General features: G+C 74.7%; 17 protein-coding genes. 13 read left to right on the top strand and 4 right to left on the bottom strand.

Annotated features, from left to right (window positions below; translation table 11 throughout):
* Positions 1-13 precede the first annotated feature (13 nt).
* The 10 genes from ACFY2L_RS38575 (at position 14) to ACFY2L_RS38530 (ending at position 19314) form a co-directional block, all read left to right on the top strand.
* Complete coding sequence (locus tag ACFY2L_RS38575; RefSeq protein WP_390824668.1) at positions 14-7456, top strand: SDR family NAD(P)-dependent oxidoreductase; 7443 nt, start codon at positions 14-16, stop codon at positions 7454-7456.
* Positions 7457-7785: 329 nt separating this feature from the next.
* A complete protein-coding gene (locus tag ACFY2L_RS38570) occupies positions 7786-8844 on the top strand; it encodes a beta-ketoacyl-ACP synthase III (protein ID WP_390657081.1) in 1059 nt (352 codons plus the stop codon).
* 49 nt (positions 8845-8893) lie between these two features.
* A complete protein-coding gene (locus ACFY2L_RS38565; RefSeq protein ID WP_390824667.1) occupies positions 8894-10102 on the top strand; it encodes a cytochrome P450 in 1209 nt (402 codons plus the stop codon).
* A gap of 119 nt (positions 10103-10221) precedes the next feature.
* Positions 10222-12990 carry a phosphoenolpyruvate synthase gene (locus ACFY2L_RS38560; RefSeq protein ID WP_390824666.1) on the top strand — a complete coding sequence of 923 codons (2769 nt, stop codon included), beginning with the start codon at positions 10222-10224 and terminating at the stop codon, positions 12988-12990.
* Positions 12987-14639: a hypothetical protein gene (locus ACFY2L_RS38555; protein WP_390824665.1), complete on the top strand. Its 1653-nt coding sequence runs from the start codon at positions 12987-12989 to the stop codon at positions 14637-14639. The genes ACFY2L_RS38560 and ACFY2L_RS38555 overlap by 4 nt, the downstream gene beginning before the upstream one ends.
* A 37-nt stretch (positions 14640-14676) precedes the next feature.
* Positions 14677-15768, top strand: a complete 1092-nt coding sequence (locus ACFY2L_RS38550; RefSeq protein ID WP_390824664.1) for an SDR family oxidoreductase — start codon at positions 14677-14679, stop codon at positions 15766-15768.
* Positions 15765-16709 (top strand): nucleoside-diphosphate kinase, encoded by a 945-nt coding sequence (locus ACFY2L_RS38545; protein WP_390657086.1) that lies wholly within the window; start codon positions 15765-15767, stop codon positions 16707-16709. Before ACFY2L_RS38550 ends, ACFY2L_RS38545 begins: the two co-directional genes overlap by 4 nt.
* A 13-nt stretch (positions 16710-16722) precedes the next feature.
* Entirely contained in the window at positions 16723-17706 is a 984-nt protein-coding gene (locus ACFY2L_RS38540; RefSeq protein ID WP_390824663.1) for a ScbA/BarX family gamma-butyrolactone biosynthesis protein, read from the top strand.
* Between the two features lie 58 nt (positions 17707-17764).
* Positions 17765-18664: a hypothetical protein gene (locus tag ACFY2L_RS38535; RefSeq protein ID WP_390657088.1), complete on the top strand. Its 900-nt coding sequence runs from the start codon at positions 17765-17767 to the stop codon at positions 18662-18664.
* A complete protein-coding gene (locus ACFY2L_RS38530) occupies positions 18661-19314 on the top strand; it encodes a nitroreductase family protein (RefSeq protein ID WP_390657089.1) in 654 nt (217 codons plus the stop codon). Before ACFY2L_RS38535 ends, ACFY2L_RS38530 begins: the two co-directional genes overlap by 4 nt.
* 95 nt (positions 19315-19409) lie before the next feature.
* Here the strand turns inward: ACFY2L_RS38530 and ACFY2L_RS38525 are convergent, their stop codons facing one another.
* Both ACFY2L_RS38525 and ACFY2L_RS38520 read right to left on the bottom strand, forming a co-directional pair.
* Complete coding sequence (locus ACFY2L_RS38525; protein WP_390657090.1) at positions 19410-20594, bottom strand: ABC transporter permease; 1185 nt, start codon at positions 20592-20594, stop codon at positions 19410-19412.
* Positions 20591-21508, bottom strand: a complete 918-nt coding sequence (locus tag ACFY2L_RS38520; RefSeq protein WP_390824662.1) for an ABC transporter ATP-binding protein — start codon at positions 21506-21508, stop codon at positions 20591-20593. The genes ACFY2L_RS38525 and ACFY2L_RS38520 overlap by 4 nt, the downstream gene beginning before the upstream one ends.
* 395 nt (positions 21509-21903) lie before the next feature.
* Here ACFY2L_RS38520 and ACFY2L_RS38515 point away from each other — a divergent pair, with 395 nt between their 5' ends.
* Positions 21904-23490 carry an ArnT family glycosyltransferase gene (locus ACFY2L_RS38515; RefSeq protein ID WP_390657092.1) on the top strand — a complete coding sequence of 529 codons (1587 nt, stop codon included), beginning with the start codon at positions 21904-21906 and terminating at the stop codon, positions 23488-23490.
* A gap of 78 nt (positions 23491-23568) precedes the next feature.
* On the opposite strand, the gene ACFY2L_RS38510 is transcribed toward ACFY2L_RS38515, so the two are convergent.
* Together ACFY2L_RS38510 and ACFY2L_RS38505 are read right to left on the bottom strand one after the other, a co-directional pair.
* A complete protein-coding gene (locus ACFY2L_RS38510; protein WP_390657093.1) occupies positions 23569-24783 on the bottom strand; it encodes a cytochrome P450 in 1215 nt (404 codons plus the stop codon).
* Positions 24784-24825: 42 nt separating this feature from the next.
* On the bottom strand, positions 24826-26034 hold the full coding sequence (locus ACFY2L_RS38505; RefSeq protein WP_390657094.1) for a cytochrome P450: 1209 nt from the start codon (positions 26032-26034) through the stop codon (positions 24826-24828).
* Between the two features lie 491 nt (positions 26035-26525).
* Here ACFY2L_RS38505 and ACFY2L_RS38500 point away from each other — a divergent pair, with 491 nt between their 5' ends.
* Together ACFY2L_RS38500 and ACFY2L_RS38495 are read left to right on the top strand one after the other, a co-directional pair.
* Positions 26526-38531: an SDR family NAD(P)-dependent oxidoreductase gene (locus tag ACFY2L_RS38500; protein ID WP_390824661.1), complete on the top strand. Its 12006-nt coding sequence runs from the start codon at positions 26526-26528 to the stop codon at positions 38529-38531.
* A 76-nt stretch (positions 38532-38607) separates the two neighbouring features.
* Positions 38608-48542, top strand: a 9935-nt coding sequence (locus ACFY2L_RS38495; RefSeq protein WP_390824660.1) for a type I polyketide synthase, incomplete at its 3' end; no start/stop codon positions are given.

Below are 48542 nucleotides of genomic sequence, written 5' to 3'. Positions count from 1 at the left end.
GCGCAGGGAGCAGGTGGCGCGGTCGGCGGTGGACGGCTGGCGGTACAAGGTGGTCTGGAAGCCCGTGGCCCAGGACCCGCGCGCCGTCGACCTGACCGGTACCTGGCTGCTCGTCGTGCCGGAGGGACACCCCGGCACCGACCTCGTCATCTCCCTCTCGGGCGGTCTGACGGCCCACGGCGCCGAGGTGACCACCCTCGAAGTGGCCGCCGGCGTCGACCGGGAGCGGCTCACCGACCTGCTCGGCGGTGTCGTCGGCGACGACGGTGGCGCGCGGCCGGCTGGTGTGCTGTCCCTGCTGGCGCTGGACGAGTCGCCGTACGCTCCGGGCAGCGCGCTCGACAACGGGCTCGCCCTCACCACCGCCCTGGTGCAGGCGCTCGGGGACGCGGGTGTGGCCGCGCCGCTGTGGATCGCCACCCGGGGCGCGGTGTCCACGGGCCGTGCCGACCGGCCGGCCGCGCCCGTCCAGGCGCAGGTGTGGGGGCTCGGCCGGATCGCCGCTCTGGAGTACCCGCAGCGCTTCGGCGGGCTGGTGGACCTGCCGCCGGAGCTGGACGACCGTGCCCTGGCCCGGCTGGTCGCCGCCCTGTCCGGAGCCGCCGAAGAGGACCAGGTGGCCATACGGGGTTCCGGGCTCTTCACACGGCGGCTGGTACGGGCGGCCGCGCCGGCCGATCCCGCGTCCACCGGCTGGGAGCCGAACGGCACCGTGCTGGTGACCGGGGGAACCGGGGGCGTGGGGGCCCATGTCGCCCGCTGGCTGGCCCGCAACGGCGCCGGTCATCTGCTGCTGGCCGGACGCCGGGGCCCGGACACGCCCGGCGCGGCCGAACTGGAGGCCGAGCTGACCGGGCTCGGCGCCCGGGTCTCGCTCGTCGCGTGCGATGCCGCCGACCGCGACCAACTGGCCGCGCTGCTGGCCGCCGTACCCGAGGACCAGCCGCTCACCGCGGTCGTGCACGCGGCCGGGGTGCTCGACGACGGAGTGCTGGACGGCCTCACCCCCGAGCGGGCGGAGACCGTGCTGCGGCCCAAGGTGGCGGCCGCACTGCATCTGCACGAGCTGACCCGGGACCTGGAACTGGACGCGTTCGTGCTGTTCTCCTCGCTCGCCGGCACCCTCGGCGGCCCCGGGCAGGGCAGTTACGCCGCCGCCAACGCCTTCCTCGACGCGCTGGCCCGGCAGCGGCACGCCGACGGGCTGCCCGCCACGTCGGTCGCCTGGGGCGCTTGGGGCGGCGGCGGTCTGGCCTCCGGCGAGACCGGCGAGCGGCTGGCCCGTTCCGGCATGCCCGCCATGGATCCCGAGTCGGCCCTGACCGGGCTGCAGCAGGCCGTGTCCGCCGGGGAGCCGGTGCTGGCCCTGGCCGACGTACGGTGGGAGACCTACGCGTTCGCCCACTCCGACCGTGCCCCGCGGGTCCTCGCCGACCTCCCCGAGGTGCGGGAGGCCCTCGCGGCGCGTACCGTGCCCCTGGCGGACGGCGGTGACGGCAACGCGCTCACGGCGCGCCTCGCGGGCCTGCCGTACGACGAGCAGCGGCGCGAACTCCTCGGGCTGGTACGGACCTTGGCCGCCGCGGCGCTCGGGTACCCCGGCGCCGACCAGGTCGACGAGGAGCGGGCCTTCCGCGACCTCGGCTTCGACTCGCTCACCGCGGTGGCCCTGCGCAACACCATCGCCGAGAGCACCGGCCTCCGGCTGCCGGTCACCCTGGTCTTCGACCACCCCACCGCCGTCGCGCTCGCCGCGAAACTGCACGCCGACCTGTTCGGCGCAGCCGTCCCGTCCGGTGCGACCGGCCCGGCACCGGCCGCCGCGTCCCGGCCGGCCGCGACGGACGACGACCCGGTGGTGATCGTGTCGATGGGCTGCCGTTACCCCGGCGGGGTGGACGGCCCGGAGGAGCTGTGGAGGCTGCTGGCGCGGGGCGGTGACGCCGTGTCCGCCTTCCCGGAGGACCGGGGCTGGGACCTCGAGGGCGCCTTCGACCCCGACCCGGACCGTCCGGGCACCTTCTACGCCCGCGGCGGGGGATTCCTGTACGACGCGCACCACTTCGACCCGGAGTTCTTCGGGATGAGCCCGCGCGAGGCGCTGGCCGTGGACCCGCAGCAGAGGCTGCTGCTCGAGACGTCGTGGGAGGCGTTCGAGCGGGCCGGCATCGACCCCAGGACCCTGCGCGGCAGCAGCACCGGGGTGTTCGTCGGCTCCAACTACCACGACTACGGCTCCCGGGTGCAGCACGCCCCGAAGGACTTCGAGGGCTATCTGGCCACCGGCAGCGCCGGCAGCGTGGCCTCGGGGCGGATCTCGTACACCTTCGGCCTGGAGGGCCCGGCCGTCACCGTCGACACCGCCTGCTCCTCGTCCCTGGTGGCCCTGCACATGGCCGCCCAGGCGCTGCGCGCCGGTGAGTGCACCATGGCGCTGGCCGGCGGGGTCACGGTGATCTCCTCGCTGGACACCTTCATCGAGTTCAGCCGGCAGCGGGCGCTGTCCGCGGACGGCCGCTGCAAGGCGTTCTCCGAGGACGCCGACGGCGCGGGCTGGGCCGAGGGCGTCGGTGTCGTGCTGCTGGAGCGGCTCTCCGACGCCCGCCGCAACGGCCACCCCGTCCTCGCGGTGCTCGCCGGTTCGGCGGTCAACCAGGACGGCGCCAGCAACGGCCTCACCGCGCCGAGCGGCCCCGCGCAGCAGCGCGTCATCCGGCAGGCCCTTGCCGCCGCCGGGCTCGCCCCCGCCGACGTGGACGCCGTCGAGTCGCACGGCACCGGCACCCGGCTCGGTGACCCCATCGAGGCGCAGGCGCTGATGGCGACGTACGGTCAGGACCGGCCGCAGGACCGGCCGCTGTTCCTCGGCGCGCTGAAGTCGAACATCGGGCACACACAGGCCGCCGCCGGTGTCGGCGGTGTGATCAAAATGGTGCTCGCGATGCGGCACGGGATGCTGCCCCGCACCCTGCACGCCCAGCGCCCGTCGACCCGGATCGACTGGACCGAAGGGGCGGTGTCGCTGCTGACGGAGGCCGTCGCGTGGCCGCAGGCCGGGGGACGGCCGCGCCGGGCCGGTGTGTCGGCGTTCGGCATCAGCGGCACCAACGCCCATGTGATCCTGGAGCAGCCGCCCGCCGAGTCCCCTCGGCCGGCCAGCGAGGACGGCCCGTCACCGGAAGGAGCGCCCGTCCCGGTGGGCCCCGGCGGTGCCGTCGTCCCCTGGGTGCTCTCCGGCCGCGGCGCCGACGCCCTGCGCGCCCAGGCCGTCCGGCTGCTCGCCCATCTGGAGGACCCGGAGCGGCAGGAGACCGCCGCGCCCGTCGACATCGCGCACTCGCTCGCCCTCGGCCGGGCCGGATTCGACCACCGGGCGGCCGCCGTCGGCCGTGACCGGGACGAACTCCTGGCCGCCGTCAGGGCGTTGGCCGAGGACCGGGAGGCCCCCGGGCTGGTGCGCGGAGTGCGGCGCCGTGGCGGGCGCACCGCGTTCCTCTTCAGCGGTCAGGGAAGTCAGCGCCCGGGGATGGGCCGTGACCTGTACGCCGCCCACCCCGTGTTCGCCGACGCCCTCGACGCCGTCTGCGCCGAACTCGACCGCGAACTCGAACGGCCCCTGAAGGAGGTGATGTTCGCCCCGGCCGGTTCGCCCGACGCCGAGCTGCTCGACCGCACCGCCTACACCCAGGCCGGGCTGTTCGCCCTGGAAGTGGCCCAGTTCCGGCTGCTGGAACACTGGGGTCTGCGACCGGACCTCGTCGTCGGCCACTCCATCGGCGAGCTGGCCGCCGCCCATGTCGCCGGGGTGTTCGACCTCGCCGACGCCTGCCGTCTGGTCGCCGCACGCGGCCGGCTGATGCAGCAACTTCCGGACGGCGGGGCCATGCTGGCCGTGCAGGCGGGCGAGACGGAGGTCGCGCAGGCCCTGCGGACCTACGAGGACCGGGTGTCCCTCGCCGCCGTCAACGGGCCGGCCTCCGTGGTCGTCTCCGGCGACGAGGAGGCCGTGGAGGAACTCGCCCAGGCGTGGCGCGAGGCCGGCCTGCGCACCAAGCGGCTGACCGTGTCGCACGCCTTCCACTCGCCGCGGATGGAACCGATGCAGGCCCGCTTCGCCGCCGTCGCCCGCGAGACGACGTACGCGCCCCCGAGCGTTCCCGTCGTCTGCGACCTCACCGGTGAACTCGCCGACTCCGGGCAGCTGGAGGACGTCGAGTACTGGGTCCGCCATGTCCGCGCCACGGTCCGCTGGGCCGACGCCGTCGCGACCCTGGAGCGGCAGGGGGTGACCGCGTACCTCGAACTGGGCCCCGACGCGGTGCTCACCGCCATGACCCGGGACTGTCTCGCCGAACCGCAGGCCGCCGTCGTCACTCCGCTGCTGCGCCGCGACCGGCCCGAGGAGACCGCGCTCACGACCGCCCTCGCCACCCTTCACGTGCACGGCGCGGGCCCCGACTGGGCCGCGTTCTTCGCCGGCCGTCCGGTGCGCCGGGCCGATCTGCCGACGTACGCCTTCCAGCGCGCCCGGTACTGGCTCGACGCCGAACCCCGCGTGCCGGACCTCGCCGCGGCGGGGCTCTCCGCCGGCGAGCATCCCCTGCTCGCGGCGGGCACGACCCTGGCGGGCGGCGACGGCTACCTGCTCACCGGACGGCTGTCGCTCAGCAGCCACCCCTGGCTCGCCGACCACGCGGTCTCCGGCGCCGCGATCCTGCCCGGCACCGCCTTCCTGGAGCTGGCGCTGCTGGCGGCCGACCGGGTCGGCTGTGCCGCCGTCGACGAACTCACCCTGGAGGCACCGCTCGTGCTGCCCGAACAGGGTGCCGTCCACCTCCAGGTCACCGTCGGCGAACCCGGCGAGCAGGGAGTGCGCGGGGTGACCGTGCACTCCCGGCCGGACGACGCGGCGGACGACGAGCCCTGGACCCGTCACGCGCTGGGACAGCTCGGCACCACGGCCGACCCGGCGGACCCGGCGGTCGACGTCCCGGTCGGGCCGTGGCCGCCGCAGGGCGCCGAGGAGATCGCGGTGGACGGGATCTACGACCGCTTCGCCGCGGGCGGCTTCGGCTACGGACCCGCGTTCCAGGGGCTGACCGCCGCCTGGAGGCTCGGCGAGGAGGTGTACGCCGAGGTCGAACCGTCCGCCGGGGTCGCCGCCGACGCCGGCGGGTACGGGCTGCACCCGGCCCTGCTGGACGCCGCCCTGCAGACCGTCGGACTGACCGCCGGCGCCGCCTCAGGGACCGCGCTCATGCCCTTCAGCTGGACCGGCGTACGCCTGCACGCGCCCGGAGCGGGTGCGCTGCGGGTGCGTCTCGTACCGGCCGGACCCGACACGGTCGCGCTGACCGTCACGGATCCCGCCGGCAGCCCCGTCGCCACGGTCAGCCGGCTGACCCTGCGTCCGCTGCCCGCCGGGCAGCTCGGGGACGCCCGTGCCGCCGCCCGTCATCTCCACGAACTGGAGTGGGTGACACCCGCCGCCGCCCCCGCCCGGACCGCCTCCACCGGCTTCGCCGTCCTGGACGGCGACGTCGACCCCGCCCTCGGGGAGGCCCTGACGGCCGCCGGGCTCGCCGCCGCACCCCACCCCGACCTCGCCGGCCTCGCCCACGCCGTCGCCGCGGGCGGTCTTCCGGTGCCCGGGACGGTGCTGGCCGCCGTGCCCGGCCTCGCTGACGACGAGGCGGGCCTGCCGGCCGGAACCGACCTGGCCGCCGCGGTGCGCCGGACGACCGGCCGTGTGCTGCGGCTGCTGCAGGACTGGCTCGCCGACGACACCTTCAACGCGACGCGGCTGGTGCTCGTCACCCGGCACGCCGTGACCGTGCACGACGGCGACCGGGCGCCCGACCCGGTGGCGGCGGCCGTCTGGGGTCTGGTGCGCACGGCGCAGACCGAGAACCCGGAACGGTTCGTGCTCCTCGACTGGGACGGCGCCCAGGAGTCGTACCGGGCGCTGTCCGCCGCGGCCCGCCACGAGGAACCGCAGATCGCCCTGCGCAAGGGCGAGTCGCGGGTGCCGAGGCTGGTCCGTGCCCGGCTGACCTCGACGGCGGACGGCGGCACCGGCACGCTGCTCGACCCGGACGGCACGGTCCTGGTCACCGGGGCCACCGGCGCGCTCGGCGGCCTCCTCGCCCGGCACCTGGCCGGCCGGCACGGTGCCCGGCACCTGCTGCTCGCCGGCCGCCGCGGCCCCGCCGCGCCCGGTGCGCGGGAACTCCTCGACGACCTGACCGCGCTCGGTGCCCGGGCCGAACTCGTCGCCTGCGACACCTCCGACCGGGAGGCGCTGGCCGCGCTGCTCGCCACGGTCCCCGCGGAGCACCCGCTGACCGCCGTGGTGCACACCGCCGGCGTCCTCGACGACGGCGTCATCGGCTCCCTCACCCCGGAGCGGCTCGACACGGTGCTCGCCGCCAAGGCCGACACCGCGCTGCATCTGCACGAGCTGACGAGGGACAGCGAGCTGCGCGCCTTCGTGCTCTACTCGTCGCTCGCCGGTGTCCTCGGCGGCTCGGGGCAGGGCAACTACGCCGCGGCCAACGCCTTCCTCGACGCCTTCGCCCGGCAGCGGCGCGCCCACGGTCTGCCCGCCCAGTCCCTGGCGTGGGGCCTGTGGGAGGAGCGGTCGGCCATGACGGGCAAGCTGGACCAGGCCGACCTGGTGCGGATGGCGCGCGGCGGAGTCGTCCCGATCCCGTCCGAGCAGGCCCTCGGCCTCTTCGACGCCGCCGTGGCCACCGACCGGGCCGTGCTGGTCCCGGCCCGCTTCGACACGGCCGGGCTGCGGACGCCCGACGGGGAGGTCCCGGCCCTGCTGCGGTCCCTCGTCAAGCCCGCCCCCGGCCGGCGCGAGGCCGCCGCCGACGGGGCGGCGCCCGCCGAGCGGCTGCGCCGCAGGCTCGCCGAGCTGGACGCCGAGGCGCGCCTCGCGGTGCTGGCGGATCTCGTCCGCGACCACGCGGCGGCCGTCCTCGGCTACGCCGACTCCGAGGCGGTGGACCCCGAACGCGGCTTCCTGGAGATGGGCTTCGACTCGCTGACCGCCGTCGAGCTGCGCAACCGGCTCAACTCCGCCACCGGGCTCCGGCTGCCGGCCACCCTGCTGTTCGACTACCCGACGCCCCTCGGGCTGGCCCGTCACCTGCGGGCCGAGACCGCGCCGGGCGCCGCGGCGGCCGTACAGCCGATGCTGGCCGAACTCGACCGGATGGAAGGCGTGCTGGCGGAGATCGCCGGTGACGAGACGGCGCGTTCCGCGCTGGCCGACCGGCTGCGCGGGCTGCTGTCCGCACTGGACACGGCGGTGCCCGCCACGACCGCGGTGACGTCCGCCGCGCACGGCCCCGGTGGGTCCCCGGAGACGGAGGTCGAGGAGCGCATCGACGCGGCCAGCGACGACGACCTCTTCGACTTCATCGACAAGCAGTTCGGATCCGCCTGACGGGACGACGGCGGCGGACCGCGGTCCCTTCTTCCGGGACGGCGGGGACGGCGGGGCCGGTGCGTTCCGGCCCCGCCGGCCCGCTGGAGGGTGCACGGCTCGGACACGGTGAGGCCGGACTCCGGTCCGCCACCGCCGAGTTGCGCGCCCGCATGCCGTCATGGGGTCCCTCCCGCCGCCGACGGGACGTCGGGCGCCGCCCGAGATATAGGGCTTCACCTAACACAAGCCGAGATCGGCGGATGTGAGCCGGTGTTCGGTGAATGGTTGAGCTCGGGCCGCTTTCCGGTCCCGGTGCGGCCATCGGGCTGTGAAAGGAGCTGGAGGCCATGGAACGAGCGGCAGTCGTCGCCGGACTCGGGGGCTGGGTTCCCCCCACCGTCGTCACCAACGACCAGCTGGCGGAGGTCCTCGACACCAGCGACGAGTGGATTCACCGCCGTACCGGCATCCGGGAGCGCCGCTGGGTCTCGCCGGGGCAGTCCACCGGCGACCTGGCCGTGGAGGCCGGACGGCGGGCCCTGTCGTCCGCCGGGCTGGAGGGCGTCGACGCGGTGGTCCTCGCCACCAGCTCCCCGGACCGGCACTGTCCCGCGACCGCGCCCGAGGTGGCCGCCCGGCTGGGACTGGGCCCGGTCCCGGCGTTCGACGTGGCGGCGGTGTGCACCGGTTTCGTGTACGCCCTCGCGACGGGCGCCGGAATGGTCGCGCTGGGCGCCGCCCGGAGCGTGCTGGTCGTCGGCGCGGACGCGTTCTCCACGCTCCTCGCCCCGGACGACCGCTCGACCCGGGTGATCTTCGGTGACGGCGGTGGCGCGGTGGTGCTGCGCACCGGGTCGCCCACCGAGCCCGGTGCGCTCACCGGGCTGAACCTCGGCAGCGACGGCAGCCTCAGCGATCTGATCGAGGTGCCGGCCGGCGGGTCCCGGCAGCGGTCCACGGGGCTGCCCGCCAAGACCGAGGACACCTACTTCACCATGCAGGGGCAGACCGTCTACGCGCAGGCGGTACGGCGGATGGCGGAGTCGGTGCGGGAGACCGCCCGGCGCACCGGATGGGACCTCGCCGAGATCGACTCCTTCGTGCTGCACCAGGCCAACGCCCGGATCCTCGAAGCGGTCGCCCGGCGGCTCGGCCTGCCGCCGGAGCGGTTCCTCTCCAACATCGAGGTGCGGGGCAACACGGTCGCCGCCTCGATTCCGCTGGCCCTGGCCGACGGAGTCGCCTCCGGTGAGCTGCGCCCCGGGCACAAGGTGGTGCTGGCCGGCTTCGGCGGCGGCCTCACCTGGGGATCGATGGCTCTGGTCTGGCCCCGCCTCGCCCCGCACCGGACGGCGTCGCCGGCACCCGCGGCCGCCTCCGCCGGGACGGACACCGGCACGCCCTGATCACCGCGCCGACGCCCGAGGCCCCACCACCAGGTCACCAGGAGGAACGTTGGACGCGCAGTCGATCGTCGCCCAGTTGCTGACGCCTGAGGGACGAGCCGATCCCTACCCGCTGTACGAGCGCGCCCGCGAACTGGGACCCGCCGTGCCGGCCGGTGACGGCCTGCTGCTGGTCAGTGGCTACGAGGCCTGCCGGCAGGCGCTGCGCAGCCCGGGCCTGGGCGCCGACATCGCTCTCGTGACCTGGGGCGCCGACCTCGCCGGACACCCCTCGCTGGCCCTGCTGAGCCGGTCCCTCCTGGTCGCCAACCCGCCCCACCACGGGCGGCTGCGTTCGTCGATGGCCCAGCTCTTCACCGCCCGGCGGGTCGCGGCCCTGGAAGCGGGTGTCGCCGGCATCACCGACGCCCTGCTCGACACCCTCGCGGAGGCCGGCTCCACCCCTCTGGACTTCATGGACGCCTTCGCCTTCCCCCTGCCCGCCCACGTCATCTGCGACCTGCTGGGAGTCCCCGTCGAGGACCGGCACCGCTTCCGGGGCCACGCCGCCGACCTGATGGCCACGCTGGAACTGCTCGCCGACCCCTCCGGCCTCGAAGCCGCCGACCGTGCGGCGCTCGAGGTCCACCGGTACTTCACCGAGCTGGCCGACAAGCGACGGGCCGAGCCGCGCGACGACCTGGTCACCACCATGGCGACGGCGCGCGACGAGGGAGTGCTGCACGACGACGAGGAGCTCGTGGCGAACCTCGCCAGTCTGCTGCTGGCCGGATTCGAGACCACCACCCACCTCCTCGGCAACGGCCTCAAGCTGCTGTTCGAACACCCCGCGACGATGGCCGGCCTGCGTACCGGAACGGTCCCGGTGCAGGGATTCGTGGACGAGGTGCTGCGCCACGACTCACCGGTGCAGGTGAGCAACCGGATCGTGCTGACCGACGGTGTCCGCGTCGGGGGCGTGCCGGTGCCGGCGGGCAGTCATGTGGTGCTCCTCCTGGGCGCCGCCAACCGCGATCCCGCCCGATACGAGGACCCGGACCGCTTCGACCCCCACCGTCAGGACATCCAGCCGCTCAGCTTCGGCGGGGGAGCGCACCACTGCCTCGGCGCCATGCTGGCCCGGCTGGAGGCGGCCACCGCTTTCAGCCGACTGCTCGCGCGGTTCCCCGCTCTGCGCCCGGCCCCCGGGGCGGGTCCGGTCCGCCGTGACCGGCTTGTCCTGCGCGGTCACCAGAGCCTGCCGGTCGTCCTGACCTGAGTCCGAACGACCGTCGCTTTTCAGCGAAGTTGTCACCGCGCCCCCCTCGAAAGGTTTCGCCCGGCCCCGCCGTGAGAACTTCCGGTGAGGTCGAGCGCAAGCCAAGCGAAGGAATCACGTTGTCGCTCACCACGGAATCCGAACGCCAGTCCCTCGGCGTTCTGTCGCCCTCCAGTGAGGAGTCCCTGATCGCCCGGTGCGCCGGCGGAAAAGGCAGAAACCTGCACGCCCTGACCACGGCCGGCTTCCAGGTGCCGGACTGGTCGGTGATCGGCCTCGACGTCTTCGCCGGCTTCTCCCGGAGCGGCGGACTCGACGACCGGCTGGCCCGGCTGCTCGCCGACGGCCGGGACACCACGGCCGGGCGGGTCGCCGCCGAGATCGCCGCCCTGATCGAGGCGACACCCCTCGACGAGCGCACCGCCTCGGCCATCGCCCTGGCCTACCGGCAGGCCGGCGGCGGCCTGGTCGCGGTCCGCTCGTCCGGACAGGAGGAGGACGGCACCGAACACTCCTTCGCCGGCCAGTTCGACAGCTACCTCAACGTCCGCGGCCTCGACCAGGTCATGGCCCACGTCCGCCGGTGCTGGGCCTCCGGATTCTCCGAGCGGTCCCTGCTCTACCGGGCACAGCGCGGACTGCCGCCCGGCACCGCGGGCGTCGCCGTCGTCGTCCAGCGCATGGTGCCCGCCGAGCGCAGCGGCGTGCTCTTCACCGCCGATCCGACGACCGGCCGGACCGACCGCCATGTGGTCAGCGCCGTCCACGGGCTGGGGGAGGGGCTGGTCTCCGGGGCGGTCGACGCCGACACCGTCGTCCTCGACGCCACCACCGGCGAACCGCTGAGCACGGTGATCGGCGACAAGCAGGAACGCTACGACGCCGGCGCCGGACCGGGCTGCCGGGTGTCGCCGGTCGCCGACGAGGACCGCGAGGCGCTGTCCCTGACCGCCGACGACCTCGCCCTGCTGCACGCGGCCGGGGTCCGCGCGACCGAGCACTACGGCGCCCCGCAGGACATCGAATGGGCCATCGCCGACGGCACCCTCTGGCTCCTGCAGAGCCGCCCCGTCACCACCCTCGGCCGAGATCCCGGCACCGCGCAGGAACCCGAGGGGGAGCTGCGGATCTGGGACAACTCCAACATCATCGAGAGCTTCAGCGGCGTCGTCTCCCCGCTCACCTACAGCTTCGCCGCCGACACCTACGCCAAGGTGTACGAGAGCTACGCCCGCGCGCTCGGCGTCAGGGGCGAGCAGCTGCGCGAGGTCCAGGAGTGGACCCCGCACCTGCTCGGCTATGTCCACGGGCGGGTCTACTACAACCTGTACCACTGGTACCGCATGGTGCGCCTGGCACCGCTGTACCCGCTCAACCGCCGGGTGCTGGAGAAGTCGCTGGGCGTCGCGGAGAGCATCTCCGACGAGACCGCCGACGCACTGCACCCCTTCACACCCCGGCCCGGACTGCGCGGCCGTCTCTCGCGGTCGGCCCGAACGGCCGTGTTCGCCAGGCGCTTCCTGACCATCGGGAGGTCGGTGGAGATCTTCCACCGGGACTTCTACCGGGCGTACGAGGTCTTCAACAACGTCGACTACGACGCGCTGCCCGGCGACGAGACCTATCGCCGCTTCCGCCGGCTGCAGAGGGAACTCATCGAGAAATGGGGCCCCATGCAGGCCCTGGACGCCACGATCCTGCTCTCCGTCGGCCTGCTGGCCCTGCTCACCCGCCGGTGGCTGCCCGACGCCCCCGAGTGGTTCACCTGGGCCGCGGCCGCACCCGGCGGCGACGTCGAATCCGCCGAACCGGCCTGGGCGCTGGCCGAACTGGCCGCGACGGTGCGCGCGGACGACGAGGCGCGGCACCTGCTGGAGCACACCCCCGACGCCGACGCCTACCAGGCGCTGGCCGAGGCCGGCCACACCGGCGTCGTGGCCGCCGTCGACGCCTACGTCGCCTCCTACGGCTACCGCAGCCCCGACGAACTCAAGCTCGAGGTCCCCGACCTGTACGAGAACCCGGCCGGACTGTTCACCCTGCTGCGCGACGCCCTGCCCGAGACCCGGGGCGGCGGCGCCGGCGAGCACCGCGGCGAGGCCGACGCGTACCTCGACCGGCATCTGCGCGGTCCCCGCCGCTGGGTGTACGAGCGGGTGCGGCGCAAGGCCCGGGCCGCGCTCACCGACCGGGAACGGCTCAGGTTCTGCCGCACCCGCGCCTTCGGCGCCGCGAAACGCATGCTGCGCGCCCTGGGCCGCGACCTCGCCCGCAAGGGCGCCCTCAGCGCCTGGGACGACGTGTTCATGCTGCGTCTGGAGGAGGTCCGGGGCGCCTACGAAGGCATGATCGCCCATACCGAACTGAAGGAACTGGCCGCCCTGCGAAGGACACAGCTCGCCGCGGACGCCGAGCTCCACGCGCCGGCCCGCTTCACGACCCGAGGCGCCCCGTACTGGTCGGGCAACCTGGAACGGGCCGGCTGGAACAGCGGACCCGCCGCCCGCAGCGGCGCCCGCGAACTGCGCGGCACCCCCTGCTGCCCCGGAGTCGTCGAAGGCTCCGCGGTGGTCACCGACACCCCCCGTGACATCGGCGGCGGCATCCTGCTCACCTACCGCACCGACCCCGGCTGGGTGGCCGCGCTGCCCTCGGCCGCCGCCCTGGTCATCGAACGCGGCAGCCCGCTGACCCATGTCGCCGTCGTGGCCCGGGAACTGGGGATCCCGACGGTGGTGCAGGTCAGGAACGCCACCACCGAGATCCGCACCGGCAGCCTCCTGCGCGTCGACGGCGCCGCCGGCACGGTCACCGTGCTCGCCGACCCGCCCGACGGCGGCGCGGCCGCCGAGACCCCGGACACCCCCAGGACGGAGACACACCCGTGATCCTCACCGAGGGCCAGCTGCAGGACCTGCTCGACAAGTCGCTCGCCGAACTCCCTCCGGGCGCCGACTGGGCGGTGGTGCTCGAAGGCTCCATCGCGGAGGGTTTCGGCAACCCCTCCTCCGACATCGACTTCCTGCTCATCGCGCGGTCCGAAGCCGACCTGCCCACCATGCCGTCGCTGCTCTTCGTCGACGGCCGCCGGGTGGAGATCCGCACCCGGTCGGTCCGACAGCTCACCGACCAGTTCCGCGCCCTGGAGGAGGGCGCCGGGCGACCGGGCCGGCTCTCCGAGGACCTGCTCAACCGGTGCCAGCGCCTGCTCAACAGCCACCCGCTGCGCGGCCACGCCCTGGTCGACCAGGTCAAGGCGATGCTGCCGGCGGAGCGGTTCGCCCGGATCGCCGCCGACTGGTGGGCGCACCAGGCCCGGCAGTCCCTGCGGCACGCGATGGCGCTGCTGTGCCTCGGCGAGACCGACGAGGCGGTCGACTGGACCCGCGCCGGACTCGTCCAGACGATCAAGTCGTGGGCGGCCGGACAGGGCGAGACGTACCTCGAACCCAAGTGGCTGTCCATGCAGCTCGACCGAACCGACCGCCCCGACGTGCGCGACCGCTACTGGGAGCTGGAGACGGCCGCCCCCGCACCGGGCGACGCCGACGCGGCCCGCGCGCACCTCACCGCCTGCCTCGCCTTCGCCGGCGAACTCGGCCTCACCGGCGTCCCCTTCCGGCCCGAGCGGCTCACCGTCGAACGCGTCGCCGGGGTGACCACCTGGCAGACCGACGAGCGCGTGCACGTCGTCCGAGGCCGGCGCGAGGTGTTCGCCCTCGGCGAGCGCGCCGGAGCGGTCTGGCGCTCCCTCGTCCTGGGCCGGCCGCTGCCCCAGGTCCTGGCCGCGGCCTCGGACACCGGCGTCGCCCGACCCGGCCCGCTGCTGGCCGCGTTCGTGCGCTACGGGCTGATCCGGCTGGCCTGGAAGGGCGGCGGCACCGTCACCCCGACGCTGCCGCTCGCCGCGCCCCCCGGCCCCGTCACCCCGCCGCCGTCCACCGCGCAGCCGCTGCTGTCGGTGCGCGGCGCGGCCGTCACCGGCCCCGACGCCATCGACCTGGTGCCGCTGCCCGCCGAGCGGTTCGCCGCCGCCACCATGGCCCTGGTGTGGTCCAACGTCGTCGTCGAGAACGCCGTCGAGGACCTGACCGGGGCCCTCCAGCGCGGACAGTGGCGGGTCGCCGAACTCACCGCCCGCCGCGCCGTGCACGCAGCGCTGCGCGGCCTGTTCAGCGCGTACGGCGTCAACCCGCTGCCCGCCGACTCCGACCTGGTCCGCCGTGTCGACCTGCTGCCGCCCGCCGCCCGGCACTTCCGCGCCCGCGCCGAGGAACTGCTGCGCCGCACCATCGACTCGGCGGAGCTCGGTGACGACGTCCTCGCCGAGCTGCGCGACTACGTCGCCCTGGTGCGGGGCACGGCGGGCGCCGACGCCTTCCCCCTCTCCTTCGACTCGGCGGACACCTGGCGGGCCACGCTGGAACTCGGCTACGACTGGCTGCGCATCGGCGCCTACCTCGACGCGGAACTGCCCCTCGAGGAAGCCCGTGACCTGCTCGCCAGCAACGGGGCCCAGCCCCACCAGGCCGCTTGAGCACGCCGCCGACCCACCCCTCCTGGAGGATCGACCGATGGCCGACACGATGACGGTGCTGGTGACCGGCGCCAGCGGCTTCGTGGGCGCGGAGGTGACCGCCCGGCTCACCGGCGCGGGCCACACCGTGCTCACCCTGCTGCACAGCAACGGCGACATCGTCCGCAACAACGGCAGGAAACTCGCCCCCGGCCCGGGCACCCTCACCCGGATCACCGGTGACGTCACCCGTCCCGGCCTCGGGCTCACCGAGGACGACCGGCGGCTCGTCGCCACCGCCGACCGGATCGTGCACTGCGCCGCCGTCACCGACTTCGGACTGCCCGAGGAGCGGTACGAGAGCATCAACGTCGCCGGCACCCGGCACGTCCTGGACCTCGCCCTGGCCCACCGCACCCCGCTGGTGCACGTCAGCACGGCCTATGTGTGCGGGGAGCGCGACGGGGTGGCCCTGGAGGACGAGCTCGACGTCGGCCAGCAGCCCGGCAACGGCTACGAGAAGAGCAAGCTGGCCGCGGAGACCCTGGTCCGCAAGGCCGCCGCGGAGGGCCTGCCGGTGGCGGTGGTACGCCCCAGCATCGTCACCGGCGCCGCCCGCACCGGCCGCTCCCGCGACTTCAAGACCGTCTACCCCGTGCTCAAGATCATCACCAGGGGCCTGGTGCGCACCGTACCGGGCCACTACGACGCCGCCCTGGACCTCGTGCCGGTCGACCACGTCGCCGACCTGGTGACGGAGGCCACCACCCGCTTCGAGGGCGCCGAGGGCCTCACCCTGCACGCGGTCGGCCAGACACTGACCCTGCGGGACTTCTCCGACGTCCTCGCCGAGTACCCGTCCTTCCGGGTGGCCAGGTTCGTCCCCCCGGCCGCGTTCTCCGCGTCGGCCCTGTCCGACCGCGAACGCCCCTACTACGACCGTGTCATCTCCCTCTACGACACCTACTTCCGGCGCCGCATCCGCTTCGACGACAGCCGGGCCGCCGCCTTCAGCGGCCGTCCGGCGTACGCGGGCGGACGCCCGTATCTGCGCCGCCTCCTCGACCACTGCCTGAAGGTCGGCTACCTCGGTGCGCCCCCGCCCCGGGAACCGACCGCCGCCCGGAAGAACGGGAGCACCCCGCGATGACCCACTCCGACCACCCCGAGCCGGCGTACGGCATCCCCGTCTCGCCCCTGCTCACCTGCCACCCCGGGAAGCAGCGGCTCTACGGAGCGGACACCTACTACCAGGAGAGCTACGAACAGCTCGCCGCCCTCACCGACGACGTCACCGGCTTCGCCCATCGCCACGCCGCGCTGCTGCTGAAGCCCGACGCCGTGGTGACGCGGACGCTGGACGCGGCCGTGGAGTGGCTGGCCGAACAGGACTTCCGGATCGTCGGCGCGGCGACCACCCGGCTGACCCGGACCATGATCCGCTCCCTGTGGTACTTCCAGTGGAACCTCGCCACCCCCTACCGCAGGCGGCTCGCCGCGCTCTTCCTGGAGGACGCGGACGCCCTCGTCCTGCTCGTCCGCCCCGGGCGCGACAGCGACATCCCGGCCTCGGTCCGCCTCACCGCGCTGAAGGGCCCCACCGACCCCGAGGCCCGGGTGCCCGGCCAGCTCCGCCATCTGCTCGGCCGCTACAGCTACCTGCTCAACCTCGTGCACACCCCCGACGAACCCGCCGACGTGCTGCGCGAGCTGGCCGTGCACTTCGGCCACGCCGCACGTGACCGCCTCTTCCGCTCCGCGCTGGCGGGCGAGGACCGCACCCCGCACGCCCTGGACCTGGCCGACGAGCTGTACACCCACACCAAGCCCCGGGACCTCGACTTCGAGCCCGCCGCCGAACGCCTGCGCGCCGCACTCGCCGGCCGGCCCGGTCTCGGCCCCGACGCCACCCCGCGTCACCTCCTGGAGCACGCCTGGGAGCACGGCCTCGACATCGATCCGTGGGACACGGTCATCGTCGGATCCAAGGTGCTCCCCATGCGGCAGCCCGGTCGCGCACCGGTGCTGGACGGGGCCGGCGTCGACCAGTGGCGCCGCCACCTGGACGCCCTCCGCGGCGCCCTGAACTGAACGAGGAGCCGCCATGCAGTTCGCCCGGACACTCCCGAAGGAGCTGGTGCACCGGGCAGCGATCGCCGAGGTCTTCCTGACCGACGCGGAGCGCCACGGCGAGGACGAGATGCGGCTGGCCGCACAGCTTCCCCGCCTGCACCCCTTCTACGACGACGTCCTCGGCCCCCGCACCCATCACGACCCCCTGCTGTTGCTGGAGGCCTGCCGCCAGGGCATCTTCGTGGTGGCCCACCGCTACCTCGACATACCCCTCGGCCACAAGTTCCTGTTGCGGGCGGTCGAGTACGAGGTGCCCGAGCCCGCCGCCCTGGTCCGCGGCGACACCCCCGCGGAAGCGGTCATCGGCGTCCGCGTCGAGCACCGGACGCGCGACCGGACCGGGGTGACCGGGCTGCGGCTGCGGTTCACCGCGGCCATCGGCACCCGCCAGGCCCTGCTGGCCCGCATCGACTACGTGTGGATGCGACCGCAGGCGTGGACCCGTCTGCGAGCCGGGCAGCGGCGCGCCCTCGGCCTGTCCGATCCCCCCGTCGCGCTGCCCGGACGCCCCCTCGACCCGGGCCGGGTCGGCCGGCGCAACCGGGCCAACGCGGTGATCACGCCCCCGCACACCGCCCACGACGGCGTCCGCACCGCCCGCCTGGTCGCCGCGACCACGCACCCCACGCTCTACGACCACTGGGTCGACCACGTCCCCGGCATGCTGGAGCTCGAGGCCTTCCGGCAACTGGCCCTGACCGCCGCCCTGGTCGACGGCGCGGTGCGCGCGCCCACGGCGCTGCCCGTCCGCCTCCGGGCCCGCTTCCGCCGCCTGGCCGAGATGGACCTGCCGCTGGAGTGCAGGACCGCCCCGGTGGTGCCGGGAGCCGACATCGAGTGCACCCTGCACCAGCCAGGGGCGCTGGTCGCCGAGGCCCGCATCGGGTTCGCCGACCGCGACCCGGCCGGCCCTGCGGGCGCCCTCGCGAGCCTGGCGGCCCACGCCCGTGTCTGAGCCGCCCGCCACCACCGAAGACACCGGACCCCGTACCCGGGACAGGGGATGTCCCGCGGTGAGCACCGTCGCCGTGTCCCGCGTCCCCGCCCGGCTGGGCCGGTTCGTGCTGCGCATGTTCCGGCCCCACGTCTACGCCACCTACGGCCTGCTGTGGGTCCTCGCCCTGGAGGGCTCCGCCGTGTCCCTGACCGGCACGGCCTGGCGGCCCTCCGGCGCCACCTGGGTACGGGTCGTCAGCGTCGTCCTCGCGCTGCTGTTCCTGCGGATGCTGGACGAGCAGAAGGACTTCGCGTACGACCGTGTCCACCACCCGGACCGGCCGCTGGTCACCGGCGCGATCACCGTCGCCGAACTGCGCGGCGCGATGGCCGCCCTCACCGCGGTGGCGGCCGGCCTGAACGCCGCGCTGTCCGCCACGGCCGTCCTGCTGATCCTGGCCGCCCTCGGCTACGGCCTGTTCCTCGCCGCCCTGGAACGCCTCTCGGCGGCGGTACGCGACCGGCAGCTGCTCAACCTCGCGGTCACCTACCCGGTGCAGGTCCTGCTCGGCGTCTATGTGTACGGATCCCTGGCCGCCGCCGGGACCGTCACGGCCGACCGGCGCGGAGCGCTGCTGCTCGTCCTGTGCGCCTGTGTGTTCCTGCACTTCGAGTTCGCCCGCAAGACCGCCTGGGAGGCGGAGCCCGGCGCACGCCTGTACTCGGCCGACCTCGGCCCCCGGGGCAGCGCGGTGGTCACCGTCGCGCTCGCGGCCGGGGCGGTCGTCTGCCAGGTCGTCCTGTTCGCGCCGGACGGCGCGCTCGGGCTGCTGCCCTGTCTGACGGCGGTCCTGCCGGCCTGGGGCGCCCGGCGGTTCCTGACCGCGCGCCGCGGCGGCTGGCCCCTGCTCACCGCGACGGCCTTCGTCGTGACCACGTACCTCGCCCTGGCCGTCCGGGCGGTGGTGCTGCCGTGACCGCTCCGCCTCCCCTGTCGGGCGAGGAACTGCTGACCACGACCCGCTGCGTACGGCGCGGCCTGGACCTGGAACGCCCGGTGGACCCGGAACTGGTCAAGGACTGCCTGCGCGTCGCCCTGCAGGCCCCCAACGGCAACAACCGCCAGAGATGGCACTGGCTGATGCTCACCGATCCGCGGATCCGCGCCGGCGTCGCCGAGGTCTACCGGGCCGCCTTCGAGGACCGCAACGGCGCGGCCCTGCGCCGGCTGGACGAGCAGCCCGAGGGGATCCGCTCCGTACTGAGCGGCGCCCGGCTGCTGGCCGAGCGGCTGCACCGGGTGCCCGTCCTGGTCATCCCCTGCCTCGAACCGGCCGACGGCCGGCTGCCGGAGGGCAACCAGGCCGGGTTCTGGGGGTCGTTGCTGCCCGCGGCCTGGAACTACGCGCTGGCCGCCCGCAGCCGGGGCCTGGTGACCGCCTGGACGGCCGTCCATCTGGACCGCGAGCGGGAGGTCGCCGACCTGCTGGGCCTGCCGCCCACCGTCCGCCAGGGCGCCCTGCTGCCGACGGCGTATCCGCTGCGCACCACCTTCCGCCCCGGGCCCCGGCGGCCGCTCGAAGAAGTCCTGCACCACGACGGCTGGCAGGGCGGCCACCGCGCCTGACGCCCGGACGTCGGGCGCGGGCGGGGAGAACGTCCGGGGCTCTCCGCCCGCGCCCACGCGGCGGAGAGCCCCGGACGTCGTCCGTCAGCGCCGGATCACCCTTCGTTCCACTTGAAGAACCGCAGCGTCACCCCGGTCACCACGGCGGCGAAGGCGAGCATGCCGCCCATCGTGGGCAGCACGTCCAGCACCCCGCCGCCCCGGCTGAGCACCGACTCGCCGCCTTCCACGAGGTAGTGCAGCGGCATCACGTACGACACCGCCCGCACCCACTCCGGGGCGCTGTCCAGCGAGAAGAACGATCCGGACAGCAGCGACATCGGCAGCACCAGCAGCTGGGCGAGACCGCCCGCGGACTCCTCGGTCCTGGTGAGCGAGCCGATGAGCAGGCCCAGCGACATCAGGGCCAGCGTCCCGCACACCACCAACGGCACCACCAGCCACCAGTTGCCGGTCAGCTGGAGACCGAAGTACGGCAGGGTCGCCACCGCCAGGAACAGGGCCGTCTGCGTGAGTGCCATGAGCATGGTCATGGAGATCCGGGCGGCCACCACCTCCCAGGGGCGGATCGGCGACAGCTGCATCCGCTGGAGGATCTTCTTGCGGCGCAGCGTCACCAGCGTCAGGGCGGTGCTGAACACCGCGCTGGTGGCGACGGCGAAGCCCAGCAGACCAGGCGTCAGGTACTGGATGGGCTTGACCGATTCGTCCTCGACCTGACTGGCCTTCAGCGTGTACTTGGCGGTCATCCCGGTCGCGGCCAGGTTCGCCTGCTCCAGCACCGCGTTCAGGGTCGCGCGGGCCGAAGCCCCCTTGACCGAGTCCGCCAGACTGTAGCGCAGCACGACGGTGTCACCGTCCTGCTCGACCAGCGCATCGTAGTCCCCCTGGCGCACCTTCTCCAGCGCCGCAGACTCGCTCGTCACCTTGGTGATCGTGGCGGCCTTGGACAGCTGGTCCCGCTGGGATCCGGTGAGCGAGTCCAGCACCTGCACCTCGCCGACCTGGGCCACCTTGATGTGCGAGGTCCCGTCGCTCTTGAACAACGAGCCGAACAGCATCAGGAACAGGATGGGGAAGATCATCAGGAAGAAGATGGTGCCCTTGTCCCGCAGGACGCTCAGGATCATCGCCCGGGCCAGCTCGCGGATCGGGTTCAGCCGTCTGTCCTTCACCGGGCCCTTGCCGCCCGGACCGGCCTTGACCGCCGCCTTCTCCCGCTCCGCCGGGGCCTTCGCGTCCGTTCCGGAGGAGCGAGAGGACGTCTCGTCGATACTCACGCGCGGTACTCCCGTCCGGTCAGCTGGAGGAAGACGTCCTCCAGAGTGGCGCCGCGCACCTGAAGGCTGCGCAGCGCCCGGTGGTCGGCCAGGATCGACAGCACCGGCCCGGGGGAGTGGGTGGCGATCGACAGCGTGATCCCGTCGTCCTCCACCACCGCGTTCTCCACCCCGGCCGCCACCAACCCGCCGCGCAGCGTGTCCGCCTTGACCAGCCCGGACTCCACACTCACCCGCACCATGTCGTCGAGCTCGCGGATCAGGGCCGCAGGCGCGCCCGTCTTGAGCACCCTGCCCTTCTCCATCACCGACACCCGGTCGCAGAGCATCTCGGCCTCGTCCAGGTAGTGCGTGGTGAGAACCAGGGTGCGGCCCTCCTCGTTGACGTCCCGCAGCAGGTCCCAGAGATTGCGGCGGGCCTGCGGGTCCAGACCGGCGGTGGGCTCGTCCAGGAAGACGATCTCCGGGTCGTGCACCAGACCGCAGGCGATCGACAGCCGCTGCGCCTGGCCGCCGGAGAGCTTGTCGGCCGGCACGGCGCCGAACTCGGTGAGGCCGACCCGCTCCAGCATCGCGTCGGCCTGCCGGACACCGACCCGGTAGAAGGACGCGAACAGGCAGATGGTCTCGCGCGTGGTGAGCTTGTCGAAGAACGACGACGCCTGGAACTGCACGCCGATCCGTCTCAGCAGCCTGGGATTGCGCGGCCAGGGGCTCTCGCCGAACAGCTCGATCCGGCCCTCGTCGGGCTCGCGGACGCCCTCCAGAATCTCCAGAGTGGTCGTCTTCCCCGCGCCGTTGGGACCCAGGATGCCGTAGAACTCGCCCGCCTCGATGTGCAGCGAGACTCCGTCGACGGCCTGGATGTCCCCGTACCGCTTGCGGACGCCGTCCGCGACGATCGCCGCCGTCATGACGCGTACGCCCTGACCGTGCGGGGCCGTGAGCCGGCCCCGCCGCACATGAACTGAAGGTCCATCACTCGACTGTCGTCTCTCCGTGATCGGTTGAGGGATCGGGGCCGGGCCGGGGGGAGTGACAGGGCGCTGTGAACGCGTCCACCGCAGGTCGGCCGGGCAGGGCCGAACCGCGGCGCGAGCGGGTGGGCCCAAGGGCGGTTCGGAACCTCCACACCAGCACAGCCGCGACGGCCGGGGCCACCAGCGGCGCCGAAGACTAGGGAATCGCCCCTACTCCCGGGCCCGTAGAGGGGAACACGCCGTTCCGGCGTCGGCCGCCGACCGTAGGTTCGACGCGCAGAGCCCCATGTGCCTTCCACCGCGAACCCCACAGGATCGAGGAAGCGACGATGCCCCCCACCGCCCGGGACGAGGCGACCCACCGCGACGGCGGGTACCGGCCTCCCGGGGCCACCCCCCGTACCCGCATCCCCGCCGGACCGCCGGCGGCCACCCCGCTCCCGCCCCTGGCCCTGCTGCCGGTGTGCGCCCTCGCCTGCGTCACCGCGGCCCTGCTGCTGCTCACCGCGGACCGCTTCGGCTACTTCAGCGACGAGCTGTACTTCCTCGCCGCCGGCCGCAGCCCCGCCTGGGGATACGCCGACCAGCCGCCGTTGCTGCCGCTGCTGGCCCACGCCCTCGACACCGTGTCCCCCGACTCACTGCCCGTGCTGCGCGCACCGGCCGCGGCCCTCACCGCGCTCGGCGTGCTGACCGCCGCCCTGACGGCCCGGGAACTGGGCGGCCGGCGCGCGGCCCAGCTCGCCACCGCCGGTGCGTACGCCGTCTCACCGGTCATGCTGCAGATGGGCCATCTGCTCATCACCGCCACCCTGGACATCTTCCTGACCACGGTCGGCGTCTGGCTGCTGGTGCGCTGGGTCCGCACCCGGCGTGACCGGCTGCTGCCCCTGCTCGGCCTGACCGCCGCCGTCTCCCTCCAGGTCAAGTTCCTCAGCGTCGGCCTCTGGGCCGTACTGTTCGTGGCCCTGCTCCTCGCCGGGCCCCGGGACCTGCTGCGCCGCCCGCTGCTGTGGGCCTCGGCGGCCGGAGCCCTGCTCACCGCCGTACCGGGACTGCTGTGGCAGGCCCGCGCCGGCTGGCCGCAACTGGCCATGACCGAGGTCATCGCCCAGGAGGTCGCCGCCGAGGAGGGCGGCCGGGCGATGTTCCTGCCGACGGTCCTCTCGGCCGCCGGACTGGCCGGCGCGGTCCTCCTGTGCTGCGGGCTGGGATGGCTGCTGGTCGCGCGCCGGGCCCGCCCCTACCGGTTCCTCGGGCTGACCTTCGCCGGACTGTGCGCCTGCTACCTCGTCGTCCACGGACGGCCGTACTACGTCGCCGGGCTGTTCGCCGTCCTGTGGGCGGCCGGCGCCACCGCACTGCAGGGTCTGCGCGCCACCCGCCCGCGCGTGTGGTCGACGGCCGTGGTCTACCTGGTGTCGGCGGTCCTGGCGGTGCAGGTGCTGCCGCTCTACCCGGTCCAGCGGCTCTCCCGCTCCTCCGCCGACCGGCTGGCGATGGAGACCGTCGGCTGGCCCGACCTGGCCGCCTCGGTGGCCCGTGTCCACCGCCGGCTGCCCGCCGACCGGCGCCGCCGGGCCCTGCTGATCACCGACCGGTACGACCAGGCGGGCGCCCTCGACCGGTACGGCCCGGGGCTCGGCCTGCCGCGGCCGTACAGCGGCCATCGCGGCTACTGGTACCTGCGCCGCCCGGCCGACGACACCGCGACCGTGGTCTTCGTCGGAGCGGACGCCCGCTTTCTCCGGCGCTTCTTCACCAGCGTGCGCCGGCGCGGCACGGTCACCAACGCGGACCGGGTGCACAACCTCACCTGGGGCACCCCCATCTGGGTCTGCGACGGACTGCGCCGGCCCTGGCGCACCACCTGGCCCCGGATGTCCCACCTGAGCGCCTCCTCGGCGACGCGGTAGCTCCGGCGGCGCGCCGGAGCCGGCACCGCGGGCCGCCCCTGTCCGGGACGGCCCGCGGTGCCGGCCACGGGGGTGCCCTCACCCCCAGGTGACGGGCAGCGCGTACACGCCGTAGTGCATCGCCTTGTCCCGCAGCGGGATCTCCTGCGGATCGGCCGCCAGCCGCAGGTCCGGGAAGCGGTCGAAGAGCTTCTGGAAACCGATGCGCAGGGTCGCCCGGGCCAGATGCTGCCCCAGGCACTGGTGGATGCCGAAGCCGAACGCCAGGTGGCGCCGGGACGGCCGGGTGACGTCGAAGACCTCCGGGTTCTCGAACTGCTCCGGATCCCGGTTGGCGGCCGGCAGGGACAGCACCACGGTCTGCCCGGCCTCGATGGTCCGTCCGCCGATCTCCACGTCCTCCAGCGCCACCCGGCTCGCGCCCATGTGGGAGATCGTCAGATAGCGCAGCAGCTCCTCCACCGCCCGCTCCATCAGCTCCGGCTGCTTGCGGACCTTCTCCAGCTGCTCGGGATGCTCCAGCAGCGCGAACGTACCGAGACCCAGCATGTTCGGCGTCGTGTCCAGCGCGCCGCCGATGGTGATCCAGGCGATGTTCGCCAGTTCCTCCTCGGTCAGCTCACCCGTCCTGACCAGCTTGCCGAGCAGCTTGTCGTTCGGCTCGGCGAACAGCTCCTTGACCACACGGGCCAGCGTCCGGTCCAGCGCCGTGTTGTGTTCGACGAACTCCTCCAGCGTGTAGTCGATCCGCATGATCGCCGAGAAGTGCTTGTCGAGCTCGGCGATGTCCTCCTCCGGCACACCCATCACCGAGTGCACCGACCGGTACACGACCTTCTGCACGAACGCCGGCAGCAGATCCACCGGCGGCTGGAGACCGGCCATCTCGTCGAGCACGTCATCGATGATCCCGGCCAGCGTCGGCTCGTACTCCTGGATCTTGCGGACCGTGAAGAAGCCCGTCAGCAGCCGCCGGTAGCGCGTGTGGTCCGGGGCGTCCATCCGGACGAAGGAGCCCGGTCCCGACGGCTGCGGCTCGTACTTCTCCACCTCGAACGGCGGTGACGCGACGAGCGCCAGCAGCTCCGCGCGGTGACTGAACCGAGGGTCGGTCATGATGGCCCGCACATGGTCGTGCCGGGTCACCAGCCAGCCGTCGTCGCGGCCCGGCGCGATGTCGAAGGTGACCGGGCTGATCGGTTCCTCCGCGCGCAGCCGGCGGTACTCCGGATCGGGGTCGAAGGGGCAGATGCGGTCGGTCGGGATCACAGGTGGTTTCGGCTCGTAGGCCATGAGTCCTCCGTCTGGTGGTGTGCGTCCGCCGGGGTGCGCCGCTCAGGCCCGGCGGACCGTGAGCGGCAGCCGCCGAAGGCCGAAGACGTTGACCCGGTTGTCGAAGTAGGACAGCGGCGCGTCGCGGTCGACCCGGATGCCGGCATAGCGGTCGAGCATCAGGCCGAGCGCGATCTGCCCCTCCATCCGGGCCAGCGGGGCGCCCAGGCAGTAGTGGATGCCGTGCCCGAAGGCGAGCTGCCTGGCGTTGGAGCGGCCCGGCAGGAAGCGGTCCGGCTCCGGGAAGACCCGCTCGTCGCGGTTGGCCGACAGCAGCCAGAGGTACACCATCGCGTTCTCCGGGACCTTCTGCCCGGCGATCTCCACGGGAGCCGTCGGCACCCGTTCGATCTTCAGGAACGGCGGTCGGCAGCGCAGCACCTCTTCGGTGAACGGCGTGATCCCCGAGCGGTCGGCGCGCAGCCCGGCCTGCACGCCCTCTTCCCGGTCGAGCGTCAGCAGCATGTTGCCGAGCAGCACGGCGGTGGTGACATGACCGGCGAGCAGCAGCAGCGCGGCGAAGCTCACCACGTCGTCGTCGTCGAGGCGCTCCCCGTCGACCTCGGCCCGCACCAGCAGGCTCATCAGGTCGTCGTACTCACGCGCCCGCCGCTCGGCGACATGCCGGCGCAGATAGGCGTCCAGCTCCTGCACGGTCCGGCCCATGACCTCGGCACCCTCGGGCGTCTCCCAGTCCACGGTCAGCAGGTTGTCGGCCCACACCTGGAACAGCGGGCGGTCCGAGGGCGGCACACCGAGCAGGGAGGAGATCACGATGACCGGCAGCGGATTGGCGAACGCCTCGATCACGTCGAAGCGGTCGCCGCCGTCGAGACCGTCGAGCAGCTCGGTGGCCACCTCGGTGATCCGCGGGGCCAGCTCGGTGATCATCTTCGCGGTGAAGACCTTGCTCACCAGCCGCCGGAGCTTGCCGTGCCGGGGCGGGTCCAGCAACAGCAGCGTGCCGCCCGGCGGTTGCCGCTCACCGCCGGACAGCCGGGTCACCGTGTCCGAGGAGAAGGCCGCCGGGTCGGCGGTGATCCGCTGGACGTCCTCGTGACGGAAGACGTGGTAGCGGCCCGCCGGATCGCACCACACCGGCTGCTCGTCGCGCATCCGCCGCAGCCAGGCCAGCAGCGTCGCACCACCGTCGAGACCCACCTCGGGCGGCGCGGCCACCTCAGGGCCGACAGGAGCGGGCACGGCAGTCATCGGGAACCCCTCTCGTAGGGCGGGCCGCACGGGAGGCGGGCCGTAAGCGGCCTCAGCGCAGCACGCCGGGCGGAACGAGGGCCAGAAAAGCCGCGCAACTCTAGGGATTTGCCGGTGCCGCCCGCCGCCCGGCCGGTGCCGTGGGCAACCAGGGCCTCTCGTTTGGATCAGGCCGGACTCGCGGGCCCCGGCACCGCGCCTCGCCGCGTTGTCGTCGGCCGCCAGGGCTCCGCCCCGACTCCCTCCTCCGCCTTGCGATCCACGGCACCGGAACCCGCTCCCTGATCCGGCCTGGTCCAAACGAAAGACCCTAGGGGATTTTTCAGAGTCGGAGGTCAAGCGGCCGTGGACCGCCCGGGCGCCCCCAGACTTGGCCGCGTTCGAGGTGTTCGAGGAGCCATGCCCAGAGCGTGGGTGTCCGAGCCTGAGGAGATACCGGTGTTGTCTACCGATCCGAGCGCAGCGGGCCTGCCACCGCTCTCCGCCGTGGTGTGCGACCCGGGTCTGGGGGCCGAGCTGTGAGCGAAGACCGCCTGCGGGACTACCTGAAGCGGGTCACCGCCGACCTGCACCGCACCACCGGCCGCCTGCGCGAGCTGGAGACGAAGGACCGCGAACCCATCGCGATCGTCTCCATGGCCTGCCGGTACCCGGGCGACGTGCGCGGCCCCGAGGACCTGTGGCGACTGGTCGCCGACGGCACCGACGCCATCACGCCCTTCCCGGAGGACCGCGGCTGGGACGTCCCGTCCCTCTACCACCCCGACCCCGAGCACCCGGGCACCTGCTACACCCGCGAGGGCGGCTTCCTGCACGACGCCGCGGACTTCGACCCCGACTTCTTCGGCATGTCGCCCCGCGAGGCCCTCGGCACCGACCCGCAACAGCGCCTGCTGCTGCAGATCTCCTGGGAGGCGCTGGAGCGCGCCGGACTCGACCCCGGCACCCTGCGCGGCAGCCCCACCGGCGTCTTCGTCGGGGTCATGTACAACGACTACGGCTCCCGGTTCGACGCGCCCCCGCCCGGCCTCGAAGGCTTCCTCGGCAACGGCAGCGCGGGCAGCATCGCCTCCGGACGGGTCGCCTACACCCTGGGCCTGGAGGGCCCGGCGATCACCGTGGACACGGCCTGCTCCTCCTCCCTGGTCGCCCTGCACCTGGCCTGCCGGGCGCTGCGGGCCGGCGAGTGCTCGCTGGCGCTGGCGGGCGGTGTCGCCGTCATGTCCACCCCGGTCACCTTCACCGAGTTCAGCCGCCAGCGCGGACTCTCCCCCGACGGCCGCTGCAAGTCCTTCGCCGACGCGGCGGACGGCACCGGCTGGGGCGAGGGAGCGGGCCTGCTCCTGCTGGAACGGCTGTCGGACGCCCGGCGCAACGGGCACCGCGTGCTGGCCGTGATCCGGGGCAGCGCCGTCAACCAGGACGGCGCCAGCAGCGGCCTGACGGCGCCGAACGGTCCCGCGCAGCAGCGGGTCATCCGGGCCGCCCTGGCCGGCGCGGGCCTGTCGGCCGCCGACGTGGACGCGGTGGAGGCCCACGGCACCGGCACCACACTGGGCGATCCGATCGAGGCGCAGGCGCTGCTCGCCACCTACGGGCGCGACCGTGAACACCCGCTCTGGCTCGGCTCGTTGAAGTCCAACATCGGGCACACCCAGGCCGCCGCAGGGGTCGGCGGCGTGATCAAGATGGTCATGGCCATGCGGCACGGCCTGCTGCCGCGCACGCTGCACGTCGACGCCCCCTCCCGCCACGTCGACTGGTCGGCGGGCCGGGTCGCGCTGCTGGCCGAGGCCCGGCAGTGGCCGCGGACGGACGACGGCCGGCCGCGCCGTGCGGGCGTCTCCGCCTTCGGCGTCAGCGGCACCAACGCGCACCTGGTGCTGGAGGAGGCCGGGCCGGCCGGCGAACCCGAGACCGCTAGGCCGGACACCGATGACGGCGGCGTGGTGCTGTGGCCCCTGTCCGCCCGCGGGGAAGGGGCGCTGCGGGCGCAGGCGGCGAGGCTGCTGGACCGCACGGACGGCTCCGCCGTGGACGTGGGGTTGTCGCTGGCGGTGACCCGGTCGCTGTTCGAGGACCGCGCCGTGATCGTGGGTACCGGCGTGGACGAACTGCGCTCCGGGCTGGCCGCGTTGGCAGCCGGTGAGGCGGACGCACGGGTGGCGCGGGGTACGGCGCTGCGCGGGCGCACGGCGTTCCTGTTCGCCGGACAGGGTTCCCAACGCCTCGGCATGGGGCGGGAGTTGTACGAGACGTATCCCGTCTTCGCGCAGACCGTCGACGCGGTGGACGCCGAACTGCCCTTCAGTCTGCGGGAGACCGTCTTCGGTGAGGACGCCGAGCGGCTGGACCGGACCGAGTTCGCCCAGCCCGCCCTGTTCGCGCTCGAAGTGGCGCTGTTCCGGCTCCTGGAGTCCTGGGGCGTGCGCCCGGACCTGGTCGCGGGTCACTCCATCGGTGAGATCGCCGCGGCCCATGTGGCCGGAGTGTGGTCGCTGGCCGACGCCTGCCGTCTGGTCGTGGCGCGGGGCCGGCTGATGCAGGCCCTGCCCGAGGGCGGGGCGATGGTCGCGCTACAGGCCTCCGAGGAGGAAGTCCTCCCGCTGCTGGACGACACGGTGGGCGTCGCCGCGGTCAACGGCCCGCGAGCCGTCGTGGTCGCCGGTGCCCGCGACGCCGTGGACGAGGTGGCCGCGCACTTCCGCGCCCAGGACCGCAGGACCACGGCCCTCCGCGTCAGCCACGCCTTCCACTCCCCGCTGATGGAACCGATGCTCGCGGCCTTCCGCGAGGTCGCGGAGAGCCTGACCTACGAGCGCCCGGGGCTGCCCGTCGTCTCCACCGTCACCGGCGAGGCCGCGAGCGCCGAGGAGCTGATGTCCCCGGACCACTGGGTCCGCCACGTCCGCCGCACCGTCCGCTACGCCGACGCCGTCCGCACCCTCGCCCGGAGCAAGGTGACACGGTTCGTCGAACTCGGGCCGGACGCCACGCTCACCGCGCTCGCCCGCACCCTGCTCGACGACGACCAGCGCGTCCTGGCCCCCACGCTGCGCAACGAGGCACCGGAGGCGGCGACCCTGCTGCACGCCGTCGCCACGCTGCACGCGCACGGCAGCAGCCCGGACTGGTCCGCGCTGTTCCCCGGCGGCAGGACCGTCGAACTGCCCACCTACGCCTTCCAGCAGCGACGCTTCTGGCTCGATCCGGCGCCCGGCACCGGACGGCGTGGCGGCGGGCATCCGCTCCTCGGGGCCGCGGTGACCCTGGCGGACTCGTCCTCGGTGCTGTCCACCACCGTGCTCTCCACCCGCACGCACCCCTGGCTGGCCGACCACACCGCGGCGGGCGTCACCGTGCTGCCCACGGCCGCGTACGTCGACTTCGCCCTGCATCTCGGCGGACTCGTGGGATGCCACCATGTCGTCGAGCTCGACCAGGAGCGGCCCCTCGTCCTGGACGGCGACCGGCCCGTGGAGATCCAGGTCGTCCTCGACGGCCCGGACGAGGACGGCGTCAGGGGGTTCGCCTGCCACTCCCGGCCCGCCCCGGTCGCCGCCGGCCCGGCGGAGGAGGACGCGAGCGCGTCCGACCGGCCCTGGACCCGCAACGCCCGAGGTGTCCTCGCGCCGGCCGGTGCCACGCCGGAGCAGCCGGATCAGCTGGAGCAGGACGCGCAGGACGCGCAGGACGCGTTGGACGGGCACGACGCACGGGACGGCGCCTGGCCGCCGCCCGGTGCCCACGCCCTGGACGCCGACGAGATCGAGGAGATCTACGAGGCGGCGCGGGCCCGCGGCCTGGACCACGGTCCCGCCTTCCGGGGGCTCACCGCGGTGTGGCGGGCCGGCGACGAGACGTACGCCGAGGTCGCCGTACCGGAGGAGTTCCGCGCGGACGCCCTGCGGGTGGCGCTGCACCCGGCGCTGCTCGACGCGGCCCTGCACGCCGCCGCCGCGCTCGGCCACCCCGGCGGATTCGCCGTGACATGGCGGGACTGCACGCTGCACGCGGGCAGCGCCGAGGCGCTGCGGGTCAGGCTCCGGCCCCGCCCCGACGGCGCACTGCGGCTGGACCTCGCCGACGAGTCCGGCACCCCGGTCGCCACCGTCGGCGCGGTCACCCTCACCCCCGTGGACGAACTGCCCCTGACCGTCCCGTCCCCGGCCGGTGACGATCTGTTCGTCGTCGACTGGACCGCGCTGCCCGCGGCCCCCGCCCCCGCACACCGGCCCACGGTGGCCGTCGTGGGCGCCGGACCGGCCCCCGCGGACGCCGAGCGCCACCCGGACCCGGACGCCTTCTTCACCGCCCTGGCCGCCCCCGGCGCCTCCGTGCCGGACCTGGTGCTCGTGTCCTTGCGGGGAGCCGACGCGGAACTGCCCGCCGCCGTGCACGAGTCGGCCGCCGCGGCCCTGGAACTGCTCCAGCGCTGGCAGGCCGAGGAACGCACGGCAGGCGCCCGGCTGGTCCTGCTCACCCGGAACGCGGTGGCCGTCCGCCCCGGCGAGCCGGTCGCCGATCTCGCCGCGGCCACCGTGCGCGGCCTGGTGCGCTCGGCACAGTCGGAGAACCCGGGGTCCTTCCTCCTCGTGGACACGGACACCGACACCGGCGTCCCCACGGACACCGACACCAGCACCGGCAGTGGTGCCCCCACGGACACCTGCCCCGGCACCTGCCCCGGCACCCCCACGCACACCGGCACCGACCCGGAGGCGCTCCTCGCCGCGATCTGCGAGGCCGCGCACCGCGGGGAGACGGAGATCGCCCTGCGGTCCGGCCGCCTCCACGCCGCCCGCCTCACCCGGCACCACCCGGACGGCTCCACGCGACCGCTCCTCGATCCGGAGCGGACCGTGCTGATCACCGGCGCCGGCGGCACCGTCGCCGCGGCGGTCGCCCGGCACCTGGTCACCGCGCACGGAGCACGGCATCTGCTGCTCACCAGCCGCCGCGGCCCGCAGGCACCCGGAGCCACGGAGCTGCGCGCCGAGCTCGAACGGGCCGGTGCCGAGGTGACCGTGGCCGCCTGCGACGTGGCCGACCCCGCCGCGCTCGCGGCGCTGCTGGACGCCGTACCCGAACCGCGTCCCCTCGGCGCCGTCTTCCATGCCGCCGGGGTGATCGACGACGGCGTGATCCCCGCGCTGACCCCGGACCGGCTGTCGGCCGTGCTGCGGCCCAAGGCGGACGCCGCCGTGCATCTGGAGCGGCTGACCCGGGACCTGGACCTGACGGCGTTCGTGCTCTTCTCGTCCGCCGCCGCCACCTTCGGCGGACCCGGCCAGGGCAACTACGCCGCCGCCAACGCCTTCCTGGAGGCGCTGGCCGCCACCCTGCGGGCCCAGGGACGGCCCGCGCTCGCCCTCGGCTGGGGCCTGTGGGCCGAGGAGAGCGGCATGACGGCCGGGCTCGGCGACGCCGACCGCACCCGGATGGCCCGTGCGGGCATCGCGCCGCTGCCCACCGCCGACGCCCTGCGCCTGCTCGACCTCGCGCCGGCCCAGGACCGCCCGGTGCTCCTGCCGGTCCGGCTCGACCTGGCCACGGCGCGGACCGCCACCACCCCCACCCCGGCCCTGCTGCGCGACCCGGCCGTCTCCGCGCGCCGCACCGCCGGGCCCGCCAGGCCGGGCGGACGACTGGCCCGTACCCTCGCCGCGCTGCCCGCCGCCGAGCGGCCCGCCGCAGTCCTCCGGCTCCTCCAGGCGGAGATCGCCGCCGTTCTCGGGCACGCCGCGGACGCCCCCGCCGCCGATCCCGAACGCGCCTTCCGCGACCTCGGCTTCGACTCGCTGACCGCCGTCGACCTGCGCAACGCGCTGCAACGCCGCACCGGCCTGCGGCTCGCGCCCAGCGTCGCCTTCGACCACCCCACCCCGGCCGCCCTCGCCGGACACCTGCTGCGCTCGCTGCCGGCCGGTGACGGATCCGCCCGGCCCGTCACCACCGCCCTCCGGCCCGCGCGGACCGGCGAGGACGAACCCGTGGCCATCGTCGGCATGGCCTGCCGGCTCCCCGGCGGCGCCGACACCCCCGAACGGCTGTGGGACCTCCTCGCCTCCGGCGGCGACGGCCTGACCGGATTCCCCGAGGACCGTGGCTGGGACCTCGCCTCGCTCTACCACCCCGACCCCGGCCACGAGGGCACCACCTACACCCGTACCGGCGGCTTCCTGCCCGGCGTCGACCGGTTCGACCCCGCCTTCTTCGGCATCTCGCCGCGCGAGGCCCTGGCCATGGACCCGCAGCAGCGGCTGCTCCTCGAGGTGTGCTGGGAAGCCGTGGAGCGGGCCGGCGTCGACCCCCGGACCCTGCGCGGCTCCCGCACGGGCGTCTTCGCCGGCACCAACGGGCAGGACTACACGGCCCTGCTGCGCACCTCCGCGGACGACGTCGACGGCCACCTCGGCACCGGCAACGCCGCCAGCGTGGTCTCCGGCCGCGTCTCCTACACCCTCGGGCTGGAGGGCCCCGCCGTCACCGTCGACACCGCCTGCTCGTCCTCCCTGGTCGCCCTGCACTGGGCGGCGCGGGCACTGCGGTCGGGGGAGTGCGACCTGGCGCTCGCGGGCGGCGTCACCGTGATGTCGACCCCGGCCGCGTTCCTGGAGTTCAGCCGCCAGCGCGGTCTCGCGCCCGACGGCCGCTGCAAGGCCTACGGCGACGGGGCGGACGGCACCGGCTGGGGCGAGGGCGCCGGGATGCTGCTGGTGGAGCGGCTGTCCGACGCCCGGCGCAACGGACACCGGGTCCTCGCCGTGCTGCGCGGCAGCGCCGTCAACTCCGACGGCGCCAGCAACGGACTGACCGCCCCCAACGGTCCCTCCCAGGAACGGGTGATCCGGGCCGCGCTGGCCGACGCCGGGCTCACCCCGGCCGACGTCGACGCCGTCGAGGGACACGGCACCGGCACCGTCCTCGGCGACCCCATCGAGGCCCAGGCACTGCTCGCCACCTACGGCCAGGACCGGGAACGGCCCCTGTGGCTCGGGTCGGTCAAGTCCAACCTCGGCCACACCCAGGCCGCCGCGGGTGCCGCCGGGGTCATCAAGACCGTGCTGGCGCTCCACCACGGACATCTGCCCCGCACCCTGCACGCCGACCGGCCCTCCAGCCGGGTCGACTGGACCTCCGGCGCCGTACGCCTGCTGACCGAGCCCCGGCCGTGGCAGCGCGAGGAGGGCCGCCCCCGGCGCGCGGGCGTCTCCTCCTTCGGCTTCAGCGGCACCAACGCCCACGTCATCCTGGAAGAGGCCCCGCCCGCCCCGGAACAGGCCCCGCCGGACCCCGCCGTCGAGGCCCCGCCCGCCGCGAGGCGGCCGGTCGCCCACCGGACGACCGCCTGGCCGCTGTCCGCCCGCACCCCCGAGGCGCTGCGCGCCCAGGCGGAGAAGCTGCTCGACCACGCCCTGCGGCACCCCGAGCTGTCCGCCGCCGACCTCGGCCACTCCCTGGCCACCACCCGCCCCGTCTTCGAACACCGCGCGGTGCTCCTCGGCACCGGACGCGACGACCTGCTCGCCGGCCTGACCCGGCTCGCCTCCGGCGCCACCCCGCCCTACGGGACCGGAACCGCCGCCCGCGGCGGGCGCACCGCCTTCCTCTTCACCGGCCAGGGCACCCAACGCCCCGGCATGGGAAGCGACTTGTACGGCGCCTTCCCGGTCTTCGCCGACGCCTTCGACGAGGTGTGCGCCCACTTCGGCGCCGACGTCCTCGGCACGCCGCTGCGCGAGACCGTCCTCGGCGACGCCGGAGCGCTGCTGGACCGCACCGGGTACGCGCAGCCGGCCCTGTTCGCGCTCGAAGTCGCCCTGTACCGGCTCGTCCGCAGCCTCGGCGTGACCCCCGACCACCTGCTGGGTCACTCCATCGGTTCCCTGGCCGCCGCGCACGCCGCCGGAGTCCTCTCCCTCACCGACGCCTGCACCCTGGTCGCGGCCCGCGGCCGGCTGATGGACGCCCTCCCCGAGGGCGGCGCCATGGTCGCCCTCCAGGCCACCGAGGACGAGGTCCTGCCCCTGCTGGACGGCCGGGAGCATGCGGTGGGCCTGGCCGCGGTCAACGGCCCCCGCTCCGTGGTGATCTCCGGCGAGGAGAGCGCCGTACAGGAGGTCGCCTCCCGCATCGGGGAACGGGGCCGGCGCACCAGGCGGCTGCGCGTCAGCCACGCCTTCCACTCGCCGCTGATGGAGCCCATGCTCCAGGACTTCCGCGAGGTCGCCGCCACGCTGGAGTACCACGAGCCGCTCGTCCCCGTGATCTCCGACGTCACCGGCCGGCCGGCCGCTCCCGGCGAACTCGCCTCGCCCGACCACTGGGTCCGGCACGTGCGCCGGGCCGTCCGCTTCCACGACGGTGTGCGCGCCCTCCAGGACGCCGGAGTCCACCGCTACCTGGAGATCGGCCCCGACGGCACCCTGACGGCCCTGGTCGCCGACGCCGTCGCCGACCCGGCCGGCACCGCCGCCCTCGCCCTGCTGCGCCCCGGCCAGGACGAGACGGGCAGCCTGCTCGCCGGACTCGCGCGCGCCCACGCCCACGGCGCCGACGTCGACTGGAGCGCCGCCACCGCCGGCTCCGGCGGGATCGTCGACCTGCCCACCTACGCCTTCCAGCGCGAGCGCTACTGGCCCTCCACGGGTGGCCGGAGCGCGGGAGACCTGGCCGCGGCGGGCCTCGCCGACGCCGGACACCCGCTGCTCGGCGCCCGCGTCGACCTCGCCGACGCCGACGGCCACGTCTTCACCAGCCGGCTGTCCGTGACGGACCAGCCGTGGCTCGCCGACCACGCCGTCGGCGGCACCACCGTCCTGCCCGGCACCGCCCACCTCGACCTGGCGCTGCTCGCCGCGGACCGCGTGGGCTGCGACCGGGTGACCGAACTGACCCTCGTCGAACCGCTGTTGCTGACCGACGGGCAGGCCGTCACCCTGCAACTGCGGGTCGGCGCGCCCGATCCGGACGGCAACCGCCCGCTCGGCGTCCACTCCCGGCCCGCCGACGCCGCCTCCGACCGGCCCTGGACCCTGCACGCCGACGGCATCCTCGCCCCCGGCGCCCACCCGGAGCCCGACGGCGCCCCGCTCGCCGCCTGGCCGCCCGTGGGCGCCGAGGAACTGCCCGCCGACGACACCTACGACCGCCTCGCGGCCGCGGGATTCGACTACGGGCCCGTGTTCCGGGGGCTGCGCGCCGCCTGGCGGCTCGACGGCGACGTGTACGCCGAGATCGCCCTGCCCGAGCAGGCGCACGCCGACGCCCCCCGCTACGGTCTGCACCCCGCGCTGCTCGACGCCGCCCTGCACGCCACCGCCTTCCTGCCGCTGGACGACTCAGCGGCCGGCCGGCTGCCGTTCTCCTGGCGGGACGTGACCCTGCACGCCACCGGCGCCACCGCCGTACGGGTCCGGCTCGCCCTGCGCGGCGAGGACACCGTCACCCTCGACGTGGCCGACGCCACCGGGCGGCCCGTCGCCTCCATCGGTTCCCTCACCCTGCGCGAGATCGACCCCGAACGGCTGCGCGTACGGCCCGACCGGGGCGCGGGCGACCTGTTCCGCCTCGACTGGCAGCCGCGGCCCGCCACCGGCGACCGGCCGGAACCGGGCCGGCTCACCGTCCTCGGCGACGACGCGGGCCGGGAGTTCACCGACCTGCTGGCCGCCGCCGGAGTCGCCGCCGACGTCACCGACGCCCCCGGCCTCGCCGCTCTGGCGGCGGCCGACGGCGCGCCCGGCACCGTACTCGCCGTCCTGCCCCACGGCGACGGCCCGCTGGAGCGGGCGGGACACGCGGCGGCCCAGCACGCCCTCGCGCTCGTACGGCAGCTGCTGGCCGAACGACGGCTGGACGCGACCCGGTTGGTGCTGGTGACCCGTGAGGCGGTCATTCCGGACGGGCCCGCCGGACCCGGCGTACGCCACCCGGCCGCCGCGGCCGCCTGGGGACTGGTCCGCTCGGCGCAGTCCGAACACCCCGGCCGGTTCGTCCTCGTCGACACCGACACCGCGGCCGCCTCACTGGCCGCCCTGCCCGCGGCCCTCGGCCACGCCGATCCCCAACTGGCCCTGCGGGAAGGCTCCGTACACCTCCCGCGCATCGCCCGCACCGACCCGGCCGACGCCCTGCGCCCCCCGCACACCGGATCCGGTACGGCCTGGCGGCTGGACATGGTCCGCAAGGGCACGCTGGACGGCCTGGCACTCGTCGCCGCACCGGACGCCGAACGCGCCCTCGCGGACGGCGAGATACGGATCGCCGTCCGCGCCGCCGGAGTCAACTTCCGTGACGTGCTCAACGCCCTCGGCATGTACCCCGGCCCGGCCCGCGACTTCGGCCTGGAGGGAGCCGGGGTGATCACCGAGGTCGGGCCCGGGGTGACCGGTCTCGCCGTCGGCGACCGTGTCATGGGCATGTTTCCCGGAGCGTACGGGCCCGTGGCGGTGGCCGACGCCCGCACCGTCGCCCGCATCCCGGACGGCTGGACGTTCGCCCAGGCGGCGACCGTGCCCATCGTCTTCCTCACCGCCTACTACGCCCTCGTCGACCTCGGCGGCGTGAGCGAGGGGCACACCGTCCTCGTGCACGCGGCGGCCGGCGGCGTCGGCATGGCCGCCACCCAGCTCGCCCGCCACCTCGGCGCCGAGGTCTACGCCACCGCGAGCCCCGGCAAATGGGAGGCCCTGCGCGCCGCCGGACTGGACGACCCGCACATCGCCTCCTCCCGCGACCTGTCCTTCGAGGCCGCCTTCCGCGCCGCGACCGGCGACCGCGGCGTCGACCTCGTCCTGGACTCCCTGGCCGGCGAGTTCGTCGACGCGTCCCTGCGCCTGCTGACCCCCGGCGGAACCTTCCTGGAGATGGGCAAGACGGACGTCCGCGACCCCGACGACGTCGCCGCCCGCCATCCCGGCGTCCACTACCGGGCGTTCGACCTCATCGAGGCCGGACCCGACCGCATCGGCGAGATCCTCACGACCCTCGTCGGCCTGTTCGAGAGCGGAGTGCTGACCCCGCTGCCCGTCACCCCCTGGGACGTACGCCGCGCGCCGCAGGCCTTCCGCCACATGTCCCAGGCCCGCCACATCGGCAAGGTCGTCCTCACCGTCCCCGCCCCGCTCGACCCGAACGGCACCGTGCTCGTCACCGGCGGCACGGGCGGCCTGGGAGCCCTGCTCGCCCGCCACCTGGTCACCGAGCACGGCGTACGCCACCTGCTGCTCGCCTCACGCCGCGGACCCGCCGCTCCCGGCGCCGCGCCCCTCGTCACCGAACTGGAGGAGCTGGGCGCACAGGTGAGCGTCCGGGCCGCCGACGTCGCCGACCGCGACCAGGCCGCCGCACTCCTGGCCTCCGTACCCGACGGGCATCCGCTGACCGCCGTCGTCCACGCGGCCGGCGTCCTCGACGACACCGTCGTGGACCACCTCACCCCCGAGCGCCTGGCCGCCGTACTGCGCCCCAAGCTGGACGCCGCCGCCCACCTCCACGAGCTCACCCGCCCGCTCGACCTGGCCGCGTTCGTCCTGTTCTCCTCGGTCGCCGGCACCCTGGGCGCCCCCGGCCAGGCCAACTACGCCGCGGCCAACGCCTTCCTCGACGCCCTCGCCGGGCACCGGCACGCCCTGGGCCTGCCCGCCCTGTCCCTGCCCTGGGGACCCTGGTCCCAGGCCACCGGCATGACCAGCGGCCTCGGCGACGCCGACCTGCGCCGCATGGAACGCGCCGGACTGCCGCCCCTCGCCGCCAAGGAGGGACTGGCCCTCTTCACCGAGGCACTGGAGCACCCGGCGGCCGTCCGGCTGCCGATGGCGGTGGACACGACCCGGCTCGGAGCCGAGGGCCCGGTACCGCCCCTGCTGGCCGGCCTGGCCCGCACCCGCCGCACCGTCGCGGAGCGCACACTCACCGCCCGGCCCGGCGACAGCGGGGACCTCGCCGCCGAACTGGCCCGGCTCGGCGCCGCCGACCGGCACCGCAGGCTGGCCGAGGAGGTCTGCCGCCAGGTCGCCGCCGTCCTGGGACACGCCTCCGCCGCCCGCGTCGACCCGGACCAGTCCTTCAAGGAACTCGGGTTCGACTCGCTCACCGCCGTCGAACTGCGCAACCGGATGAACGCCGCCACCGGAGTCCTGCTGCCCGCCACCCTGGTCTTCGACTACCCCACCCCCGCCGCGCTCGCCGACCATCTCGGCCGGGAGCACTTCACGGCCGGAACGGGCGACGACCCGGCCGCACCGGGCACGGCAGGCCCCGGCCCGGGCGAACCCGACGAGGCGGCCATCCGCAGGCTGCTGACGTCCATCCCGATCACCAGGTTCCGCGAGTCGGGGCTCCTGGACGCGCTGCTGGACCTCGCGTCCGCCCCCGCCCCCGACGTCCGTCCCGGCCAGGAGCCGCCGGCCACGGCGGACGGCACCGACGTGGACGTCGACGACATGGACGTGGACGACCTCGTCCGGATGGCCCTGGGCGCCGACGACTGAGCGACCGCCCCCGTCCGACCCCCGCCGGCCCGTCCGGCCCCCTGTCTGCCTCGAAGCGCGAAGTGTGGAGCTGAGCATGTCCTCCGAAAAAGTCGTCGAAGCCCTCCGTGCCTCGCTCCGGGAGAACGAACGGCTGCGCAAGCACAACCAGCGGTTGCAGGAGACGATGACCGAGCCGGTCGCCATCGTCGCCATGGCCTGCCGCTGGCCGGGCGGAGCCGACACCCCCGAGGACTTCTGGCGGCTGCTCGCGGACGGCACGGACGCCATGACGGGCTTCCCCACCGACCGCGGCTGGGACCTCGACGCGCTGTTCGGGCAGGAGGCGGCCGGCGGCGGCAGCACGGCCGTCCAGGGCGGCTTCGTCCACGGCGCCGACCGCTTCGACGCCGACTTCTTCGGCATCTCGCCGCGCGAGGCCCTCGCCATGGACCCGCAGCAGCGGCTGCTGCTGGAAGTGGCCTGGGAGACGGTGGAACGCGCGGGCATCGCCCCCGCCGCCCTGCGCGGCAGCAGCACCGGCGTCTTCGTCGGATGCAGCAACCAGGAGTACGGCTCCGTCCTGCGCCACGTCCCCGACGGCGTCGAGGGCCACATCCTCACCGGCAACACCGGAAGCGTCGTCTCCGGGCGGGTCGCCTACACCCTGGGCCTGGAGGGCCCCGCGATCACCGTGGACACGGCCTGCTCCTCCTCCCTGGTCGCCCTGCACCTGGCCTGCCACGCCCTGCGGGCCGGCGAGTGCTCCCTGGCGCTGGCGGGCGGTGTCGCCGTCATGTCCACCCCGGGCGCCTTCGTCGAGTTCAGCCGCCAGGGCGGCATGGCCGGAGACGGCCGCTGCAAGCCCTTCGCCGACGCGGCGGACGGCACCGGCTGGGGCGAGGGCGCGGGCCTGCTCCTGCTGGAACGGCTGTCGGACGCCCGGCGCAACGGGCACCGGGTGCTGGCCGTGATCCGGGGCAGCGCCGTCAACCAGGACGGCGCCTCCAACGGCCTGACCGCCCCCAACGGTCCCGCGCAGCAGCGGGTCATCCGGGCCGCCCTGGCCAGCGCGGGCCTGTCGGCCGCCGACGTGGACGCGGTGGAGGCCCACGGCACCGGCACCACACTGGGCGATCCGATCGAGGCACAGGCCCTGCTCGCCACCTACGGCCAGAACCGCGAACGGCCCCTGTGGCTGGGGTCGGTGAAGTCGAACATCGGGCACACCCAGGCCGCCGCCGGGGTGGCGGGCGTCATGAAGATGGTGCTCGCGATGCGGCACGGCCTGCTGCCGAGCACCCTGCACGTCGACGCCCCGTCCACGCACGTCGACTGGGCGGCGGGCGACGTGAGCCTCCTGGACGAACCGCGGGACTGGCCCCGCACCGAGGACCGCCCGCGCCGGGCCGGTGTGTCGTCCTTCGGCATCTCCGGCACCAACGCGCACGTGGTGCTGGAGGAGGCCGAGCCGGTCGACGAGCCCGCACGCCCCGGTGCCGGCGCCGGTGCCGGCGCGGTCCTGCTGTGGCCGCTGTCGGCGCGTGGGGAGGAGGCGCTGCGGGCACAGGCCGCGAGACTGCTGGCGGCGGTGGAACGTCCTGCCGCCGATGTGGGGTGGTCCCTGGCCGTGACACGGTCGGCGTTCGAGGACCGCGCGGTGCTCGTGGGTTCGGACGGTGAGGACCTGCGGGCGGGGCTGGCCGCGCTGGCGTCCGGCGAGACGGACCCGCGGGTGCTGCGGGGCACGGCGCTACGGGGCCGCACGGCGTTCCTGTTCGCCGGCCAGGGCTCCCAACGCCCCGGGATGGGGCAGGAGTTGTACGAGACGTATCCGGTCTTCGCGGAAGCGTTCGACGCGGTGGACGCGGAACTCCCCTTCGATCTGCGGGAGGTCGTCCTCGGCGAGGACGCCGAGCGGCTGAACCGGACCGAGTTCGCGCAACCCGCCCTGTTCGCCCTCGAAGTGGCGCTGTTCCGGCTGCTGGATTCGTGGGGCGTCCGCCCGGACGTCCTGGCCGGTCACTCGATCGGCGAGCTCGCCGCCGCCCATGTGGCCGGAGTGTGGTCCCTGGCCGACGCGTGCCGCCTGGTCGTGGCGCGGGGCCGGCTGATGCAGGCCCTGCCCGCGGGCGGGGCGATGGCAGCCCTCCAGGCGTCCGAGGACGAGGTGCTGCCCCTGCTGAACGACGCGGTGGGCCTCGCGGCGGTCAACGGCCCGCGATCCGTGGTGATCGCCGGTGACAGCACCGCGGTGGAGGAGGTCACCGGTCACTTCCGGGCCCAGAACCGCAAGGTGACCGCCCTGCGGGTGAGCCACGCCTTCCACTCGCCGCTGATGGAACCGATGCTGGCCGAGTTCCGCACCGTGGCCGAAAGCGTGTCGTACGAGCCTCCGAAGCTGCCCCTGGTCTCCACCGTCACCGGCGAGGCCGCGAGCGCCGAGCAGCTGATGTCGCCCGAGCACTGGGTCCAGCACGTCCGCCGCACCGTACGGTACGCCGACGCCCTCCACACCCTCGCCGGCCAGAACGTCACCCGCTACCTCGAACTCGGCCCGGACGGCACCCTCTCCGCCCTCGCCCTGGCGTTGCTGCCCACCACGGCCGAGGTACCCGAGGGAGCGCCCGCCCCGCACGTGGTGGTGCCCGCGCTGCGCACGCACGGCACGGAGCCCGGCAGCCTGCTCGGCGCGGTCGGCACCCTGCACGCCCACGGACACAGCCCGGACTGGTCCGCCCTGTTCCCCGCGGCGCGCCCCGTCGAGCTGCCCACCTACGCCTTCCAGCGCGCCCGGTACTGGCCGTCCGAGGCATCCTCCGGCCAGGACGGCGGCCAGGCGCAGCCCCTCGACTCGGCGTTCTGGGCGGCCGTCCGCAAGGGCGACGTCCGCGACCTCGCGGAACGGCTTGCCCTCGACCCCGACGTCCTGGCACCCGTACTCCCCGCCCTCACCTCCTGGCACCACGACAGCATGCGGCGCGCCACCGCCGAGTCCTGGCAGCACCGGGAGACCTGGACACCCCTGCCGTCCCCCACGGGTTCCCCGACCGGCGCCTGGCTGGTGCCCTTCTGCGCCGACGACCCGGACGCCGCCGCGACGGCCCAGGCCCTGGCCGAGGCGTTCACCGCCGCCGGAGCGGACGCGAGCCCCTTCGCCGTGGCCGCCGACGCGGACCGCGCCCGGATCACGGAGACCCTCACCGAGGCCACCGCGCACCACGACGGTCCGCTCCAGCTGCTGTCGGTGCTCGCCCTCACCGAGACACCCCACGCGGCCCACGCCGACGTACCGCTCGGGCTGCACCTCAACACCCTGCTGGTGCGGGCGCTGGCCGGGAGCGGCACCACCGCACGGCTGTGGGCGGCCACCCGGTCGGCGGTGTCCGTCGGCCCCGCCGACCGGCTCACCCGGCCGGTGCAGGCCACCACCTGGGGGCTCGGCCGGACCGCGGCCGTCGAGCACCCGGACCTGTGGGCCGGTCTCCTCGACCTGCCGCAGCGACCGGACCAGCGGGCGCTCGCCCGACTGGTCGCGTGCGTCGCCCGGCCGGGCGACGAGAACGAACTCGCGGTGCGCGACTCAGCGGTCTTCGCCCGCAGGCTGACACGCGTCACCCGCGACAGCGACGAGACCCGTCCCGCACCGCGCTTCACCGGAACGACGCTCATCACCGGCGGCACCGGCATCATCGGCGCCCATGTGGCACGCCACCTGGCCCGGGAGGGCGCCGAGCACCTCCTGCTCGTCAGCCGCCGCGGCCCGGCCGCACCCGGTGCCGGCGAACTGCGCCACGAACTGGAGCAGTCGGGCACCCGGGTCACCCTCGCCGCCTGCGACCCCGCCGACCGGTCCGCGCTGCACGAACTCCTCGCCACCGTCCCGGCCGACCTGCCGCTGACCTCCGTGCTGCATGTCGCGGGCGTCCTCGACGACGCACCGCTCACCGCGATGGACCCCGAGCGCTACGCCACCGTCCTGCGCGCCAAGCTGCGCGCGGCCGACAACCTCGACGAGGCCACCCGGAACCTCGACACACCCCTCACGGCCTTCGTGCTCTTCTCGTCCATCGCCGGTGCGCTCGGCTCGGCGGGCCAGGCCGGATACGCGGCCGGCAACGCCTACCTCGACGCCCTCGCCCGCCGCCGCCGCGCCGCCGGACTCGCGGCCACCTCCGTCGCCTGGGGCCCCTGGGCCGGCGGCGGCATGGCCGACGACCCCGCCGTACTGACCCGGCTGCGGCGCGGCGGCCTCACCCCGATGGAGGTCGAACCCGCGCTCACCGCCCTCGGCAGCCTCCTCGCCCACGACGACACCTGGACGCTGGTCTCCGACATCGACTGGGCCAGGATCGCCGCCGGACGGCGGGGACTGCCGGGCGGCGCGCTGCTGAGCCGCATCCCGGAAGCCGTCCGCGCCACGGCGGCCGCCCAGGACACCACCACCGCACACGGCGGCGGCCTGCGCGCCGAACTCGCCCCACTGGACGCCGCCGAGCGCCGCCGACTGCTCCTGAAGCTGGTGCGGCACAGCGCGGCCACCGCGCTCGGCCATCCGACCCCGGAGAGCATCCAGCCGGCCCGCGCCTTCCAGGACTGCGGCTTCGACTCGCTCACCGCCGTCGAACTGCGCAACCTGCTGGCCACCGCCACCGGCCTCACCCTGCCGACGACCCTGGTCTTCGACCACCCGACGCCCCTCGCCCTCACCGATCACCTGGCGCGCGCACTCGACGACGGCACCCTGCCGCCCGCTCACCGCGCGCCCGGCGCGGACCCGGTCCCGGCGGGCGGCACCGGTGGCGACGACGAACCGATCGCGATCGTCGCCATGGCCTGCCGGCTCCCCGGCCGCATCACCTCGCCCGAGGACCTGTGGGACCTCCTGGTCCGGGGCGGCGACGCCATCGGCTCCTTCCCGGCCGACCGCGGCTGGGACCTCGACACGCTGTACGACCCCGACTCGCAGCGCCCCGGCACCAGTTATGTCAACGAAGGCGGCTTCCTCGCCGACGCCGACGCCTTCGACGCCGCCTTCTTCGGCATCTCGCCCCGCGAGGCCGTCGCCATCGACCCCCAGCAACGCCTGCTCCTCGAAGTCTCCTGGGAGACCGTCGAGCGGGCCGGCCTCGACCCGCGCTCCCTGCGCGGCAGCCGCACCGGCCTGTTCGTCGGCTGCGGCCATCAGGGCTACGGCGCGACGCTCACCGAGGTCCCGGACGACGTACGCGGCCACCTGCTCACCGGCAGCGCGGCGAGCCTGGCCTCGGGCCGGGTGTCCTACGCGCTCGGCCTGGAGGGTCCCGCCGTCACCCTCGACACCGCCTGCTCCTCGTCCCTGGTCGCCCTGCACCTGGCGGTGCAGGCGCTGCGGGGCGGCGAGTGCGACCTCGCCCTGGCCGGCGGGGTGACGGTGATGTCGACGCCGGGGGTGTTCGTGGAGTTCTCACGGCAGCGGGGGCTCGCCGGGGACGGCCGGTGCAAGGCCTTCTCCGACGAGGCCGACGGCACCAGCTGGTCCGAGGGCGTGGGCATGCTGCTGGTGGAGCGGCTGTCGGACGCGCGGCGCAACGGGCACCGGGTGCTGGCGGTGGTGCGGGGCAGCGCCGTCAACCAGGACGGCGCGTCCAACGGTCTCACCGCTCCCAACGGTCCCGCGCAGCAGCGGGTGATCCGGGCCGCGCTGGCGGGCACCGGACTCACCCCGGCCGACATCGACGCCGTCGAGGCGCACGGCACGGGCACCACGCTCGGGGATCCGATCGAGGCACAGGCGCTGATCGCGACGTACGGCCAGGACCGGGAACGGCCCCTGTGGCTGGGATCGGTGAAGTCGAACATCGGACACACCCAGGCCGCCGCGGGCGTCGCCGGGGTCATCAAGACGGTGCTGGCCATGCACCACGGCCTGCTCCCGCGCACCCTGCACGCGGACACCCCGTCGTCGCACGTGGACTGGTCGGCCGGCGCCGTCGAACTGCTCACCCAGGAGAGGGAGTGGGTGGGCGAGGAGGGCCGGCCGCGGCGCGCCGCCGTGTCCGCCTTCGGGCTCAGCGGCACCAACGCCCATGTCGTCCTGGAGGAACCCCTCCCCGCCGACACCCCGGAACCCCCGCCCGCCCCGCACCCCCCGTCGCCCACGGTGCCCTGGCTGCTCTCCGGCCGCAGCGACGAAGCGCTGCGCGCCCAGGCCGTCCGGCTGGCCGAGCACCTCGACTCCCGCCCCGACCTGACCCCCGCCGCGGTCGCCCACGCGCTCGCCACGTCCCGCGCCGCCTTCGAGCACCGCGCCGCCGTCGTCGGTGAGGACCGCGACGACCTCCTCGCCGCGCTGAAGGCCGTCGGCCGGGGCGAACCCTCGCCCGCCGCGGCCGTGGGCACCGCCGACTCCGAGGGAGGCCTCGCCTACCTCTTCGCGGGGCAGGGCTCGCAGCGGCTCGGCATGGGCCGTGAACTGTACGAGACGTTCGGTGCGTTCGCGGAGGCCTTCGACTCCGTCTGCGCCCACCTGGACAACGAACTCGGACGGTCCCTCAGGGAGATCGTCTTCGGCGACGACGAAGAGACCCTGAACCGAACCGAGTTCACCCAGCCCGCCCTCTTCGCCTTCGAGGTGGCGCTGTTCCGCCTGCTCGAATCCTGGGGTGTCCGCCCCGACGTGCTCGCCGGACACTCCATCGGCGAACTGGCGGCGGCCTACGTCGCCGGAGTGTGGTCCCTGGACGACGCCTGCCGCCTGGTCGCGGCCCGCGGACGGCTCATGCAGGCGCTGCCCGAGGGCGGCGCCATGGTCGCGCTCCAGGCCACGGAGGAGGAGGTGCTGCCCCTGCTGGCCGGGCGGGAGGCCGAGGCCGGCATCGCCGCCGTCAACGGACCGCAGTCCGTCGTCGTCTCCGGCGAGGAGGACTGCGTGTCCCGGATCGCCGGACACTTCCGCGACCTCGGCCGCAGGACCACAGCGCTGCGGGTCAGCCACGCCTTCCACTCGCCGCTCATGGAGCCCATGCTGGGGGACTTCCTGCGCGTCGCCGAAGGCCTCACCTACCACCGTCCGCAGATCCCCGTCGTCTCCGAGGTGACCGGCACACTGGCCGATCCCGCCGAACTGTGCGCGGCCGGCTACTGGGCGGCCCACGTCCGCCAGCCCGTACGCTTCGCCGACGACGTACGCCGCCTGCGCGAGCAGGGCGTCACCCGCTACCTCGAACTCGGCCCCGACGGCACCCTCACCGCCCTCGCCCGCACCTGCCTCTCCGACGACCCGGCCGCGGTCCCCGGCCCGCTGCTGGTACCCGCGCTGCGCAAGGACCGCCCCGAGGTCACCGGTCTGTACGGCGCCCTGGCCCGGCTGCACGTCCACGGCGTCGACGTCGACTGGACCCCGGCGCTCGGCGCCACCCCGGCCACCCGCGCGGTCGACCTGCCGACCTACGCCTTCCAGCACGAACGCTACTGGCTCGACCACGGCACCGCCGCCGCGCGCACGGCCGAGACGGCCGCCCGGACCGCCGCGGACACCGCCGACGACCGCTTCTGGGAAGCCGTCGAGTGCGAGGACGTCGACGCCCTGACACAGACGCTGGGGCTGCCCGCCCGGGAGATCGGCGCGGTCGTCCCGGCGCTGGCCTCCTGGCGCAGGCGCCAGCAGCAGGAGACCGCCGTCGAAGCGCTCTCCTACGAGGTGGTGTGGAAGCCCGCCGCCGTCGAACCGGCCACCGCCCCGGCCGCCGCCGACGCCCGCTGGCTGCTCCTCCTCCCGGACGCCCGGGACGCCGACGACCCGGCGGTCACCACCCTCACCACGGCGCTCGGCGGCCCCGACCGGGTCACCCTCGTCCCCGGTCTCGCCCGCACCGGCCGCGCCGCGCTCGCCGACCGACTGCGGGACGCCACGGAGGGCCGCCCCGTCGACGGCGTCCTGGCCTTCGCCCAACTCGCCGGAGCCGACGCCGACGGCCTGCCGCTCGGCCCCTCCGCGGTCGCCATCCTGTTGCAGGCGTTGGGTGACGCGGGTGTGGGTGGCCGGGTGTGGGTGGTGACGTGTGGTGGTGTGTCGGTGGGTCGTTCGGACGGTCCGGCGGATCCGGTGCAGGGTGCGGTGTGGGGTCTGGGGCGGGTGGCGGCTCTGGAGTACCCGGACCGCTGGGGTGGTCTGATCGACCTGCCCGAGGTCCTGGACCGCCGCGCCGTCACCCGCCTCATGGGAGTGCTGTTCGGCGGCGGCACGGAGGACCAGGTGGCCCTCCGGCCCTCGGGCGTCCTCGGGCGTCGGCTGGAGCGGGTGCGTCCTGGTGGTGGGGACGGGGGTTGGTGTCCGCGGGGGACGGTGCTGGTCACGGGTGGTACGGGTGCGTTGGGTGCGCGGGTGGCGCGGTGGGTGGCGGCGGAGGGGGCCGGTCATGTGGTGCTGACCAGTCGTCGGGGTTTGGACGCTCCGGGTGCGGTGGAGTTGCGGGAGGAGCTGGTCGCGGCGGGGGTGCGGGTGTCGGTGGTTGCGTGTGATGTGGCTGATCGTGGGGCGCTGGCGGGTGTGCTGGCGGAGTTTCCGGTGGATGCGGTGGTGCATACGGCGGGTGTGCTGGACGACGGTGTGATCGACGCGTTGACGCCGGAGCGGTTCGCGACGGTGCTGCGGGCGAAGGCGCTGGGCGCTCTGCACCTGGACGAACTCACCCGTGACCGCGACCTGGACGCCTTCGTCCTCTTCTCGTCCATCTCCGGCACCCTCGGCACCACCGGTCAGGGCAACTACGCCTCCGCCAACACCTTCCTCGACACGCTCGCCCAGCGGCGCAGGGCGGCCGGGCTGCCCGCCACCTCGATCGTGTGGGGCCCCTGGGCCGACGGCGGCATGGCCGACGAAGAGGTCGTGCACTGGCGCATGCACCGCGGCGGAGTCCTGCCGCTCCAGCCCGCTCTCGGCGTGCTGGCCCTGCGCCGTGCCGTCGCCGAGGCCCGGCCCGTCGTCATGGTCGCGGACATCCACTGGGCCGAGTTCGCGCCCGCCTTCACCGTCACCCGCCCCAGCCCGCTGATCGAGTTCCTGCCCGAGGCCCGCGCGGCCGTCGAGAACGCCGGGGCCGCCTCCGAACGCTTCGGCCGGGGAGACGGCTCCGTACTGCGGGACCAGCTCATCGGGCTCACCCCCGCCGAACAGGAACGCGTGCTCCTCGAAGTCGTCCGCTTCTGCGCCGCCGGCGTCCTCGGCTACGCGGGCGCGGCCGCCGTACCGGCCGAGCGTGCCTTCCGCGACCTGGGCGTCGACTCCCTCACCGCGGTCGAACTCCGCGGCACCCTCGCCATGGCGACCGGCGTCCCCCTGGCCGCCACGCTGGTGTTCGACTATCCGACACCGGTACTGCTCACGCGGCACCTGCGGGAGCAATTGCTGGGCGATGCGGCCGGGGCGGAGACCGTTCCGCAAGCCCCCGCCGCCGTCGTCGCCGGGGACGATCCGGTGGTGATCGTCGGGATGGCGTGCCGGTTCCCGGGTGGGGTGCGGGATCCGGAGGGTCTGTGGCGGCTGCTGTCCGAGGGCGCCGACGCGGTGGGCCCGTTCCCGGCCGACCGGGGCTGGGACCTGACTGCCCTGTACGACCCCGACGCCGAACGGAGGGGTACGAGCTATGTGGACGTCGGTGCCTTTCTGGAGGGTGTGGGGGGTTTCGACGCGGGGTTCTTCGGGATGAGTCCGCGGGAGGCGTTGGCGACGGATCCGCAGCAGCGGTTGTTGCTGGAGTCGTCGTGGGAGGCGCTGGAGCGGGCGGGGATCGCTCCGGGTGGGCTGCGGGGGAGCCGGACGGGGGTGTTCGCGGGGACGAACGGTCAGGACTACACGGGTCTGCTGCTGGCTTCGGGTGAGGACTTCGAGGGGCATGTGGGCACGGGCAACGCGGCGTCGGTGCTGTCGGGGCGGGTGTCGTACGTGCTGGGGCTTGAGGGTCCTGCGGTGACGGTGGACACGGCGTGTTCGTCGTCGTTGGTGGCGTTGCACCTGGCGGTGCAGGCGCTGCGGGGCGGCGAGTGCGACCT

Origin of the sequence: Streptomyces sp. NPDC001381, from assembly GCF_042895685.1 — a bacterium.
In the GTDB taxonomy this organism is placed as follows: Bacteria; Actinomycetota; Actinomycetes; order Streptomycetales; family Streptomycetaceae; genus Streptomyces.
The sequence above is the reverse complement of the archived record's forward strand: the minus strand, read 5'-3'. Positions and strand labels throughout refer to the sequence as shown.

Bases quoted from the DNA above. Each gene is read 5' to 3' on its own strand.
- ACFY2L_RS38570 (WP_390657081.1), top strand. From the start codon at position 7,786: ATGGAACGAGCGGCAGTCGTCGCCGGACTCGGGGGCTGGGTTCCCCCC.
- ACFY2L_RS38520 (WP_390824662.1), bottom strand. From the start codon at position 21,508: ATGACGGCGGCGATCGTCGCGGACGGCGTCCGCAAGCGGTACGGGGAC.
- ACFY2L_RS38540 (WP_390824663.1), top strand. From the start codon at position 16,723: ATGCAGTTCGCCCGGACACTCCCGAAGGAGCTGGTGCACCGGGCAGCG.
- ACFY2L_RS38510 (WP_390657093.1), bottom strand. From the start codon at position 24,783: ATGGCCTACGAGCCGAAACCACCTGTGATCCCGACCGACCGCATCTGC.
- ACFY2L_RS38550 (WP_390824664.1), top strand. From the start codon at position 14,677: ATGGCCGACACGATGACGGTGCTGGTGACCGGCGCCAGCGGCTTCGTG.
- ACFY2L_RS38505 (WP_390657094.1), bottom strand. From the start codon at position 26,034: ATGACTGCCGTGCCCGCTCCTGTCGGCCCTGAGGTGGCCGCGCCGCCC.
- ACFY2L_RS38515 (WP_390657092.1), top strand. From the start codon at position 21,904: ATGCCCCCCACCGCCCGGGACGAGGCGACCCACCGCGACGGCGGGTAC.
- ACFY2L_RS38545 (WP_390657086.1), top strand. From the start codon at position 15,765: ATGACCCACTCCGACCACCCCGAGCCGGCGTACGGCATCCCCGTCTCG.